Annotated in this window: 49 protein-coding genes, 1 tRNA gene, 3 rRNA genes, 1 pseudogene and 1 riboswitch (2 of these 55 running past the window's edge); of the genes and pseudogenes, 44 read left to right on the top strand and 10 right to left on the bottom strand. The window is 53.4% G+C overall.

Going from position 1 to position 57,671, the window contains the following annotated elements; all coding sequences use genetic code 11:
• From BQ7382_RS01740 to tilS, 9 genes and pseudogenes are all read left to right on the top strand, one after another.
• A protein-coding gene (locus BQ7382_RS01740) for a nucleotide-binding protein (RefSeq protein ID WP_077390423.1) crosses the window boundary here: on the top strand, positions 1–596 show its 3' portion. The gene continues 124 nt to the left of window position 1, outside the view; the window shows 596 of its 720 coding nt (coding positions 125–720); the start codon falls outside the window, past its left edge; it ends in the stop codon at positions 594–596.
• A gap of 29 nt (positions 597–625) precedes the next feature.
• On the top strand, positions 626–838 hold the full coding sequence (locus BQ7382_RS01745; protein WP_328587307.1) for a 4Fe-4S dicluster domain-containing protein: 213 nt from the start codon (positions 626–628) through the stop codon (positions 836–838).
• Between the two features lie 20 nt (positions 839–858).
• Positions 859–1,938, top strand: coding sequence for a 3-methyl-2-oxobutanoate dehydrogenase subunit VorB (gene vorB / locus BQ7382_RS01750; RefSeq protein WP_077390425.1), 1,080 nt, complete (start codon positions 859–861; stop codon positions 1,936–1,938).
• On the top strand, positions 1,938–2,675 hold the full coding sequence (locus BQ7382_RS01755; protein ID WP_077390426.1) for a thiamine pyrophosphate-dependent enzyme: 738 nt from the start codon (positions 1,938–1,940) through the stop codon (positions 2,673–2,675). Before vorB ends, BQ7382_RS01755 begins: the two co-directional genes overlap by 1 nt.
• A 10-nt stretch (positions 2,676–2,685) precedes the next feature.
• A complete protein-coding gene (locus BQ7382_RS01760) occupies positions 2,686–3,234 on the top strand; it encodes a 2-oxoacid:acceptor oxidoreductase family protein (protein ID WP_077390427.1) in 549 nt (182 codons plus the stop codon).
• Between the two features lie 205 nt (positions 3,235–3,439).
• Complete coding sequence (locus BQ7382_RS01765; protein WP_077390428.1) at positions 3,440–3,661, top strand: hypothetical protein; 222 nt, start codon at positions 3,440–3,442, stop codon at positions 3,659–3,661.
• A gap of 58 nt (positions 3,662–3,719) precedes the next feature.
• Positions 3,720–5,300: pseudogene (gene metG / locus BQ7382_RS01770) on the top strand (methionine--tRNA ligase); the annotation flags it as partial.
• A 134-nt stretch (positions 5,301–5,434) separates the two neighbouring features.
• On the top strand, positions 5,435–6,268 hold the full coding sequence (locus BQ7382_RS01775) for a TatD family hydrolase (RefSeq protein WP_077390430.1): 834 nt from the start codon (positions 5,435–5,437) through the stop codon (positions 6,266–6,268).
• Positions 6,269–6,283: 15 nt separating this feature from the next.
• On the top strand, positions 6,284–7,786 hold the full coding sequence (gene tilS, locus BQ7382_RS01780; RefSeq protein ID WP_077390431.1) for a tRNA lysidine(34) synthetase TilS: 1,503 nt from the start codon (positions 6,284–6,286) through the stop codon (positions 7,784–7,786).
• Between the two features lie 130 nt (positions 7,787–7,916).
• Here the strand turns inward: tilS and BQ7382_RS01785 are convergent, their stop codons facing one another.
• Together BQ7382_RS01785 and BQ7382_RS01790 are read right to left on the bottom strand one after the other, a co-directional pair.
• Positions 7,917–8,747: a phosphoenolpyruvate hydrolase family protein gene (locus tag BQ7382_RS01785; RefSeq protein ID WP_077390432.1), complete on the bottom strand. Its 831-nt coding sequence runs from the start codon at positions 8,745–8,747 to the stop codon at positions 7,917–7,919.
• Between the two features lie 128 nt (positions 8,748–8,875).
• Complete coding sequence (locus BQ7382_RS01790; RefSeq protein WP_077390433.1) at positions 8,876–10,075, bottom strand: Tm-1-like ATP-binding domain-containing protein; 1,200 nt, start codon at positions 10,073–10,075, stop codon at positions 8,876–8,878.
• A 247-nt stretch (positions 10,076–10,322) separates the two neighbouring features.
• On the opposite strand from BQ7382_RS01790, the gene BQ7382_RS01795 reads away from it, so the two are divergent.
• The 14 genes from BQ7382_RS01795 to BQ7382_RS01860 all read left to right on the top strand — a co-directional run bounded on the left by BQ7382_RS01795 (position 10,323) and on the right by BQ7382_RS01860 (position 26,544).
• On the top strand, positions 10,323–11,543 hold the full coding sequence (locus tag BQ7382_RS01795) for a phosphoenolpyruvate hydrolase family protein (RefSeq protein ID WP_077390434.1): 1,221 nt from the start codon (positions 10,323–10,325) through the stop codon (positions 11,541–11,543).
• A 144-nt stretch (positions 11,544–11,687) separates the two neighbouring features.
• The gene (gene ftsH, locus BQ7382_RS01800) at positions 11,688–13,766 is read left to right on the top strand and encodes an ATP-dependent zinc metalloprotease FtsH (RefSeq protein WP_077390435.1); all 2,079 of its coding nucleotides are present in this window, start codon (positions 11,688–11,690) and stop codon (positions 13,764–13,766) included.
• A 17-nt stretch (positions 13,767–13,783) separates the two neighbouring features.
• Positions 13,784–15,355, top strand: a complete 1,572-nt coding sequence (locus tag BQ7382_RS01805) for a helix-turn-helix domain-containing protein (RefSeq protein ID WP_077390436.1) — start codon at positions 13,784–13,786, stop codon at positions 15,353–15,355.
• Entirely contained in the window at positions 15,355–16,161 is an 807-nt protein-coding gene (locus tag BQ7382_RS01810) for a type III pantothenate kinase (RefSeq protein WP_077390437.1), read from the top strand. Before BQ7382_RS01805 ends, BQ7382_RS01810 begins: the two co-directional genes overlap by 1 nt.
• The gene (gene dusB / locus BQ7382_RS01815; RefSeq protein ID WP_077390438.1) at positions 16,158–17,120 is read left to right on the top strand and encodes a tRNA dihydrouridine synthase DusB; all 963 of its coding nucleotides are present in this window, start codon (positions 16,158–16,160) and stop codon (positions 17,118–17,120) included. The genes BQ7382_RS01810 and dusB overlap by 4 nt, the downstream gene beginning before the upstream one ends.
• Positions 17,110–18,378 (top strand): ABC transporter substrate-binding protein, encoded by a 1,269-nt coding sequence (locus BQ7382_RS01820; protein ID WP_077390439.1) that lies wholly within the window; start codon positions 17,110–17,112, stop codon positions 18,376–18,378. Before dusB ends, BQ7382_RS01820 begins: the two co-directional genes overlap by 11 nt.
• 153 nt (positions 18,379–18,531) lie before the next feature.
• A complete protein-coding gene (gene pepV / locus BQ7382_RS01825; RefSeq protein ID WP_077390440.1) occupies positions 18,532–19,971 on the top strand; it encodes a dipeptidase PepV in 1,440 nt (479 codons plus the stop codon).
• Positions 19,972–20,016: 45 nt separating this feature from the next.
• A riboswitch (FMN riboswitch) is annotated at positions 20,017–20,145 on the top strand.
• A gap of 145 nt (positions 20,146–20,290) precedes the next feature.
• Positions 20,291–20,869 carry an ECF transporter S component gene (locus tag BQ7382_RS01830; RefSeq protein ID WP_077390441.1) on the top strand — a complete coding sequence of 193 codons (579 nt, stop codon included), beginning with the start codon at positions 20,291–20,293 and terminating at the stop codon, positions 20,867–20,869.
• The gene (gene tsaE / locus BQ7382_RS01835; protein WP_328587308.1) at positions 20,823–21,263 is read left to right on the top strand and encodes a tRNA (adenosine(37)-N6)-threonylcarbamoyltransferase complex ATPase subunit type 1 TsaE; all 441 of its coding nucleotides are present in this window, start codon (positions 20,823–20,825) and stop codon (positions 21,261–21,263) included. Before BQ7382_RS01830 ends, tsaE begins: the two co-directional genes overlap by 47 nt.
• The gene (gene rimI, locus BQ7382_RS01840; RefSeq protein WP_077390443.1) at positions 21,251–22,468 is read left to right on the top strand and encodes a ribosomal protein S18-alanine N-acetyltransferase; all 1,218 of its coding nucleotides are present in this window, start codon (positions 21,251–21,253) and stop codon (positions 22,466–22,468) included. Before tsaE ends, rimI begins: the two co-directional genes overlap by 13 nt.
• Entirely contained in the window at positions 22,461–23,477 is a 1,017-nt protein-coding gene (gene tsaD / locus BQ7382_RS01845; RefSeq protein ID WP_077390444.1) for a tRNA (adenosine(37)-N6)-threonylcarbamoyltransferase complex transferase subunit TsaD, read from the top strand. The genes rimI and tsaD overlap by 8 nt, the downstream gene beginning before the upstream one ends.
• Before the next feature lie 48 nt (positions 23,478–23,525).
• Entirely contained in the window at positions 23,526–25,484 is a 1,959-nt protein-coding gene (locus BQ7382_RS01850; RefSeq protein WP_077390445.1) for an ABC-F family ATP-binding cassette domain-containing protein, read from the top strand.
• Between the two features lie 128 nt (positions 25,485–25,612).
• Positions 25,613–25,843 (top strand): acyl carrier protein, encoded by a 231-nt coding sequence (acpP, locus tag BQ7382_RS01855; protein ID WP_077390446.1) that lies wholly within the window; start codon positions 25,613–25,615, stop codon positions 25,841–25,843.
• A gap of 50 nt (positions 25,844–25,893) precedes the next feature.
• Positions 25,894–26,544, top strand: coding sequence for a redox-sensing transcriptional repressor Rex (locus BQ7382_RS01860; protein ID WP_077390447.1), 651 nt, complete (start codon positions 25,894–25,896; stop codon positions 26,542–26,544).
• 305 nt (positions 26,545–26,849) lie between these two features.
• Here BQ7382_RS01860 and BQ7382_RS01865 read toward each other — a convergent pair whose 3' ends face one another.
• Positions 26,850–27,017 carry a DUF362 domain-containing protein gene (locus tag BQ7382_RS01865; protein WP_077390448.1) on the bottom strand — a complete coding sequence of 56 codons (168 nt, stop codon included), beginning with the start codon at positions 27,015–27,017 and terminating at the stop codon, positions 26,850–26,852.
• A 160-nt stretch (positions 27,018–27,177) separates the two neighbouring features.
• On the opposite strand from BQ7382_RS01865, the gene BQ7382_RS01870 reads away from it, so the two are divergent.
• The 11 genes from BQ7382_RS01870 (at position 27,178) to buk (ending at position 39,919) form a co-directional block, all read left to right on the top strand.
• On the top strand, positions 27,178–28,143 hold the full coding sequence (locus BQ7382_RS01870) for an Asp23/Gls24 family envelope stress response protein (RefSeq protein WP_077390449.1): 966 nt from the start codon (positions 27,178–27,180) through the stop codon (positions 28,141–28,143).
• Positions 28,144–28,191: 48 nt separating this feature from the next.
• Positions 28,192–29,070: a DNA-3-methyladenine glycosylase family protein gene (locus BQ7382_RS01875; RefSeq protein ID WP_159437197.1), complete on the top strand. Its 879-nt coding sequence runs from the start codon at positions 28,192–28,194 to the stop codon at positions 29,068–29,070.
• 643 nt (positions 29,071–29,713) lie between these two features.
• Positions 29,714–30,535, top strand: a complete 822-nt coding sequence (locus BQ7382_RS01880; RefSeq protein ID WP_268874709.1) for an acyl-CoA dehydratase activase — start codon at positions 29,714–29,716, stop codon at positions 30,533–30,535.
• Between the two features lie 67 nt (positions 30,536–30,602).
• The gene (locus BQ7382_RS01885) at positions 30,603–31,871 is read left to right on the top strand and encodes a 2-hydroxyacyl-CoA dehydratase subunit D (protein ID WP_077390451.1); all 1,269 of its coding nucleotides are present in this window, start codon (positions 30,603–30,605) and stop codon (positions 31,869–31,871) included.
• 2 nt (positions 31,872–31,873) lie between these two features.
• Positions 31,874–32,989 carry a 2-hydroxyacyl-CoA dehydratase subunit D gene (locus BQ7382_RS01890; RefSeq protein ID WP_328587309.1) on the top strand — a complete coding sequence of 372 codons (1,116 nt, stop codon included), beginning with the start codon at positions 31,874–31,876 and terminating at the stop codon, positions 32,987–32,989.
• Between the two features lie 37 nt (positions 32,990–33,026).
• The gene (locus tag BQ7382_RS01895; protein ID WP_077390452.1) at positions 33,027–34,271 is read left to right on the top strand and encodes a CaiB/BaiF CoA transferase family protein; all 1,245 of its coding nucleotides are present in this window, start codon (positions 33,027–33,029) and stop codon (positions 34,269–34,271) included.
• A 97-nt stretch (positions 34,272–34,368) separates the two neighbouring features.
• The gene (locus BQ7382_RS01900) at positions 34,369–35,370 is read left to right on the top strand and encodes an NAD(P)-dependent oxidoreductase (RefSeq protein ID WP_077390453.1); all 1,002 of its coding nucleotides are present in this window, start codon (positions 34,369–34,371) and stop codon (positions 35,368–35,370) included.
• Positions 35,371–35,439: 69 nt separating this feature from the next.
• Entirely contained in the window at positions 35,440–36,585 is a 1,146-nt protein-coding gene (locus BQ7382_RS01905; RefSeq protein WP_077390454.1) for an acyl-CoA dehydrogenase family protein, read from the top strand.
• Positions 36,586–36,601: 16 nt separating this feature from the next.
• On the top strand, positions 36,602–37,402 hold the full coding sequence (gene acrB / locus BQ7382_RS01910; RefSeq protein ID WP_077390455.1) for an acryloyl-CoA reductase electron transfer subunit gamma: 801 nt from the start codon (positions 36,602–36,604) through the stop codon (positions 37,400–37,402).
• 17 nt (positions 37,403–37,419) lie between these two features.
• Positions 37,420–38,541, top strand: coding sequence for an acryloyl-CoA reductase electron transfer subunit beta (acrA, locus tag BQ7382_RS01915; RefSeq protein ID WP_077390456.1), 1,122 nt, complete (start codon positions 37,420–37,422; stop codon positions 38,539–38,541).
• Between the two features lie 184 nt (positions 38,542–38,725).
• Positions 38,726–39,919 (top strand): butyrate kinase, encoded by a 1,194-nt coding sequence (buk, locus tag BQ7382_RS01920; protein ID WP_077390457.1) that lies wholly within the window; start codon positions 38,726–38,728, stop codon positions 39,917–39,919.
• 53 nt (positions 39,920–39,972) lie between these two features.
• On the opposite strand, the gene BQ7382_RS01925 is transcribed toward buk, so the two are convergent.
• Positions 39,973–40,848, bottom strand: coding sequence for a LysR family transcriptional regulator (locus tag BQ7382_RS01925; protein WP_077390458.1), 876 nt, complete (start codon positions 40,846–40,848; stop codon positions 39,973–39,975).
• 272 nt (positions 40,849–41,120) lie between these two features.
• On the opposite strand from BQ7382_RS01925, the gene ilvD reads away from it, so the two are divergent.
• From ilvD to groL, 6 genes are all read left to right on the top strand, one after another.
• Positions 41,121–42,800, top strand: a complete 1,680-nt coding sequence (gene ilvD / locus BQ7382_RS01930; protein WP_077390459.1) for a dihydroxy-acid dehydratase — start codon at positions 41,121–41,123, stop codon at positions 42,798–42,800.
• Positions 42,801–42,832: 32 nt separating this feature from the next.
• Positions 42,833–43,714, top strand: coding sequence for a TSUP family transporter (locus tag BQ7382_RS01935; protein ID WP_235847914.1), 882 nt, complete (start codon positions 42,833–42,835; stop codon positions 43,712–43,714).
• A 1-nt stretch (position 43,715) separates the two neighbouring features.
• Complete coding sequence (locus BQ7382_RS01940; protein ID WP_077390460.1) at positions 43,716–43,928, top strand: tautomerase family protein; 213 nt, start codon at positions 43,716–43,718, stop codon at positions 43,926–43,928.
• A 22-nt stretch (positions 43,929–43,950) separates the two neighbouring features.
• Positions 43,951–44,931 carry an ornithine cyclodeaminase family protein gene (locus BQ7382_RS01945; RefSeq protein WP_077390461.1) on the top strand — a complete coding sequence of 327 codons (981 nt, stop codon included), beginning with the start codon at positions 43,951–43,953 and terminating at the stop codon, positions 44,929–44,931.
• A gap of 238 nt (positions 44,932–45,169) precedes the next feature.
• Positions 45,170–45,451: a co-chaperone GroES gene (locus tag BQ7382_RS01950; protein ID WP_077390462.1), complete on the top strand. Its 282-nt coding sequence runs from the start codon at positions 45,170–45,172 to the stop codon at positions 45,449–45,451.
• A 49-nt stretch (positions 45,452–45,500) separates the two neighbouring features.
• Entirely contained in the window at positions 45,501–47,141 is a 1,641-nt protein-coding gene (gene groL, locus BQ7382_RS01955; RefSeq protein ID WP_077390463.1) for a chaperonin GroEL, read from the top strand.
• 119 nt (positions 47,142–47,260) lie between these two features.
• On the opposite strand, the gene BQ7382_RS09420 is transcribed toward groL, so the two are convergent.
• Complete coding sequence (locus BQ7382_RS09420) at positions 47,261–47,641, bottom strand: hypothetical protein (protein WP_144082058.1); 381 nt, start codon at positions 47,639–47,641, stop codon at positions 47,261–47,263.
• A 516-nt stretch (positions 47,642–48,157) separates the two neighbouring features.
• Between BQ7382_RS09420 and BQ7382_RS01965 the strand changes: the two genes are divergently transcribed.
• The 4 genes from BQ7382_RS01965 to rrf all read left to right on the top strand — a co-directional run bounded on the left by BQ7382_RS01965 (position 48,158) and on the right by rrf (position 53,130).
• Positions 48,158–49,674, top strand: a 16S ribosomal RNA gene (locus BQ7382_RS01965).
• 37 nt (positions 49,675–49,711) lie between these two features.
• Positions 49,712–49,787, top strand: a tRNA-Ala gene (locus BQ7382_RS01970).
• Positions 49,788–50,032: 245 nt separating this feature from the next.
• A 23S ribosomal RNA gene (locus tag BQ7382_RS01975) occupies positions 50,033–52,921 on the top strand.
• 92 nt (positions 52,922–53,013) lie between these two features.
• Positions 53,014–53,130: ribosomal RNA gene (gene rrf / locus BQ7382_RS01980) — 5S ribosomal RNA — on the top strand.
• Together the 16S, 23S and 5S rRNA genes with 1 tRNA gene alongside form the textbook arrangement of a ribosomal RNA operon.
• 525 nt (positions 53,131–53,655) lie before the next feature.
• Here rrf and BQ7382_RS09525 read toward each other — a convergent pair.
• The 5 genes from BQ7382_RS09525 to dltA all read right to left on the bottom strand — a co-directional run.
• Complete coding sequence (locus BQ7382_RS09525) at positions 53,656–53,817, bottom strand: hypothetical protein (protein WP_159437198.1); 162 nt, start codon at positions 53,815–53,817, stop codon at positions 53,656–53,658.
• Entirely contained in the window at positions 53,783–55,039 is a 1,257-nt protein-coding gene (gene dltD, locus BQ7382_RS01985; protein WP_077390465.1) for a D-alanyl-lipoteichoic acid biosynthesis protein DltD, read from the bottom strand. The genes BQ7382_RS09525 and dltD overlap by 35 nt, the downstream gene beginning before the upstream one ends.
• Before the next feature lie 2 nt (positions 55,040–55,041).
• The gene (gene dltC / locus BQ7382_RS01990) at positions 55,042–55,293 is read right to left on the bottom strand and encodes a D-alanine--poly(phosphoribitol) ligase subunit 2 (protein WP_235847915.1); all 252 of its coding nucleotides are present in this window, start codon (positions 55,291–55,293) and stop codon (positions 55,042–55,044) included.
• Positions 55,294–55,406: 113 nt separating this feature from the next.
• Complete coding sequence (gene dltB / locus BQ7382_RS01995) at positions 55,407–56,564, bottom strand: D-alanyl-lipoteichoic acid biosynthesis protein DltB (protein WP_077390466.1); 1,158 nt, start codon at positions 56,562–56,564, stop codon at positions 55,407–55,409.
• Positions 56,564–57,671, bottom strand: partial view of a D-alanine--poly(phosphoribitol) ligase subunit DltA gene (gene dltA / locus BQ7382_RS02000; RefSeq protein WP_077390467.1) — the 3' portion only. Its footprint extends 404 nt past the window's final position; only the last 1,108 of its 1,512 coding nucleotides appear in the window; the start codon falls outside the window, past its right edge — the gene reads right to left on this strand; its stop codon occupies positions 56,564–56,566. Before dltA ends, dltB begins: the two co-directional genes overlap by 1 nt.

The following is a 57,671-nucleotide window of genomic DNA, read 5'->3' on the forward strand; positions in this document are numbered from 1 at the left end:
TGGCCGCCTGGCTGGCGGAGCACGGGGACGGCTCCAAGGTGGATGTCTTCGACATGGATCAGACCAAGCCACTGTTCAGGTCCAGGGATATGGAAGACACCTTTGCAAAAAAAGGTGTGGAGATCCACTACCAGACCCAGTATCTCGACGCCCCTACGAGAGTGGGAGGCATTGAGGTCTCTCTCATGGGAGACAATTACACGCTGATGGATATAGGAGGAGGAGAACAGGCTGCCAGGGCTGCCGGAGGCGTCGCCCACATCCTGAAGAACACGAACTCCGTTCCTGTATACATTGTGAACCCATACAGGCCGTGGACGAAGAACACCGAGTCCCTCGACCTGACCATGGGGACGATCCTCAGAGCCGTAAGGCTGGATCAGATATACATACTCGGAAATCCCAACGTGGGATACACAACTGAGGCCAGTGAATTCATGGAAGGGCTGGACAAGATCGACGAGCTCCTCAAGAACTTCACCACGGTGAGCAGCGCCTGCGTCCGCAGAGAGCTGTACGACCAGGTGAAGGACCAGACGGAAAAGTATATTTTCCCTCTCGATCTGTACATGACCTATTCATGGGTTGACCGTTAATACATTTTATTCTTAAGGAGGTAATGTTGATGGCTAAAGGTAAAGTCGAGATCGCCATTGAATCCTGCAAGTCATGTCAGTACTGCGTTGTCAGCTGCCCAAAGCATGTACTTGCCGTTGGCGAGAATGTGAACTCTAAGGGCTATCCTTACGTAGTTGCTGCAAACCCTGATGACTGCATCGGATGCGCAATGTGTGCCCAGATATGTCCTGATTCGGCAATCGAGGTTTGGAGAGATTAACTTAGGAGAGGAGAACACAAATGAGTGATCGTGTATTTATGAAAGGCTGTGAAGCTATCGCTGAGGCAGCTACCAGAGCGGGATGTCGTTTCTTCGCCGGTTACCCAATCACACCGCAGAATGAGATCCCTGAGTATTTCGCAAGAAGAATGCCTGAGGTAGGCGGAACATTCGTACAGGGTGAGTCCGAGGTAGCTTCCGTTAACATGCTGTACGGTGCAGCATCCACTGGTATCAGAGCCATGAGCTCCTCCTCATCTACAGGTATTTCCCTGTATTCCGAGGGAGTTTCCTACAGTGCATCCGCACGTCTTCCGATCGTTTATGTAAACGTGGTAAGAGGAGGCCCTGGAATCGGAGCTATCCAGCCTGCACAGCAGGACTATTTCCAGGCTACAAAGGCATCTGGAAACGGTGGATTTGAGATGATCGTTCTCGCACCTGACTCAGTTCAGGAGTGCGTTGACATGGTATATGAGGCCTTCGACCTGGCAGAGAGAGATGAGAACCCTGTTCTCGTACTGACTGACGGTGTGGTAGGTACTATGATGGAGCCTGTAGTTCTGCCTCCGATGAAGAGTGATGAGGAGCTGGCAGAGCACAGAGCTAAGTTCGCTCACAGAGCTATCGTAGGTCACCCTCTGGGACAGCAGGCTTACTGCAGACCTGGTTCTGTAGGAACAGGCCAGGAGGCTGTAAACATTGAGGCTGCAAAGCTGTACAAGACCTGGGACAAGGACATCAGAGTAGAGGAATACATGACGGACGACGCTGAGATCATCGTAGCCAGCTACGGTATCTCCGCACGTATCTCCAGAGTTGTTGTAAGAGAGCTGAGAAAAGAGGGCTACAAGATCGGAATGATCAGGCCTATCACAGTTCACCCATTCCCATACAGCACCTTCGAGAACCTGGACTTCAACAGAGTAAAGGGTATCCTGGATGTAGAGATGTCCATCCCTGCACAGATGAAGTTCGACGTTGAGCACGCTGTACACGGCAGAGCTCCTATCAAGGAGTGCCTGAGATCCGGCGGACAGCTCCTGACCAACGATCAGGTTATGGCAGCAGCTCGTGAGCTGATTAAGGAGGTACTGTAATGAAGAAAGTATATGAGAGAACAAAGGGCATCATTCCAGGTGCCGTATCAGGTTTCTGCCCTGGCTGCATGCACAGTACGATCCACAAGCTCATCGGCGAGGTAGCCGAGGACCTTGGTAAGCTGGACAAGCTGGTACGTGTAGAGGGCGTTGGATGCTGCGGACTGGGACAGTTCTACGTTACCCACGACGAGACCATCGCAGCTCACGGAAGAGCGTGTGCAGTAGCTACAGGTATCAAGAGATCATCCCCTGACTCACTGGTATACACATATCAGGGAGATGGAGACCTGGCTTCCATCGGACTGGCGGAGACGATGTCCGCTGCAAACAGAGGCGAGAACATCACCGTTATCTTCGTAAACAACGGAATTTACGGAATGACTGGAGGACAGATGGCTCCTACGACTCTGATCGGAATGAAGGCTACAACTGCTCCTAACGGACGTGACCCTAAGGAGCACGGATATCCAATGCACATGTGCGAGATCCTGAACCAGCTGAAGGCTCCTGTTTATCTGACAAGAGTTTCCTGCGACACACCTCAGCACGTTATCCAGACCAGAAAGGCTATCAAGAAGGGCTTCCAGAACCAGCTTGACGGAAAGGGATTCTCCATGATCGAGATCATGACTTCCTGCCCTACAAACTGGGGCATGAGCACTCTTGACGCCGTCAAGTTCCTGCAGGAGGACATGATGGCAGAGTTCCCTCTGGGCACGATCAGAGATAATTAGGAGGTAAAGCATGGAAAGAAATTTGATGGTAGCTGGCTTCGGCGGCCAGGGAGTTATGACCATGGGAAAACTTCTGTCTCAGGCGACATGTGATGCCACAGACCTGAACGTTACGTTCTTCCCATCTTATGGAGCTGCTATGAGAGGCGGCACCGCTAACTGCTACGTTGTTATCTCTGATGAAGAGATCGGAGCTCCTGTAAGCAACTCCGTAGACGACCTGGTAGTAATGAACGGTCCTTCACTTCACAAGTTCCTTCCTAACCTCAAGCCAGGCGGGACACTGTTCATCAACAGCTCTATCGTAAAGGATCCTATCGAGAGAGACGACATCACAGTCGTTTCCGTTCCTGTAACAGAGATGGCTCTGGAGATGGGAAATGCAAGGATCCTGAACATCATCATGCTGGGTGCATACGTTGGATACACAAAGGCAGTAGAGCCTGATGTAATCACAAAGGGCATCCACCACAAGTTCGAGAACAAGCCAAAGGTTATTCCGATCAACGACAAGGCCTTCGAGACAGGTCTGGAGATCGGAAGAAACTGGGGAAAGTAGTCTGAGATACGACCACGGCTTTCGGCGGCGCCCTCCCTGAGGGCGTCGTTTTTGCGTGGTGACACATCACAGTTTCTTCTCACTATCGCCACCCGCCTTCAGCTTGAAAGAACAGGGCCTATCTCTTATAATGAATACTAGCTCAATACGGAATAACATGCGGGACATGGCATGTGTGTCATAGTTGACTCTAAGGAGGTTTGATATGACAAGGAAAGAGAAAAAGGCTCTGGCCGAGGCCAGGAAAGAAGAGAGGAAGCAGTATGCGGCAGTCAAGACCACTCTGAGAGTTCTGGGCATCGGACTGCTGGCAGGCGCTGTTATCGCTGTAGCGACAAAGAAAGTATTTGACGACATTTTCGTAGGAGAAGACTGGTCTGACGTAGACTGGGGCGAAGACGAGGACGAGGATTACAGCATCGACTAGGTGCTGTCCTGCCCTGGATGAGCCTGGACAGAAATCTAATTTGGAAGGAAATCATCATATGACGGAGAAAAGATCCAAGGGTACTTATTACATTACAACACCGATATACTATCCCAGTGACAAGCTTCACATCGGGCACACTTACTGCACCGTGATGGCAGACGCCATGGCCAGGTTCAAGCGGCTCAGCGGATACGATGTGAGGTTCCAGACCGGTACCGACGAGCACGGTCAGAAGATCGAGCAGAAGGCCATAGAGGCGGGGATAACTCCACAGGAGTACGTCGACAGGGTGGTAGCCACCATCAAGAGACTGTGGAACACCATGGAGATAAGCTATGACGACTTCGTGAGGACCACGGAGCCGAGACATACCGAGAAGGTCCAGAAGATCTTCATGAAGATGTACGAGGCCGGAGATATCTACAAGGGAGAGTATGAAGGCTGGTACTGCACACCGTGTGAGTCCTTCTGGACTGAGTCACAGCTGGTTGACGGAAAGTGCCCTGACTGCGGCAGGCCTGTGAAAAAGATGTCCGAGGAGGCGTATTTCTTCAGGCTGTCCAAGTACTCTGACAGGGTCCTCGAGCTTTTGAAGAACGGAACGTTCCTTCAGCCTGAGTCGAGAGCCAACGAGATGATATCCTTCGTCGAGCAGGGCCTGGAAGATCTGTGCATATCCAGATCCTCATTCACGTGGGGGATCCCTGTTCCGATCGACACCAACCACGTGATCTACGTGTGGCTGGATGCCCTGACGAACTACATCACCACCCTCGGCTACCCTGACGAGTGCGGAGAGGAGTATGAGAAGTACTGGCCGGCAGACGTTCATCTGGTGGGCAAGGAGATAGTACGCTTCCATTCCATCATATGGCCGGCGATGCTCATGTCTCTGAACGCACCTCTTCCTAAGCAGGTGCTGGGCCACGGCTGGCTCCTCATCGACGGTGGCAAGATGTCCAAGTCCAAGGGGAACGTGGTGGATCCGGAGATCCTCATAGACCGCTACGGGATCGACGCCCTGAAGTACTTCCTCCTGAGGGAGTACACATTCGGGCAGGACGGTGTCTACACCAACGAGGTGATGCTCAAGAGGATCAACTTCGACCTGGCCAACGACCTTGGAAACCTGGTATCCAGAACGGTCTCCATGATCGAGAAGTACTGCGGCGGGGTTGTGCCTGAGGCGAAGACCGAGGACGAGCACAGCAAGGAGCTGAGAGAGATCGCCACGGGAGCCGCCGACAAGGTGGACGCCTATATGGACGAGTTCCAGTTCAACATGGCTCTTGACTCCATCTGGGAGATCATCAGAAGAGCAAACAAGTACATAGACGAGGAGACCCCTTGGATCCTGGCGAAGGACCCTGAGCAGAAGGATCAGCTGGACACGGTAATGAGGTATCTTGCGGAGAGCCTCAGGATCGTCAGCATCCTCATCGTTCCGTACATGCACACGACGTCCGAGAGGATGAGAGAGCAGCTCGGCATAGCGGAGGAGCCTGTGGAGTGGGAGAACGCCTTCAAGTTCTTCAACCTGCCTGATGGCACCAAGGTGAAGAAGGGGGATCAGCTGTTCCCGCGTCTGGACATCGAGAAGGAGCTGGCGGCTCTGGAGGAGATCCATCAGAAGAAGCTGGCGGAGAACGCTTAAGAAACTGCGGAGAGGATCCCGGGGAACGACCTGGGGTCCTTTTTTTCATAAGGAAAAACTGCGGCAGCACCGAAAGGCCGACGCTGCAGGGGAACAGAACACTGAAGAGGGAATTTATGCTTTTTGACGCACACACACATCTGAACTTCGGGGAATTCACGCCGGAATACAGAGCACAGCTAGCCGGGGAGATAGAGGCTTCCGACCTTTCGTACATCATCGACTCCGGCGATTCGGTGGAGTCCTCCCGCCAGGCGGTGGAGGACAGCGCCAGGTATCCGTGGTGCTACGCGGCAGTCGGCCTGCATCCGGACCAGGCCCCGGGGTATACGGACGAGATGCTCGATGAGATAGAGCAGCTGGCCGGTGAGCCGAAGGTGCAGGCCATCGGGGAGATCGGGATGGATCTCCACTACGGCAGGGATTCTAAGGAAAAGCAGATCGAGCTCTTCCGGAAGGAGATCCGCATGGCCAACCGGCTCAGGCTGCCCATACAGATCCACACGAGGGACGCGGACCGGCTGACCATGGACATCCTCATCGAAGAGGGCGCGTTCAGCGACGAAAGGAAGGGCTGGTTCCCGGAAAAGGTCCTTGAGGACGGGCGGAAGGTGGCGGACCCGAGGGTGCAGTTGCACTGTTTCTCGGGGTCTGCAGAGTTCGCAATGGAATACGTGAGGCTGGGGGCCATGATATCCGTGGGCGGCCCGGTCACATTCAAAAACGGCAGGAAGACCGTGGAGGTCGTCCAGACGGTGCCTCTCGACCATCTGCTCTCCGAGACCGATGCACCGTATCTTACGCCCGTCCCGTACAGGGGCAGGGAGAACAAGCCGTATTACGTGGAGCACGTGGTGCGGAGGGTCGCCCTGCTGAAGGGCCTGGAATACGAGGCGGCGGCCCGCAGGCTGACGGAGAACGGAAAGACTTTTTTCAACATCGATGACTGACGGGGAGCGTTTTCCATGAACGAAAAGAAAAATTACATCCTCAGGGCCATGTTGGATACAGGGCTGATACGAGAGGGACAGGCGATCGTGGTGGGGTTTTCCGGCGGGCCGGATTCTCTCACGCTCCTCACCGGGCTCCATCTGCTCTCGGAGGAGCGCGGCCTTGGCCTGAGACTGGTGGCGGTCCACGTGAACCACATGATCAGGGGCGCCGCAGCGGATGAGGACCAGCGCCGTGCGGAGGAGATGTGCAGGGAAATGGGGATCCGGTGCAGATCATATGTGCGGGATTGCCCGGGATACGCCGCGGAGCACGGAATGACCGAAGAGGAAGCCGGGCGGCAGATACGATATGGCCTTTTTCTGGAGACCGCCAGGGAGCTGGAGAAGGAGACCGGCCGCCGTCCCTCCATCGCCGTGGCTCACAACGCCGACGACCAGAGCGAGACCGTGCTATTCCGCATAATACGGGGCACCGGCGTCCGTGGACTGTCCGCCATGGCACCGTCCAGGGACATTGAAGGGTACGATCTAATCAGGCCGCTCCTGGCCGTGAGTCGCAAGGATATCGAGTCTTACATCGGGGAGCAGGGGCTGGAGCCCTGCGTGGACAAGACGAATTTCCAGGATGAGTATTCAAGGAACCATCTGAGGCTGATGGTGATCCCAGACATCGAAAAGAACATGAATCCCGGTTTCCGTGAGAACCTCCGGAGACTGGCCGACAACGCCAGGGACGACGAGGATCTGCTCGCTGCGATGGCAATGGAGGCCTTTGAAAAGATGAGGCTCGCCGATCGTGAGACGGCGGATCTCGAGGAGACGTGCGAGGGGGCGGAATCTCGCGAAATTCAGATCGACGCCAGGCAGTTCGCGGACTGCCACAGGGCGCTCCAGAGCCGTATATGTCGCGGGATATTCCAGTTGCTGGCCATCGAAGAGGGCTTTTCCAGGAACATCATGGGGGAGATCGCTTCCGTGGCTGCATCGCCGAACCCTTCGGCGGAGCTCGACCTGCCGGGCGGCTGCACGGTAAGAAGGAGATACGACCGCCTGATCTTTTCCGGTGCCTCCGAAAGGAACGGGATTGGGGCGCGGGGCGAAGTTTCTGTTTCTGTTGTCGCTTCGCCCGACGATGTTCCGTCGCCTGAAAAAGGACAGATAATCGCGGCCTTCGACCTCGAGGCACTTAAGAAAAAATACCCGGATCCCCTTTCGGCATTGGAGATCCGGAACCGCAGGCCTGGCGACTTCATTGACATCGGCACTGGGCGCAAGAAGATCCAGGACATGCTCGTGGACATGAAGGTGCCGCGGGAGTATCGCGATCAGGTCAGGATGGCGGCCATAGGCAGCGAGGTGTTGTGGATCCTGCCGGACGAGAGGATGACATCCGGACCACTGAGCAGAAAAGGGAGGTTTTCAGGTGCTTATAAGGCCGAACCTGGGCAGGCAAGCGTAGTGCTGGCGCTGGTACTTATGCGTGTCATGTGTTTCACGGAGGATGTTTCAAATTGATGTGAGATGCGTTATAACGCACCTATTGATGTTACGATCGGCGACATGAAAAAACAGGCTCCCCCTTCAAAAAGAAGGGGAAGCCTGTGAACCAGAATATTGACCCAAACCTAACCTTTAACCACAAAACCTACCTTGTGATGGACTTGAAATCAGCAGTCTGCTGCTTGATCGACCTTTCGGCAGCAAGTCTCTCGATGGAGGAGGCTCCGAAGAATCCGTTGATTTCAGGGATCTTCTCAATAATATAAGCAGCATCAGCAGGCTCTGCAATAGGACCACCGTGGCAGATGACCAGAACATCCGGGTTTACCTTCCTCGCTGCTGCAATGATGTCCTTGATGATCGGAACACAGTCATCCAGAGTCTTAGTTGTCTTTGCACCAATGGTTCCCTTTGCTGTCAGACCCATGTGAGCAACGATAATGTCTGCGCCAGCCTCAGCCATGGCAGCAGCCTGATCAGGATCGAAAACATAAGGGCATGTGAGCATATCCAGCTCATGAGCCTTTCTGATCATTTCTACCTCAAGACCATATCCCATGCCCGTCTCCTCCAGGTTCTGACGGAATGTTCCGTCGATCAGACCAACGGTAGGGAAGTTCTGAACACCGCTGAATCCCTGGTCTTTCAGCTGCTTCAGGTAAATATCCATGACCCTGAACGGATCTGTCCCGCAAACGCCGGCCAGAACAGGAGTGTCCTTAACTACAGGAAGGACCTCAGCACCCATTTCAACAACGATCTGGTTAGCGTCACCGTAAGAAAGCAGTCCGGCCAGAGAACCACGTCCGGCCATTCTGTAACGGCCGGAGTTGTAGATGATCAGAATGTCAGCACCCCCTGCCTCTGAGCTTTTTGCGGTAATTCCTGTGCCTGCGCCTACGCCGACCAGAATGTGGCCCTTTGCCAGCTGCTCTTTGAATCTTGCGATGTTTTCAGCTCTTGTTAAAGTGTTCATACTTTGCCTCCGTTTAAATATCAATAGTTATTGGTTACTGAAAAAAACGTTTCATTGTTCGAACTGCCCGGGACTGCCCGCTATAGAGCTTGTCCGGTCAGTGTTCCGTTTGCCCTGCTCCCAGAAGACTACAGCATGGAGATCAGCTTCTTTGCTGCAGCAACAGCAAACTCCGGATCGTTGATATCTGTATCCATCTCAATTACTTCCACATTATCTCCGACTTCGGATCTCAGTGTGTTGAAGAGTGCCTGATCTGCTTCAGGATCATAGAATGGTCCGCCTTCAACATCGATGGCAGAAACCCCTTTAAGAGGAAGCATGAGAGCAGTTTTTCCCTTTGCCTGGTTCATGCGGACTGCCAGTTCGTGACCGATCTGATGAAGCTCTTCAGAGGTGGTCCTCATGAGAGTGACCGTAGGATTGTGTTTATAGAGGTTCCTGTCCTTGAATTTTGAAGGAACTGTGTCCATTGGACCGAAGTTGACCATGTCCAGCGCACCTGCAGATACCACCTGAGGAATGCCCTTTCTTCCAGCGGCAGTGAGCCTGTCAGGTCCTGCGTTCAGGACGCCTCCAACCACCTGGTCGCACCATTCTGTGGTGGTCAGATCCAGGACACCTTTTATAAAGCCCTGATCGATAAGGGATTCCATGCATCTTCCGCCCGTTCCTGTGGCGTGGAACACAAGTACTTCATAGCCTTGTTCTTCGAGGTAAGCCTTCGCGGCCTTTATGCATGGTGTGGTCACACCGAACATGGTTGCGGCCAGAAGAGGCTTGCCGTCATTTTCAATTTCTTTGCGGTTTTCCACCATTCCGGCTATGGCATTTGCAGCATTGCTGAAAATAACCTTGGAAACATCGTTCAGTCCTTCCACATCTACGACGGAAGGCATCATGACGATATCGCTGGTCCCCACGTATGGGGAAGTGTCTCCGGAAGCCATGGTGGAGACCATTACTTTTGGCACTCCCAGAGGCAGGGCCTGCATAGCTGGTGTAGCAAGAGAAGTGCCTCCTGAACCGCCAATGGAAATGATCCCGTCAAATTTTCCCTGGGCATAAAGCTGGGGAATAAGAACCTTCGCACCTCTGGAGAGGACGTCAGTTGCAGTTGCCCGGTCCTTTCTGGCAACTATGGCCTTCATATTTTCCCCAACGGCAGATGCAATCTGATCGCTGCCGATATCAGGCTTAACTACAGGATCGAAAACGCCTGTGTTAATGCAAAGGGTGGCCAGCCCCCGTTCCTCAATGCACTCTCTGATAAATTGCAGCTCACGGCCTTTTGTATCAAAGGTGCCCACAATAGCAACAGTTTTCAAAGAATACCACCTCCTTGAATCGATATAGGTAATCATCAGCATATCTGCTCAAAGTTCCGGGACGGAACATAATGAGCAGAAATAATAATCTCCAGTCCCACTGCTCTTTGCGGAACGTTTCACAACTGCATTGTATCCCGTAAAGTACATAATAAAAATGTAATTTGAATATTGAAACTTGTGCTTATGCAATATTTTTGCTTTAAAATTGCATATAGAAATAAAAGGGGAAGGCAGGTGCTGATCAATGAGTAGATCAAATACTACAAATACAAGAGCGGATATTGTTCACAGGCTTCAGATGGAAATTAAGATCAACGGCCACATTATAGGGGTGGCTGCGGGAAGCGGGATGACGACACGCTACAGCGTAAAAGGCGGGGCGGACTTTATTCTTGCTCTCAGCGCCGGCAGGTTCAGACAGGCAGGAAGGCCGTCAATGGCAAGCTATCTGGCATACACCAACAGCAACGATACGGTTATGGATTTTGCTACAAGAGAGCTGCTGACCCTTATGGAATCAACTCCCATACTTTTTGGGATAAACGCTACAGATCCCATGATAGAACTTCCTGAATACATAGAAGAGATTAGGGGGGCAGGATTGTCAGGCCTTGTGAACTTTCCAACTGTAGGTCTGATAGACGGCAGATTCAGACAGGCTCTGGAGGGAGAGGGGATCAGCTACGACACGGAGGTGGAGGCCATAAGGATCGCCAGTGAAAAGGGAATGTTCACTCTTGCCTTCGTTTTCGACGAGAAGCAGGCAGAGAAAATGATAAATGCAGGCGCTGATATTATCTGTGCCTATCTGGGCTGGACGACGGGAGGAACGCTGGGAGCAAAAAAAGCCAGCTCTATTAAGGCCGCCTGCAGATCGGCAGACAGGATCTTCCGCATTTGCCTTGAGAAAGCCCCTGAGAAGATACGCATGATCTACGGAGGCCCCGTAAAAACCCCGGCGGACGCAGAATATTTTTACGAGAACACATCTTGCCAGGGCTTCATCGGCGGATCCTCCTTCGAAAGGATCCCCTCCGAAAAAGCTATTCTTCAGACTACCAGGTCCTTCAAGCATCCTGATGACGTGGAAAACACCAGCTCACTTAAGAGCGTACTCGATGGTAAACCGGCAGAAAGCGATTACGCAGAATACGTTCAGGAATATATCTCTCTTCATTACCACCAGACCATCACACTTAACGGTATGGCCGGAATACTTCACGTTTCTCCACCATATCTGGGAAGCGTGTTCAAGAAAAAGACGGGATGTAATTTCACAGAGTATCTGATCACATTTCGAATGAACAAAGCCTGCTCGATGCTGGCGAATGAGAGACTGTCCATCAGCGAGATCGCCAGGGATATCGGATATGGCGATCCTGCTCAGTTCAGCAGGATCTTCAAAAAATACAAGGGCATGTCTCCCAGGGTTTACCGTTCGGCAATGGCAGCAAAAAAAGTGTGAAAACCAATGGAGGGTATTTCACAGAAACATCATGAGACATGGAGCCGTGGATTCCTTGAAAGAAATTTTACGCTATGCTAAAATCATGCGAGAGTTTGTGTAAAAAGACAAATTTTTCAAAATTTAGGAAAGGTACAGAGCGACTTGAAGAAATTTGGCAAAAACTTTGGAATATATGTGATAATCTTCGCCCTCGTCCTGGGCACGGCGTATTTCTACAGAGGGCTGGACAACTCCAGCAAGACGAAAGAAATAAAGTTTTCCACCTTTTCCCAGCACCTTTCTGACGGCGATTACGAGAAACTTAACATCACCGACAGAAAGCTCACGGGTACAAAGGACAACGGCGACCAGGAAGTGGCCTACGCCCCTTCCGTAGTCGAGATCAGCTGGCTGGAGGACACCTACGTCTACCCGATGCTGAAGGATGGCAAGATCAAGATGGAGAGTGATCCGCCCGAGAGCGATTTCAACCTCCTGTCCATGCTGCCGACCATCATCATGATCGTGGCGCTGATTTTCCTGTTCTACTTCATGATGAGCCAGGGAGGGAACAACAAGGCCTTCCAGTTCGGGAAAAACCGGGCACGGCTCTACAAGGATAACGGCAGGAGCATAACGTTCAAGGACGTTGCGGGCCTTGACGAGGAAAAGGAAGAGCTCCAGGAGATCGTTGACTTCCTTAAGAACCCGGCGAAGTACACCAAGCTGGGCGCCAGGATCCCTAAGGGCGTGCTGCTCGTGGGAAATCCGGGAACAGGTAAGACCTATATCTCGAAGGCCACCGCCGGTGAGGCAGGTGTTCCGTTCTTCACCATATCCGGATCCGACTTCGTCGAGATGTTCGTCGGTGTCGGTGCATCCAGAGTGAGAGACCTGTTCGAGCAGGCCAAGAAGAATGCTCCTTGCATCATCTTCATCGACGAGATCGACGCCGTTGGACGAAAGAGAGGCGCGGGCCTCGGAGGCGGCAACGACGAGAGAGAGCAGACGCTGAACCAGCTGCTGGTGGAGATGGACGGATTCGACGGCAACACGGGAATAATCATCCTTGCCGCCACCAACAGACCGGACGTTCTGGACCCTGCCCTGCTCAGACCGGGCAGGTTCGACAGGCAGATCGTCATCGGCATGCCTGACGTCAAAGCAAGAGAAGAGATCTTCAAGATCCACACCAAGAACAAGCCTCTGGCCGACGACGTATCCCCTGAGATACTGGCCAAGAGGACTCCGGGATTCTCCCCTGCCGACATCGAGAACCTCGTAAACGAGGCCGCTCTCCTCACGGCGAGAAGAAACGGAACGAAGATAAGGATGGACGAGATAGAGGAGGCCACCACCAAGGTCATGGCCGGGCCTCAGAAGAAGTCCAGAGTCATATCCGAAAAGGAGAAGCGCCTGACCGCATATCACGAAGCGGGCCACGCCATCGTTATGAGATCCATTCCGGGATCCGATCCGGTACACCAGATCACCATCATCCCGAGAGGAATGGCCGGCGGCTTCACCATGTCCCTGCCTGAAGAGGACAAGTTCTTCGAGACCAGGGGCAACATGCTGAACAACATCAGGCATCTGCTGGGAGGACGTGTGGCAGAAGAACTCAAGCTGGACGACATAAGCACCGGTGCAAGCAACGACCTGGAGAGAGCTACGGCGATCGCCAGAGCCATGATCACCAAGTATGGATTCAGCACGAAGCTGGGCCCTGTAAGTTTCAGCTCCAATGACGAGGTGTTCCTCGGCAAGGACTTCTCCACGAGGCAGAACTATTCTGAGGAGATCGCCTCCGAGATCGACACAGAGATCAGGCACATCCTGGAGGAGTGCTACGCAGACACGAAAAAGATCCTCACAGAGCACGACGACAGCTTCGAAAGAGTCGCACAGGCCCTTCTCCTCGTTGAGACCCTCGACGGAGAGCAGTTCGAGGCCCTTTACAACGGTGACATCACTCCTGAAGAACTCCAGGATAAGGTCAGCAGAGAGCAGAAGGAGATCCAGGAGCGCAACGCAAAAGAGGCTGCTGAGAGCAAGCGCTTAGAGGAAGAGGAGAGAGCAAAGGCCGAGGCCAGGATGAGAGAGCTGGAGCAGGCCATGCTTGGAGAAGACGCCAATGATCAGCAAGAGCCCCCTGTTTATAAGGAGTTCCACCGGTACGGTAAGGGTGGCGAAGGCGATCAGGATAAAAAGAACGATGATAACAACACCGATCAACAGTAAGGGAGCAGTGATAGAAAATGAGAATTACCGTAGATGATTGCCTTAACCTGGACGCTTTTAACGGAGGCACAGTGGTTTCCTGCGGAAGAAAGAGCGACAGGAGAGTGCGGACCATTTCAGTCCTGGACGAAGACAATCTGGACATGGGTATCGAGAGGAACGGCCTGAAGGAGCAGATGGTGCTCACCCACTTCTGGACGTGCAAGGACGATATAGATGCTCAGATCAAGGTAGTTACAGGGCTTGGAAAAAAGTCCGTAGCGGCTCTTGTGGTGTTTCTGAACGAGGCGGGAGTGAGAAGCCTGGACGAGAGGGTGATCAGGGCCGCGGAGACGGCCGGACTTCTGGTCATCGTCATCCCGGACAACAACACCAACACATATGCCGTCACGATGGAGCAGGTGCTGGACAAGATCCTTTACGGACACAACTACAGCGACAACATCCTGAACAACACGATCTATCACCTGCTGAACTTCGAGAAGCACAGCAATTTCCAGAGTGCTCTCAAGGAAGCGGCTCTGAACAACGATTATCAGATAGTCCTCATGACCACTGAGTTCAACCCTATCCTGACTATCGAGACAAGGCACAAGCAGACCATAGACGATGCCATCAAGATCGCCAGGAAGCAGGACGTGGCTCACTCCACCATGTTCACCAGAGTGAACATACAGGACGTGATCACTTACTGGGGCACTATCGAGATAAAGGGCGAGAAGCACCTCCTCATGATCGTGGACAACGAGGACAACTACACCGCCATGGAGATGAAGAAGCTCGCCGAGATCATCGAGCTCGCCATGGGAATGTGGAAGTACACGCCTGAGAGGGATTCCAGGTCCGAGTTCATCAAATCCGCCATCAGGGGCGATCTTGCCTTCTGCCACACCCTGGCAGACGAGGCCGGCCTCAAGAACAAGCAGTTCATCAGCGTGTTCTACGCTTCCGGCATCAGCAATCCTGAGTCCCAGGACATCATCGAGAACTTCAAGGAGGAGTACAACTTCGGTCTCCTTCCGTTCATAGAGGACAACGAGTATTACGGGATGATCTACACGGATAATTCCGTGGAAAAGGGAGTGACCCTCAAGAACGCCGCTCTGAAGATGTATGAGAAGCTGAAGGACGGCCGCAAGGACGTGAGGATCTTCCACTCAACAGGCCTCGAGGATCTGGACAACGCCATCGAGGGCTTCAGGATCATCAGCGAGACTTACGAGGACGTCGAGATCGTGTTCCCTTACAAGAGGGTGTTCACCAAGTACGAGATGTCCATGGTGAGCAATTGCATCAACCTTCAGGTCCAGAATTCCAGCCTCAAGAAGGTTTATCTGGATCTGCTCGAGCCATTTGAGAAAGAGGTGTCGGTGAACAAGGGCAGGCTCCTCCTGGATACCCTGGAGACCTTCGTGCTGGATGCCAGCATGAACAGCAACAAGACCTCAGAGTTCATGAACATCCACAACAACACCGTTCAGTACAGGCTCAAGAGGATCAACGAGCTTCTGGGAGCCGAGATCACAGGAAACAGGATAATACCGGGCCTGACCATCGCGCTGGCCCTGAGGCGTCTGGAGGACAAGTAATGCTGCTGGCCATAGATATAGGCAACACCAATGTCGTGCTGGGAGTATTCAACGGAGACCGGATGATAACCAGCCTGAGACTTGCCACGGATCTTGGCCGCAGTGCAGACGAGTACGGTATTACAATAGATCAGATGTTCAGGCACGAAGGGATAGACCCGGGTGATATCGACGACGTGATCATCTCGACCGTAGTGCCATCCCTGCTATTCACCATGCAGCACATGTGCCTGAAGTATTTCGACTGCACACCCCTTGTGGTGGAGACCGGCATCAAGACCGGCCTCAGGATAAAGACCGACGACCCGAGACAGATAGGATCCGACAGGATCGTAAACGCTGTTGCCGCACACAGTAAATACAAATGCCCCCTTGTGGTAATCGATTTCGGAACGGCCACGACCTTCTGCGCAATAACCGAAGACGGGGACTACCTGGGAGGCACAATCGCTCCCGGGATAAAGATATCGGCTTCCGCTCTTTTCGAGAAGACGGCGAAGCTGCCGAACGTGGATCTGGAACGCCCTGGAAAGACCATATGCAAGAACACGATCCAGAGCATCCAGTCCGGCCTCATCTACGGACACATGGGACTCACCAACTACGTGGTGGAAAACATGAAGAAGGAGATGGCGGAGGACTACGGAGTGGATCCGGAGAAGATAAAAGTCGTTGCCACGGGAGGACTTGCCACCATGGTGAAGAGCGATATCGACTGCATAGACTTCATCGAGAAACGCCTCACACTGGACGGCCTGGTGATCCTGTACAACAAGAACAGAAAAAACAGAAAGAAAAAAATATGACAGAGCTCAACCTTTACGGTAACCGGCTCTCCGGCCCTTTTTTGCTGGCCCCCCTGGCAGGGGTAACAGACGCAGTGATGCGCAGGCTCTGCTTCCGCCAGGGCGCATCTCTCGCCTATACAGAGATGGTCAGTGGAAAGGGCCTGTATTATGGTGACAGAAAGACGGAGTCCCTATTGTATATCCCTGAGGATTCCGGGCCGGTATCCATACAGATATTCGGCAGCGATCCCGGGATAATGGGATGCGCCGCGGAGATGCTGGCCGGGAGGCCGAACATCTCACTTAACATAAACATGGGCTGTCCCGTACCCAAGGTGGTAAAAAACGGTGACGGTTCAGCACTCATGAAGGATCCAGACAGGGTGTATGACGTCGTGAGGGCCGTGGTGGAAAAAGCCGGAAAACCTGTTTCGGTGAAGTTCCGCAAGGGCTTCGATGATCAGCACGTAAACGCCGTCGAGGTGGCAAAGGCCTGCCAGGCGGCAGGAGCCTCTGCCGTGATCGTTCACGGGAGAACCAGAGAACAGTACTACAGTGGAAAGGCGGACTGGGGTATAATAAAGGCCGTGAAGGAAGCCGTGTCCATCCCGGTGGTGGGCAATGGGGATGTATTTACCGCCGGAGACGGGATCCGGATGATGGAGGAGACGGGCTGCGACCTGGTAATGGTGGCCCGCGGAGCACAGGGAAACCCCTGGATCTTCAGAGAGCTGATGGCTGCCTGGAGAGGGGATCCGGTGCCTCCGAGACCTGACCAGAAAGAGATCTCCGCCATGATGACAGAACATCTGGATCAGCTCATCCAGCTGAAGGGCGAGTACTCGGCAGTGCGGGAGATGAGAAAACACATCGCCTGGTACACGAAAGGCCAGAGAAACGGCTCGGCAATGAGGAGGGCTGTGAATCAGATCGAGAGCGCCGCCCAGATGAGAGAGGCCATAAAGTTTGAAGAATAGATACAGAAACAGAAAATTCAAAATACTTTTCCTGGGAGTAATGCTGGTGACCGTCGCCGTTTTCATGTCCGGCTGCACCACCTTCGACAATTTCAGGAGGACCTTCATTTCAAAGGATGTGGAGAAGGACGCAGAGACCATCTACATCGGCGTCTACGAGCCGCAGACCGGAGACCAGAGCGAGGTCGGCAAGAACGAGATCAAGGGCATAGAGCTGGCGCACAGCATGTACGACAACGTGGCCGGCGCCAACGTCGAGCTGGTCTACGCGGACACGCAGTCCAACACCAACACGGCGAAGACAGCGATACAGACCCTCATCAAGATGAAGCCGGTGGTCATAATCGGCGGGGCAGGAGAGGCTTCGTCCATGATCGCCGGGCCGTACATCCAGAAGGCCCAGATCCCTACCATCACGCCTTCCGCAAGCAACCCTCTGATCACAGAGGGGAACCCTTATTATTTCAGGGTGTGCATGACCAGCTACCAGACCGGTGCGGGCATGGCGGAGTACGCCGTCAGCGCGGACGGCCTCGGTTCACAGCACGTGGGCATCGTGAGCATACAGAACGACAGCTCCGTTGCAGCTGCAGTAAAAGGCTTCAGAGAAAAGACTGACGAGCTTGACGGGGACGATAACTATGTCGTGATGAACACCACTGTCTCCGCCGAAAAGCCACAGATAAGCAAGCTGATCAAGAAGATAAAAAAGTCCAAGGTGGACGTGGTATATCTGCCGGTTGGAGCTGCGGCCGCAGACCGTCTGTTCACGCAGATCGAGAAGGAGGGGATGACGAACATCACGTTCCTGGGGAACAGGGACTGGTCATCCCAGGATTTCATCGCCATGATGAAAAAGCATCCCGACATCAGGATCGCCTTCCCTTCAGATACTGTGGTGCAGGCCAACAACTCCACCACGGGTACTGTAACTGCCGAGACGCAGAAGTTCCTCATCGAGTACGCCAGCAAATACGGCGACGACGATATCCCGACAGATGAGGCGGCCGAGGGTTACGATGCCTACCTGCTGGCGATGAACGCTATCAATGCTTCCAGGAGCATGAAGGGCAAGGACGTAAGAGATGCCCTGGCATCCCTGGACAACGTGCGCTGTGCCACCGGAGTATTCACATTTGACGAGAACGGCAACCCTGTGAGGAGGGTGAACGTCTGCACAATAAAGAACGGGCAGATAGTATCCGCCTACGTTACGGACACCACCACACAGGCTCAGAACATTCAGAAGATAGGCTGATCTTTTCAGGAAAAACATATTCATATTAATTCATCGTTCCGATTGAAACGCCGGTAAGGGTTATGCCGACGGGTCAATATAAAGGTTATTGCTGGTTGGGAAGGCTGTATACGCCTTCGGTGTGCATTGCACGCATTTCTATTAGGAGGATGTATGGATTATTTAGAAGTGCTTGACGGTATGAAAGGAGAAATGCTTGAGACCCTTCAGGATCTCATCCGCATCGACAGCGTCCAGACCCCGGAAGTCAAGGGCGAGGACGGGGCTGTCTACCCTTTCGGAAAAGGTATTCAGAACGCTTACGAGTATACTTTGAAGGCCGGCAGGGACATGGGCTTTGAGACCGTGAACTACGACAACTATGGCGGTCACATCGAATTGAAGGGCGAGGATCCTGAACACTCGGAGACTTTCGGCATAACCGTCCACCTGGACGAAGTGCCTGTAGGAGAAGGCTGGGAGACAGATCCTTTTGATCCTATCGTCAAGGACGGATGGATCTACGGCAGAGGTACCTCGGACGACAAGGGCCCAACAGTTGCTGCTCTCTACGCCATGAAGGCTATCAAGGAGTCCGGACTGCCTCTTAAGAAAAACGTGAGGATGATCGTCGGCCTTGACGAGGAGACCGAGAAGAACGGAATGATATATTACAAGGAGCACGCAGACAAGCTCCCTGAGCTGGGCATCACCCCGGACGGAGATTTCCCGGTAGTACAGGGAGAGATGGGCATCCTTGTATTCGATATAGTGAGAAAGCTCTCCGGCGGCAGGAAGTATGATGGCCTGGCTCTCAAGAGCCTCAAGTCCGGAGTTGCGTACAACCTGGTATCCCCTGAGGCAAAGGCCGTGCTCCACAGCGACAGCGCCGCAGAGTACGACGCCATCATCAAGAAGGCCGAGGAGTTCTCCGAAAAGACTGGATATAAGGTAGAGGCGAAGAAGTCCGGGAAGAACCTAAATGTTGTCAGCAGAGGAGTTCAGGCTCACGGAGCAAGGCCTCACGAAGGACTGAACGCCATCAGCATCATCATGGAGTTCTTCGGAGGACTGGAATTCGCAGATCCTGGAGTAAACGAGTTCGTAGAGTACTACAACAAGTACATCGGATTCGACCTGAAGGGCGGAAAGATGGGGCCTGTCCTAACCGACGAGCCGTCCGGTGACCTGATCTTCAACGTGGGACTGGCGAGTGCTGACGAGGAGGTGATCTCCGTCACCGTGAACGTGCGTTACCCTGTTACCCGCAAGGGCGAAGATTTCTACGACGTGGTGGAGAAGACCATGGATGGCACCGAGCTCGGCATAGTAAAGGTAATGGAGGAGAACCCTGTATATCTGCCGGATGATTCTCCGCTGGTGATCAACCTGATGGAGTCATACGTTGAGGAGACCGGAGACGACAAGACGAAGCCTCTGGTACTGGGAGGCGGCACGTACGCCAAGCTGATCCCAGGCACTCTGGCATTTGGAGCGATGTTCCCGGGCAGAGAGGACAGGATGCACCAGGCCAACGAGAGGATGCTCCTCGAGGACTTCTACAAGGCAGCCAGGATCTACGCAAGAGCCATTTACAAGATCTGCTGTCAGTAGTCTTGACGTGGTACAGGTGAAGTAGTATCATCTTTCCGACAAGTAAATCTGTTTCAGGGCGTGGTGCAAGTCCACACCGGCGGTGATAGGTGAGAAGCCTTAAGTCCGCGAGCATTTGCAGAACCAGTGAGAATCTGGTACCGACGGTAACAGTCCGGATGAAAGAAACATTTACAAATTATGTATTTTGATTTGTAGAGACGGCCTTGTATTTTATGCGAGGCCGTTTGTTAATGCCTGACAGATTCCAACTGCGATGAGCTGTGGCCGGGTCGCCGGTTGCGCAGCGAGAAAAACTTTTTTCCAGGAGGAATATGTTATGAGAAGAAGTAATTTCAACACGAGCACATTGGTCAAGATGGCACTGATGACAGCCCTTTCGCTGGTGATGCTGCTAATCAGGATCCCGTTCCCGCCGGCACCTTTCCTGGTGTACGATCCGGCGGACATCCCGATCTACATCACGGCCTTCGCCTTCGGCCCTGTGGCCGGCCTGGCTGTGACCTTCGTGGTCAGCTTCATCCAGGCCTTCCTGATGGGAGGAGACGGGATCTACGGGTTCCTGATGCACTTCATTGCGACGGGAGCCTTTGCGGTGATAGCCGGAGCTATCTACAAGAGGAACAAGACCAGGAAGACCGCCATCGTTTCCATCATAGTGGGCATCCTGGTGATGACGGCCATCATGTGCGCCATGAACCTGGTGATCACGCCGATATATATGGGGGCTCCGAGATCAGCCGTGGCGGCAATGATCGTTCCGATCGTGCTTCCGTTCAACCTGCTCAAGGGTGGCCTGAACGGTGCGGTGACCTTCGTGCTGTACAAGAGAATTTCGGGAATTTTACACAGTGAGGGAAGAGGACGCAAAGCAGAGAGTTCTGAGAGCTCAAAATGAAGAAGACACTAAGCGCATTGCAATGGACATCGCCGGCAGACTTCATGCCGGCGATGTTGTTGCGCTTATAGGAGACCTGGGAACAGGGAAGACCACATTTACGAAGTATCTCGCGCAGGGCCTTGGTATCACGGAAAATATCAGCAGCCCTACTTTTAATATAGTGAAAGAGCACTACGGGGGACGCCTTCCTCTGTACCATTTTGATGTGTATCGCCTGGGCAGCGGCCAGGAGCTCATCGACATCGGTGCAGAGGATTATTTTTACGGCGACGGCGTGTCCGTGGTGGAGTGGGCAGACCTGGTGATGGACTGCCTGCCGGAGGACGCCATCATCATCGAGATATCCTATGGTGAGCGGGAAGGAGAGAGGATCTACAGATGCGCATTCTGACCTACGAGACGACAGGGAAAAAAGGCTCAGCTGCGGTGGCGGCAGATGACGGCAGGATATGCTGGAGCGCTTCCCATGAGGAAATGGATCACCTTAAGGACATAACCGTCCTGGCCCGCCAGTCGCTGGGGGAGATGGACGTTGATGTGTCTCAGGTCACCTGCGTGGCGGCTTCCATCGGCCCGGGATCTTTTACCGGGATCCGCATCGGTGTGACAACGGCGAGGACAGTCAGTCAGATGCTGGGAGTGCCATGCATAGCGGTGCCGACGCTGGAGGGCATGGCCAGGCTCGGGCAGATGTACCTTGATACGCTCCCGGACGACGGGAAAAAGCCTGAATACATCCTCACAGTAATAAACGCCAGGAGGCGTCAGGCGTACGGTGCGCTGTGGAAAGACTGCAGCGGACTCCCGGAAGAGGTGATGGAGCAGAAGCAGTACATCATCGACGACATGGTTCCGGAGATAGACAGTTCAATATCTGAGGACAGCAGGATACTGGTGGTGGGAGATGGCTTCGATGCGTATGATGAGGCCATATACGGTCTGACCAACGGGGATAACAGGATCGTGCCAGCACCGGAGAATTTCAGATATCAGAGGGCGGATGCGGTGGCATCTGTTGCCCTTGAAAAAGCAAAAAAAGGCGAATTTACTGATTACAGTCACCTTCTCCCGGACTACATGAGGAAGAGCGAGGCGGAGATGCGCCTGGAGAACGGGACACTCAGCAAGAGGATCAAATCTCCGGATACCATCACCATAAGGCGCGCTCTCCCGGGAGACCTGGACAGGATCGCCGAGCTGGAAAAGAAAACTTTTCCGGATCCCTGGACGAAGGACGACCTGGCGAAGGACATAAACTCCCCTGATGCCGTGGTGCTCACGGCTCAGTGGGGCACTGTTTTTGCAGGATACATCGACGTGTGGAGGGTCGCCGGCGAAGGGCAACTGAACCGGATCGCCGTAGACCGCAGCTACAGAGGAAGGAAGATAGGGCTCCGGCTCATGAAGGAGATGATCTCCATTTTGAAAAGCCAGGGAGACCAGGAGATGAACCTGGAGGTCAGGGCGGGGAACAGACCCGCAAGGAGCTTATACAGTAAGCTGGGGTTCCGGGAACTCGGAGTTCGCCCGGATTATTACCAGGACAACGGCGAGGATGCCGTGATCATGAAGAAGGAACTGAAGGACAATGATTAATGGAAGCCATATAACGCTGGGACTGGAGAGCAGCTGCGATGAGACCGCCGTTGGCATAGTGCAGGACGGAAGGAAGATCCTGAGCAATGTCATCTCCTCCCAGATAGACATACACACCAGATTCGGAGGTGTGGTGCCGGAGATCGCATCCCGGAAGCACCTGGAGTGCGTGAACAGTGTCATCGACCTTTCACTCAAGGAGGCGGGTGTCACCATGGATCAGGTGGATCTCATCGGCGTGACCTACGGGCCGGGCCTCGTGGGGTCGCTCCTGGTGGGAGTGGCCGCGGCGAAGGCCATGGCTTTTGCCTGCGGAAAGCCTCTCGTGGGCGTGAACCACATGCAGGGGCACATCGCTTCGAATTACCTCGAGTACCCGGAGCTGGAGCCGCCTTTCATGGCTCTGGTGGTGTCGGGTGGTCATACGAACATTGTGAACGTGGTCGACTACAACCGCTGCGAGACGTTGGGGAGCACCAGGGACGATGCCGCGGGAGAGGCCTTCGACAAGATAGCCAGAGTCATAGGACTGGGATATCCTGGTGGCCCGAAGGTGGACAAGGCCGCCAGGAATGGAGACCCTGAAGCGATCCACTTCAAGAGAGTGTATCTGGAGCCGGGGAGTTACGACTTCAGCTTCAGCGGCCTGAAGACACAGGCTCTCAACTACCTGAACTCGGAGAGACAGGCGGGGAGGGAGATATCTGTTCCCGACGTCGCCGCCAGCTTTCAGGAAGCGGTGGTGGACGTGATAGCCGACAAGGCTGTAGCCGCCGCCAGGGAGTACGGCAGGGACAGGATCGTCATGGCGGGGGGCGTAGCCTCCAACTCCAGGCTGAGAAAAGTCCTCGGAGAGAGGGCGGCCGAATACGGCATTGAGATACTCAAGCCCGCGCCCGTGCTGTGCACTGACAACGGCGTGATGATCGCCTGCAGCGCGTACTACGAAGGGAAAAAAGGAAATTTTGCCGGGCCGGAGCTCGACGCGGTTCCCGGCCTCGAATTCTGATCCGGGGATGTCAGTGCCACGGAGGATAGCTTTTTACAGGAGAACAGCATGCTGGTAATGTCAGCAAAAAACTTGAACAAATCATACGGGACCGATGTGATACTGGAGGACGTTAGTTTTTCGGTGAACAGAGGAGACAGGATCGGCATAGTCGGGCCTAACGGCGCCGGCAAGACCACGCTGCTCCGCATGATAACCGGAGACCTGGAACCCACGTCAGGAGACCTTTTCATAAAGAGCGGGTACACCATAGGGTACCTGAAGCAGAAGGATAACTTCGATTCTGAAGGGACTCTGATCCAGGAGGTAAAAAAGAGCTTTCAGCGCTTTTACAAGATGGAGGCGGAGCTGGAGAGGCTCCAGGAGCTCATCTCGGACCACAAGAGGAGCGGCTTCGAACAGGACCTGGCGGCGTACACGGACCTTCTGGAAAAGTACAAGGACGCAGGCGGATACACCTACGAGAGCGAGATGAAGTCCGTCCTGAGCAACATGGGCTTCCAGCCGGATTCCTACGACAAGGAGATCGGCGCTCTTTCCGGGGGAGAGAGGACGCGGCTCGCCCTGGCGGCACTGCTGCTCAAGGCTCCTGAGATACTTCTGCTGGACGAGCCTACGAACCACCTGGACCTCCACATGATGGAGTGGCTGGAGAAATACCTCGGCGGATACAACGGGACAGTGATAGTGGTGTCCCACGACAGGTTTTTCCTGGACCGCCTTGTAAACAGGGTCTTTGAGGTGAGGAACACCCATCTCTACGCCTATAAGGGGAACTACACGGAGTTCATCAGCAAGAGAGCGGAACGCCTGGAGGCCGAGGAAAAGGCCTGGGAGAACCAGCAGCGCGAGATCCGGCGCCAGGAGGAGATGATCCGCAAGATGAAGGAGCGCGGGACCGAACATCTGGTGAAGCGGGCCCAGTCCAGGGAGAAGCGTCTGGCGCAGGTGGATGTGCTGGACCGGCCAGAGACCCTGGAACAGCACATGAAGCTGGAGTTTCATGTCGAATACAAGAGCGGAAAGGAAGTCGTGAGCGCCGAGGGCCTGGAGAAGAGTTTCGGCCGGCAGCACCTGTTCAGCAACGTGACCTTCGACATACGAAAGGGCGAAAAGATCTGCATCATAGGTGACAACGGTACCGGCAAGACCACCCTCCTCAAGATCATACTGGGCCAGATAAAACAGGACTCCGGATATCTGAAGATCGGCCACAACGTGAACTTCGGATACTACGACCAGGGTCAGCTCCTGCTGGACGACCGGGAGACCGTAATAGGAGAGCTGAAGAACACCTACCACCTCTACACGGACACGGAGATGCGCTCACTGCTGGGACGCTTCCTTTTCCGTGGAGACGACGTGTTCCGCAGGATCGGCGACATCTCCGGCGGCGAAAAGGCCCGCATCGCACTTCTCAAGCTCATGCTATCCGGTGCAAACACACTTGTACTGGATGAGCCCACAAACCACCTGGACATCCAGTCCAAGGAGGTGGTGGAGGAGGCCATCATGGGCTTCGACGGCACGGTCATCATCGTGTCCCACGACAGGTATCTGTTGTCAAAGGTGCCGGACAGGATCCTGGAACTCACGCCTGACGGCATGATCGAATATAAGGGCAAATACGATTATTACCTGGAAAAGGCAGAGGAACGCCGGTCGCTCCTGTCCGGCGGGTCCGCTGAAAATGCGGCAGGTGCCGCAGAAAGTCCCGTATCCTCATCAGCGTCAGGAGAAAAAGAGGGCGCTGAGATATCCGCGGAGGATGCGCGGCGGCTCCGTAAGGAAAAGGAGGCCGAGGAGAGGCGACTTTCCAGGCAGGTCAAGGGCCTGGAGGAAGAGATCCACGATCTGGAGGAGAAGATATCCAACCTGGAGGAGGAACTCTGCAAGGAAGAGCACCTGTCTGACATACAATTCCTCAGCGAGCAGGGGCAGGTCCTGGAGAAGATGAAGAAGGAGCTGGACGAGAAATATGACAGCTGGCTCGCCCTTCAGGCTTGAAATGCGCACAAAAACGTGGTAAAGTATCTCAGATTTTTTCAGTCGAGAGAACAAAACAGGGCCGCGCAGATTGTTAAAAAACTTGCAAGGCTATAATCCGTATTTTATAACTGTTATTGGAGGATATTATGGTTTTTGATAAGGTAAAGGGTTTCGTAGTTGATCAGCTGGGTGTCGATCCAGATCAGGTAGAGATGGATACAAATCTGATGAAGGACCTGGAGGCAGACTCTCTGGATGCAGTGGAGATCATCCTGGCGGTAGAGGATGAGTACGGTCTGGATATTCCGGACGAGACTGCCGAGAAGTTCGAGACGGTCAGAGACCTGGTCGAGTATGTGGAGGCTCACAAGGAGTAGTCTACAGGGCACTGCGGGATCCCGGCATGGTATGATGGACAGAGGCGTGTATGAAGGATAGTAATGCAAAAATTTCAAATGCGATAGTTCGCAGGCTTCCCAGGTACAGAAGGTATCTGGCAGAACTGAAGAGACAGGGGGTAGAGAAGATCTCCTCCAACGAGCTCAGCAGTCTGATCGGATATACCGCATCACAGATCAGACAGGATCTTAATACTTTTGGCGGCTTCGGCCAGCAGGGCTACGGCTACAGCGTGGACTACCTGTACGAGGAGATCAACAAGATCCTCGGACTGGACAGGGAGTACAAGACCGTTGTCGTAGGCGTGGGTAACCTGGGTCAGGCCATCACAAACTACACTTATTACTACAAGATCGGCTTTAACATCGTGGGACTTTTTGACGTGAACCCAAGGCTCATCGGACTGCAGTTCAACGGAGTGACCGTTCAGGACTCCGCAGTTCTCGGGGACTACGTGAGGGACAACGATATAGACATCGGCATCATCTGCGTGAACAGAGAGCATGCGCAGGACGTTGCGGATACTCTTGTTGAAGGCGGAGTCGAGGGCATCTGGAACTTTGCTCCAGTGGATCTCAAGATCCCGGAGGATGTTGCCATCGAGAACGTTCATCTGAGCGAGAGCCTGCACACATTGGCTTTCAAGATCAAGAACAACTCGAAGAACGTCGAATACTAGGAGATGGGACCTGGATCGGTCTCAGCACCTGAAAGCCGGGGATTAATAGCTGCAAAATAAATGCAAAATGAAATAAGATCCGCATGGCCGTCCCGCGGGGCGGCTTTTTCAGTGGAACGCCTGCGGACTGTCGTACCCCAGGCAACGGTCGCGGGCTGTCGCATGACGGGAGTCTTTTTTCGGGAAAAGAAGGCCCGGACGCATCACGTATAACGGCGCTGCAGAGCACAAAAAAAGAAAAACCGCAGCCGAAGCCGCGGTTCGTCGAGCTATTTTGCAAAATGCTTCGATATATCTTATATCGACTATGCCTCAGCAGGTGCTCCTACTGGACATACACCAGCACAAGCGCCGCAATCGATGCATGTATCCTCATCGATAACGTATGGTGTTCCCTCGGAAATAGCCTCTACTGGACATCCGGCTGCACAAGCGCCGCATCCGATGCAATCATCACTGATTCTGTATGCCATTGGTCTTTACCTCCTTGTGTTATTTTAAGACAACAGGATTATAACAGCGGATTTTCACTTTGTAAAGTTAAAACAGGGCGGCTGGCCTTTACTTCAATTTCACTTTAACAAACCCACACGGGAGTGACACAGGATGTCGCAGGTGTGGTATCATCACCACATGGAGATCATATCATTTACAGGAAAGAGCGGTACGGGAAAAAGTTACCAGGCGGTGCGCCTCAGCCGGCAGCTGCGGGCGGACGCCATCATCGACGACGGCCTGCTGATATACAAGGGCCGGGTGGTGGCGGGAAAATCGGCGAAGAGGTGCAAGTCGAAGGCGGCGGCCATGAGGACGGCGCTTTTTAACTACGAAGAAAACAGGAAGGACGTGAGGGAGAAGCTGCTTGAGCTTGATCCGGACAGGCTCCTCATCCTCGGGACCTCCGATCGCATGGTGGACTGGATCACCGACGCCCTGGAGCTGCCCCGGGCCAGCAGGCGGATCTACATAGAAGACGTCTCGTCAGAGGCGGACCGCGAAAAAGCTGCCTTTTACAGGAACGAGAGAGGAGAGCACGTCATCCCGGCGCCGTACATGGAGATACGGAAGGACTTCGCGGGATACTTTCTGGACCCGATAAGGAGGTTCCGGAACGTTTCGATGCCGAACGGCCCCGCCCAGTCGGTGAGCACAGTGGTACGGCCGGCGTACAGCTACGCCGGGCAGTTCCAGATAGCGCCAGCCGTGCTGTCCGATATAGTGCACATCACGGCCGAAGACAGTTTCCACAGGCACCTCAGGGTTATAGATGCGTACTCCAACCGTAAACCGGATTCACTGGATTTGGTGGTCGTAATAACGATCTTCTGGCGCGATGGCATAATGAGCTACGTCCGGCAGTTCCAGAAGGTGGTCAAGGAGAAGATAGAGGAGATGACCGCCTTTTCCGTGAGGAACGTCAACGTGCAGATAAGGAACGTGGTGGTGAAGAGAGAGGCGGAGATGGCGGCCAGGAGGCGCGAGGCCCTGATGCCTGTCACGAGGAAGATAAGCGGGATCCAGAACGGCGGATCACTGGGAGATCATGGAGATCGGCAGGAAAAAAATTCGTCACGCGGCCCGGGCAGGCGAAAGCGATAGAGATAGAAAAGGGACGAGGGGAGATCAGGTCAGAACATGAGCGATCCAATGAATGAAATAGTTTTTGAAAATGTGAGGGATATTGATCTGGAGCACGTCTTTCAGTGCGGCCAGTGCTTCCGGTGGACGCCGGTCAATGGCGGAGCAGGAGGATATGCTGGAAATGTGCAGGAATACCAGGGAGCTGCCGGGCAGTGGTATTGCCGGGCGAGGCTCGATAGAGATCCGGCGGTGGAAAACGCCGGGACTCTGGTGCTGGACGTATCGGGCGGCTCCAGGGATTTCTGGGAAAACTACTTCGATCTGAAGAAGAACTACGGCGAAATAAAGACCCGGCTGGTCCGGGAAGAGCCTGAGATCGTCAGGGCCACCGAGGCCGGCGGCGGGATCAGGATCCTGAACCAGGATTTCTGGGAGGTCCTCATATCCTTCATAGTCTCTCAGAACAACAACATCCCGAGGATCACGAAGTGCATCCGCGGCCTGTGCGAGAAGTTCGGGGATCCCGTATTCGCCGACGAGAACGGGGAGGAGTGGTACGGTTTCCCGTCTCCTGAGAGCCTGGCTTCAGCCACGACAGAGGATCTCGCGGAAATAAAACTGGGCTACAGGGACGAGTACATCATACGGGCTGCCAGGAGGTTCCTGGAGCTGGGAGAGCCTTCAGGTACAATGGAGGAAAAGAGAACAGAGCTCCTCGGGTACCACGGCATAGGCCCGAAGGTGGCCGACTGCATCATGCTGTTCGGCTGCAGAGAGTTCAGAGCTTTTCCCATAGATACCTGGGTGAAGACCATCATGAACGACATGTACGGATTCGACAGGAAAGACGTGAAGGGCATGCAGGCCTTCGCCCGCGAAAAATTCGGAGACCTCAGGGGCTACGCCCAGCAGTATCTCTTCTACCTGTACAGAGACAAAAAATAGCACGATCCCGGACGCTCGGGACTGACTCTTTGAGCGATCTATCTCAAATTCCCATGATATGGAGCTTTCTGCGCATATCATGGGAATTTTCATCTTAAAATTCCCATGGCATAGAGATTTCTGCACATATCATTGACATCGATGATGGAGATGTCCCCAGGATGGGGCCGTCATCTGACACCTTCGATCATGTGATCGCTGCCCGCGATCCCGTAGACCCATTTCTATAAAGCAAACCTTTTCCTGCGGACACCTGTCCGCGAATCTGCACCTTTTGACTAAAGAATAACAAGATGAATAAATAATATATAGCCTATTCATTATAATTATAAGCAAAACAGAATGCAGAAGAGGTCGCCAGGGATTCGCTGTATAACGTGCACGATGCGGTACGCATTGGACTTTGTGCACCTAAAGCTCAGTGATTGCAAGGCTTTTAAAAATTTTTAAAATTTTTTTCGCCTTGCGATAAAAGGCTTACAGCGGAAAACCGACCTCAAACGGCTGTGTGTAGAATTGACATAAAAATAACAGAATGTATAATCTTCACATCAGATATTGTTAATTTTATAGCGAAATTATTCTGAGCTTTGTCCGGGGCCGGCAAGACGGATCTGGATCCCGGCCCACAGGTCAGGCTCAGATGACAGAAGCCTGGTTCAGTCCAGCGGGAGGAAACGTGTACACCCTTGGCATCGACATCGGATCCACAACATCGAAATGCGTCATCCTTGAAGACGGAGACCGCCTGGTGGCAAAGAGCCTCGAGGTCGGAGGAATGGGTACTACAGGTCCTGAGGATGCCGTCAGCGAGGTGATGCAGACATCCGGGCTGAGCTCCGGGGATATTGACAGGACGATAGTCACAGGCTACGGCCGCATGAGATTCCAGGGAGCAGACGGAGAGGTGAGCGAGCTCACCTGCCACGCCATGGGAGCCAGTCACATCTTCGACGGACTGAGGACGGTCATCGACATAGGCGGACAGGACGCCAAGATCATCGCACTTTCCCCGTCAGGCCGCATGACGAACTTCGTCATGAACGACAAATGCGCGGCCGGCACCGGAAGATTCCTGGACGTGATGGCGAACATCCTCAGGATAGACGTGAACGACATGGGAGAGATCGCAGCGAAAGCGGAGGGATCCGCTCAGATCTCCAGCACGTGTACGGTATTCGCCGAGTCAGAGGTCATAAGTCAGCTGGCGAACGGAGTCAGGCTTCCGGAGCTGGTGTCTGGCATCTGCGACAGCGTCGCCTCAAGAGTGAGCGCTCTTGCCCGGCGCGTGGGAGTAAAAGAAAAGGTGTGCATGTCAGGCGGAGTCGCCCGGAACGGAGCCGTGAAAAATGCACTGGAGCGGAACCTCGAGGTCGAGATCCTCACGAGCCCGCTGTCACAGTACTTCGGAGCCATCGGAGCCGCCCTCTACGCTTACAGACAGGCATCCAGATCCGAAAAATAACGAGATCTCGCAGCAGATGCTGCTGAGGAAATAAAAGGTAGTTCATTTTTATCAGGAGGAAATCGAAATGGCTGAAGGAGCAAAGGAAGTCAAGAAATCCCGTCCGCCACTGGATCCGAACTCGGCTAAGTACAAGCTGGGGAAGATCGCAGGTGATGCTTTCAAGGATGCGATCGCCGCTAAGGCAGCAGGAAAGCCGGTGGCATGGGTATCCAGCAACTTTCCGGTAGAGATCCCGGAAACACTGGGGCTTGCTACTGCGTATCCTGAAAATCAGGCGGCCGGCATCGCCGCGAGAGGCGCCGGAGAGAGGATGTGCGTGACCGCAGAGGAGGAGGGTTACTCCAACGACATCTGCGCCTACGCGAGGATCAGTCTGGCGTATGCCAAGCTGAAGGAATGTCCTGAACAGGACGTCGCCATGCCTGATGTGGTCCTGTGCTGCAACAACATCTGTAACTGCATGATCAAGTGGTACGAGAACCTCTCGCAGGAGCTGAACATCCCGATGATCATGCTGGACATCCCGTTCAACCCGGACTACGAGGTCTCTGACGCGGAGGTAGAGTACGTGACTGCCCAGTTCTGGGATGCGGTGCACAAGCTGGAAAAGCTTTTCGACCTGAAGTGGGATGACGACAGGTTCAAGGAGGTCTCCGGCTTCAGCTGCCGTTCGAGCAGAGCCTGGCTGAAAGCGACAGAGTGTGCTAAGTACGTTCCGTCTCCATTCAACGGATTCGACCTGCTGAACCACATGGCAGTGATGGTCACCGCCAGAGGAAAGAAAGAGGCGGGAGAAGCCATGGAGACTCTGCTGAAGGAGTACGAGGAAAACCACAAGAACGGCACCAGCACCTTCAGAAGAGAGGAAAAATACAGAGTGATGTTCGAGGGCATCGCCTGCTGGCCTTACCTGAGAGCCACGTCGAGAGGCCTCAAGGACAGAGGCATCAACATGGTCACCACCATCTACGCAGACGCATTCGGATTCGACTACAACAGTTTCGATGAGATGATCAGGGCATACTGCTCAGTGCCTAATGCTATCAACCTGGAGAAGTCCAGAGACAAGAGGATCAAGCTCTGCAAGGACAATCACGTTGAGGGACTTCTGGTTCACACCAACAGGTCATGCAAGCTGTGGAGCGGATTCATGTACGAGATGAGCCGCCAGATCGGAGAGGCATGCAACATCCCAGTGGCGAGCTTCGACGGAGACCAGGCAGACCCGAGGAACTTCTCCGAGGCACAGTACGACACGAGAGTCCAGGGCCTCATGGAGATAATGGAAGCAAACAAAGAAGCCAGAAAAGAAAACGAGGAGAAGGGAGAGTAACGGTGAACAGAGAACTTTTGGAAAAATTCCACCAGGTGGCAGTATCTCCCAGAGCTCAGATGGACAAGTACCTGGCAGAGGGCAAGAAGGTAGTCCTCACGGCGCCTGTATATACACCAGATGAGCTGATCAGCTCCATGGGGTTCGTACCTATGGGAGCATGGGGAGCGGACATTGAGCTGAACAGGTCGAAAGAGTATTTCCCTGCATTCCTCTGCTCCATCGTTCAGTCAATCCTGGAGCTTGGCATGAAGGACGAGTACAAAGGAGCCAGTGCGCTGGTAGTCCCTTCTCTCTGTGATACGCTGAAGTGCCTGGGAGAAAACTGGAAGTACGCAGTGAAGGACATCCCGTTCATCCCTATGACATATCCTCAGAACAGGAAGCCTGACTACGGCATCAAATTCACCAGGGCAGGCTACGAGAGAGTAATAAGAGATCTGGAGAAGGCCGGCGGTACCTACGACGAGGAAAAGCTGGCTCAGTCCTGCAAGATCTACAACGAGCACAACGCGGCGATGAGGAAGCTTGACCAGGTACTGGCAGGCCATCCCGAGATCACAGCCGCTGAGAGGAGCGACATTTTCAAGAGCGCCTTCTTCATGACGAAGGAAGAGCACACCGCGCTGGTAGAGCAGCTGATCGCCGATCTGGAGAAGAGCGAGCCAGCAGATGAAAAGCTACCGGTTCTTGTGTCCGGCATCCTAACAGATGCTCCTGGCCTGAACAGTATCTTTGACGAGATGAACATGCACATCGTGGCTGACGACGTCGCAGCTCAGTCCAGACAGTACAGGACAGACGTTCCAGAGGGAAAAGATCCTCTCACAAACCTCGCTCAGAAGTTTGCCGACATGGACAACTGCTCGGTGCTGTACAACGCGGAAAAGCCGCGCATCCAGTGGATCGTGGACACCGCGAAGGAGAGGGGCGCAAAGGGCGTGATCGTGGTCCTCACCAAGTTCTGCGACCCTGAAGAGTTCGATTACGTGATGATCAAGAGGGCCTGCGAAGACGCGGACATCCCTGTTGCGCTGGTAGAAGTAGACAGGCAGATGAAGGAGTTCGAGCAGGTGCGCACGAACCTCGAGACATTCAGAGATATTCTTACGATCTAGTGCATCTTGATGGTGCTTTTGAAAAAAGGAGGAAAAGATGAGCGAAGTTAAGCGGCCCCTGGAGGGAGTCAAGGTCGTGGAGATGGCTACATTTATCGCAGCTCCCTGCACTGCCCGTTTCCTGGCAGACCTGGGCGCAGATGTTATCAAGGTAGAGGCCCCAAAGGGAGATCCTCTCAGATACACGGCAGTAAACGAAGGAAGGCCTCTGGATCAGAAGGAGAACACCTCATATGATCTGGAAAACGCCGGAAAGCGCTGTGTGGCACTGAACACAAAGACAGAGGAAGGAAGAGCGGCTCTGGAGAAGCTGATCGCAGACGCAGATATCTTCATCTGTAACTGGCGTCAGGGACCTCTCAAGAGAGCAGGCCTGGACTGGGATACTCTCCACGCAAAGTATCCTAAGCTGGTAATGGGATATATCTCCGGCTACGGCGAAAAGGGACCTGATAAGGACCTGCCGGGATTCGACTTCACGGCGTTCTACGCTCGCGGAGGCATCCTCGGACCGCTGAGAGACAAGAAGAGCACACCTATGCTGACGGTACAGGGATTCGGAGATCACCAGGTCGCAATGAACCTGGCAGCAGGAGTTCTGGCCGCACTGTACAGAGCTAAGATGACCGGCGAAGGAGATCAGGTAGTCGTATCTCTGTTCCACAGCGCGGTATGGGACGTATCCCTGATGCTCCAGGCCAGCCAGTACGGATCGGACAGCTGCAAGTTCCCTATGGAGAGATGGGAGAACGGAAATCCTCTGACGATGTGCTACAGGACAAAGGACGACCAGTGGCTGCAGATCGCGATGCCGCAGTACGACAGACATTATCCAGTGCTCATGAACGCCATGGGACATCCTGAAATGGCCGACGATCCACGGTTCTACCCACAAAAGAACCTCGTTCCTAACAGGAAGATCTTCTCCGAGTGGATCTCAGATCAGTTCGCTCAGAAGGATTGCGCAGACTGGTGCAAGATCCTGGATGACGCTGACTTGCCTTATGCGGTTGCCCAGAACTGGGATACCCTGCTTGTGGACAAGCAGGCATGGGCGTCCGATATCTTCTACGAGATGCAGTACAGCAACGGAAACAAGCGTACCCTCGTAAGACCGCCGGTGATCTTCAAGGAGATGGGACTGCCTGATTACAACAGAGGACCGTACCTGGGAGAGCAGACAGAAGAGATACTCACCCAGCTTGGATATTCAGAAGACGAGATCAGATCCATGGAGGAGTCCGGAGCGGCTGTGCCTATGGATCCGGCACTCAGAGATTAGTCAATAATTGATGCTCCCGTGGGGCGGTTTTCCCCAAGTTTTCGCCCCGCCGGGAATTTAATGAATTATTATCGCGGAGATCGCAAAGGAGATCGTTATGAAAATCGCTGCATACGAAGTAAGACCTGATGAAGAACCTGTGATCAAGGGACTGTGTGAGAAGCTTGGAATCGATGTCGACATCACCAGCCTGAACCTGGACGAGAGCACCGTGAACATGGCCGAGGGAGCCGACGGAGTTACGACTCTCGGACAAAGCACGTACAGCAATGAAGTGCTGGATCAGCTCAAGGAATACGGCGTAAAGGTGCTGGCATCCCGCTGCGTTGGTTATAACCACATGAATGTCGAGTACGCAAGGAAGCTTGGATTCAAGCTGTGCAACGGAAGCTACGCTCCGAACGGAGTTGCCGAGTACACAGTAATGTCCATTCTCATGTGCATCAGAAAGCAGAAGAAGGCTCTCTATGACACCAACGACAACAACTTCACTCTCAGAGGAAAGATGGGAAGAGAGCTGAGGACTATGACTGTTGGTGTTATCGGAACAGGAAAGATCGGTGCCACGGTCGTTAAGATCCTCTCCGGATTCGGCTGCAAGATCCTGGCTAACGATATCTACGAGAACGACGAGGTAAAGAAATACGCCACCTACGTGGATGAGGATACCCTTTTCAGAGAGAGCGACGTCATCACCATCCACACACCGCTTCTTCCAAAAACCGAGAAGACCATCAACGCCGATGCCATCGCCAAGATGAAGAAGGGCGTCATTATCGTAGACAACGCAAGAGGCGAGCTCATGGATATCGATGCCATAATCGACGGCGTTGAGACCGAGAAGATCGGTGCTCTGTTCATGGATTCTTTCCCGGGAGAGGTCGGGATCATCCACGTGGATCACAACGAGGACATCATCAGGACCGAGGGAATGCCTTACTTCAAGCTCAAGTATCTCCGCTCTTTCGTAAACGTCTACCACACGCCTCACATGGCATTCTTCACGCAGGAAGCCGGCGAGCAGATGGCAGAGTGCGGAGTTGAAAGCATCTACGAGATCATGACAGAGGGTAAGTCCAAGCACGAGATACCTGCATAATCGTAAATTAATGCTGGTATCGGTGAGCCGGCACCGGCAGAGAAATAAATTAAAACTTAGGAGGAAAATATGATTCTGGACAAGAAGCATGCCCTGCAGCAGAAGCTGTTCCGCCAGTTCGCCGAGACAGAATTCACGAAAGAGATTCTGGACGAGCTGGAAGAGACCGGTGAGTTCAACTGGGAAATGCACAAGAAAATGGCAAAGTACGGTTTCATGGGTGTCAAGATACCTAAGGAGTATGGCGGCGCCGGATGCGATCACCTCACATACGCGCTTATGGACGAGGAGTTCGCGAGACAGAGCGCAGTTCTGGCTCTTTACGCAAACACATCAAACTCTCTGGGAGGCGGACCTCTTCTTCTGGCGGGAAGCAAGGAGCAGAAGGAAAAATATCTTCCTCCAGTCGCCAGAGGCGAGAAGATCCTTGTGTTCGCTTTGACCGAGCCGGGTGCAGGATCCGATGCAGGCGGAACAACTACCACAGCCATTCAGGATGGCGACGATTTCATTATCAACGGCCGTAAGTGCTTCATTTCCGGTGCTCCTATGGCAGACTGGTGCATCCTTTTTGCAAAGACAGACCTGAGCGCAAAGGGATCGAGAGGGATCTCCATGTTCATCGTTGACATGCATCTTCCGGGCGTGTCTCTCGGTGCTCCGGAGAAGAAAATGGGTATCGTAGGATATCCTACCAGCGACGTTGTTCTGGAGGATGTAAGGGTTCCTAAAGACTGCCTTATCGGCAAGCTGAACAAGGGCTTCCAGACCGCCATGAAGACCCTGGACGGAGGCCGCCTGGGAGTCGCGGCACAGGCCGTAGGTATCGCTCAGGCATGCCTGGACGAGTCTGTAAAATATGCAAAAGAGCGTAAGCAGTTCGGCCGTCCTATCGCGGATTTCCAGGGCGTGAGCTTCATGATCGCAGAGATGGCGACGGACGTTGAGGCTGCCCGCCAACTGGTGTACCACGCCGCTCAGCTGAAGGACGCCGGCTCTGAGGAAGCTTCCAAGGCCTGCTCCATAGCCAAGTTCTTCGCCTCCGAGGCAGCCAACAGGTGTGCCTACAAGGCAGTCCAGATCCACGGCGGATACGGATACATCAAGGAGTACAAGGTCGAGAAGCTCTACAGGGATGCGAGGATCACCAGCATCTACGAGGGCACCAGCCAGGTACAGGAGATCGTTATTTCCAGCAATCTTCTGAGAAAGTAAGGAGGGCAGTGAACAAATGAAAATTCTCGTAACAGTAAAGCAGGTTCCTGATACCTCCGGGAAGGTAGCAGTAAAAGAAGACGGGACCCTGGACAGAGCGTCGATGCAGACGATCATCAACCCTGATGACCTGAACGCCATCGAGGCGGCTCTGACATTGAAGGACAGGCTGGGATGCAAGGTAGTCGCATTCACCATGGGACCGCCACCGGCAGAAGGGATGCTGAGAGAGCTCATGGCCATGGGCGTAGATGAGACAGTTCTCATCACAGCAAGAGAGTTCGGTGGTTCCGACACCTATGCTACATCTCAGATCATCGCAGCAGCCATCGACACATATGGACTCGAAGAGGAAGACATCGTGCTGGCCGGACGCCAGGCCATCGACGGAGACACGGCTCAGGTAGGCCCTCAGATCGCTGAGAAGCTCCACATCCCTCAGGTCACATATGCAGGAGACATAGAGAAGGACGGCAGGACGCTCACCATCAAGAGGATCCTGGAGGACGGATACATGACCATCAAGGTGAAGACACCTTGCCTCATCACATGCATCAAGGAGCTGAACACTCCGAGATACATGACCGTTCTGGGAACGGAAGAGTGTTTCGACATGCCTCTCCACATCATGGATTACAACACACTGAAGGATCACCCTCTCATCGATGCCACCACCATCGGACTGAAGGGCTCCCCGACGAACATCTACAAGTCATTCACTCCGCCTCAGAAGGGTGCGGGCATGATGCTGGAAGGATCCGGCAAGGAAACAGCTAAGCAGCTGGTATCCATACTCACAGACAAGCATATCATCTAAGGAAGGAGAAACAGACAATGGCTTTTAACAGTGCTGATATAGCTGCCTTCAAGAACGTATGGGTGTTCTGTGAGCAGCGTCAGGGCAAAATGATGAACACCACCTTCGAGCTCATCTCGGAGGGAAGAAAACTGGCAGACGAGCTGGGCGTGGACCTGTGCGGTATCCTGCTGGGAGACGATGTCGACGGCATCGCGAAGGAGATCGGAGGATACGGGGCGGATTCCGTGATCGTATGCAACAGCCCTCTCCTGAAGAACTACACAACAGAGGGATACACCAAGGTCATCTGCGACATGGTGGAGGAATACAAGCCTGAGATCCTTCTCTTCGGAGCATCCAATATCGGAAGAGACCTGGCTCCGAGGTGCGCAGCAAGACTCCACACGGGACTGTGCGCAGACTGCACTCACCTGGACGTTGACCTTGACGGCTATGTAAACTTCCTGAGGACGGGGTCCTCCCTTGATGTAGACGGAATGAACTTCGACAGCAAGCTCTTCGACGTAAAGACCAACCTGAAGATGACCAGACCTGCATTCGGAGGACACCTGATGGCCACCATCGTTTGCCCTCGCTTCCGTCCGGCAATGGCCACCGTTCGTCCGGGCGTAATGATGAAGAGGGAATTCGATAACGCTAAAGCAGCTTCCATCAAGGTGATCCACCCTGAGTTCAAGCTGGCTCCTGAGGACATAGAGACAGAGGTAGTTGAGATCGTAAAGGCCGCCAAGAAGATGGTAGACCTGATCGGCGCGGACTACATCGTATCTGTCGGAAGGGGCATCGCAAAGGACGTGGAAGGCGGCATCAAGCTGGCTGAGGAGCTGGCAGACGAGCTCGGTGGAGTGGTAGGATCTTCCCGTGCCTGCGTTGATGCCGGCTGGATCAGTGCAGACCACCAGGTAGGGCAGACCGGAAAGACAGTGCACCCTAAAGTATACATCGCCCTCGGTATCTCCGGGGCCATCCAGCACAAGGCTGGCATGCAGGATTCCGAGTACATCATCGCGGTGAACAAGAATGATGCCGCGCCTATCTTCGAGATCGCCGACTACGGCATCTGCGGAGACCTTTTCAAGGTAGTACCTCTGCTCATCGACGCCATCAGGGAGTCGAAGGCAGCAAAGGAGGCTTAACAGAAAAAACTGTCTTACGTCGGTGACCTCCACTGATGGTATCAGTTTTTCCCCCGTGCTCAGTCCTGTCCCATGTGTCGGCGGTTCCAGTGCCCGCAGAAGGGCTGAGCATTGATTTAATAAGGAATGATTTTTGCCGGGGTGTTATTCCCCGGCACTGGTATATATTGAAAGGATGCTGGAGATGGATCAGGATAAGGCTCAGGAGAAGGGCCAGAAGACGGGCCAGGAAAAAGGCGGGGAAGAAGGCCAGGAAAAGAAATACAGGATAGTAGTGATAAATCCCGGATCCACATCTACCAAGGTAGGGGTCTTCGTCAACCAGAAAAAGATCTTCGTGGAGAGGCTGTATCACGACAGCAGCGAGATGGCCAGGTTCGAGACCATCCAGTCCCAGCTTGGATACAGGACTCTTCTTGTGGAGAGGACCTGCCAGCAGAACGAGGTCATTCTGGATAAGGTTGATGCCTTCGTGGGGTGCGGGGGAGGCATGCTCTCCTGCAAGAGCGGCGTGTATCAGATCAACGAAAAGCTCATATACGACTGCGAGACCGCGGCGGCTGGTGTCCACCATCCGGCCATGTTGGCGGCCCAGATCTGCAGACGGCTGGTGAATAAATACGGTGGGAGAGGTTTTACCGTGGATCCGCCGGATACAGATGAGTTCCAGGACCTGGCCAGGATCTCCGGTCTGAAGGGCATATACAGAGAGAGCCGCGTCCACTGCCTGAATCAGAAGGCGGTGGCACGTGAGTACTGCCAGGAAAAAGGCCTGGATTACCACGACTGCAATCTCATCGTGGTCCACATGGGAGGCGGCATATCCGTCACCGCTCACCGCAAGGGTGAGATGGTGGACAGCAACGATGTGCTTGCGGGAGACGGCCCTATGACACCTACGAGAGCAGGCAGCATCCCGACCACTAAGATCCTGAAGCTGGCCTTCAGCGGTAATTACACCTACGATCAGCTGGAGGAGCGCCTGACCAGAAAGGGAGGACTCATCGACCAGCTGGGCACCGACGACGCTGTGGAGATAGAGCGGAGGATCACCAAGGAGGACGACAGGTACGCCGCACTCATATTCGACGCAATGATCTACCAGGTGGCCAAGCAGATCGGCGCCTGCGCCATGGTCCTTAAGGGAAAGGTGGACGCCATCCTGATAACCGGAGGCATGTCCAGAAGCGACTATATCGTGGAGAGACTTAAGGATTATGCCGGCTGGCTGGCGCCGGTATGGGTGAAGCCCGGAGAAATGGAGATGGAAGCCCTGGCGGCAGGTGCATACAGGGCCCTGAGGGGCGAAGAGGAGATCCTCACGTACACTGGAGTGCCCGTCTTCAAAGGCTTCCATTCCAGAAGATATAAAATCTGATGAAAAACGATCACCCGGAAGCGTGACGCCTCTGAGTGATCGCTTTTTTTTACTTACTGCACATGCTGCTCCTTGTGCCATTCCTCCGCGAACTCGATGAACATCCGGATCACCAGGGGCAGAGAGTCCTTTGACTTGGCCGTTATACCGAGGGTCCTGTAGATGTGTTCCGTAAATGGCCTTATGCACACATCGAACGGGATGTTGCGAAGTAGAAGCTTTGGGAGGATGCTGACCCCGAAGCCGTGCTGGACCATGTTCAGTACGGCGAAGTCGTCGTTCAGAGAGTACTGGATCTCGGGAGAGATGCCGTTCATCTGGAACAGGAGCCCCGCCTCGTACTCCAAACCATCTGCAGACAGGATGAACGGCTCGTGGTCCACATCCTGGAGGGTCACGTTCAGCTTTTCTGCGAGCCTGTGGCGGAGAGGAGTCACCAGCATGAGGTCGTCCTGGCAGATCGGTATGAAAGGCCTCTCGTAGGCCGCCACCGAGGTGGTGAAGATCAGGTCCACCTCGCGTCTGTACAGCCTCTTGTGAAGGCCCTGAAAGCCGTCTACCACGATCTCGAATTTTACGTGGGGGTATCTCTCGGAAAAAGAATATATCATCGCCGGGAGCCAGGTGTATGAGATGCTCTGGATGGTGCCAATGCGTATGATGCCGTTGTCCGGGTTCCTGAGATTGTCCGCGGTGTGCTCCAGGTGCTCCAGCTCCAGGGAGACTGTCTCCAGAGACCGGAAGATCTCTTCACAGTAGGGGTTTGGCTCTACTCCGTATTTCGTCCTGCGGAAGATGGGGAAACCCAGCTTAGACTCGAAGGATTTCACCGTCTGGCTCACCGCGGAATGGGTGTAGTTCAGTTTTTCCGCCGCCTTTGAAATGCTTTTCTCTCGGTAGACCGTGGCTATTATTTCGTACTTATCCATCTTAATTATTTCCTCCACCGTTTTTATCGATCTTGTTTGCAGAAAAGATGTAAATCTTTCTGAAGGCTGATGTAAGAAAACCTTAAAATATTGTCAAAAAATAGACGTTTCCTTGGATGTAAGAGAATCTTAACATAAATAGCTGTTTATGTAACTATGACTTAATTTTTTAATACTGTATGATGAACTCACGAAGAGAAAGTTAATTAACTAACAAACTGTGAAGTGGCCACTCATTCTTTAATTCTCACATCATGAAAGGGGAAGAAAAAATGGGTTACAGTTATTGGAATGGTGCGGAAACTGCCCATCGCCGGGTGATGATGAAGGCTGCCGGATATTCTGATGATGATATCAGAAACAAACCTCATATCGGAGTTCCCAATTCATACATGTCCGGCTCTCCGGGAACGGCTCACCTGAGACAGGTCACCGAGGCTGTCAAGGAAGGAATTTGGGCGGCCGGTGGCATCCCTGTTGAGTTCGGGATCCCGGCGACCTGCGGCAACGTTGCAAACGGAGCCGACGAGATGAAGTACGAGCAAGTGGGAAGAGACATCGTAGCCATGTCCATCGAATTCGTGTCCAGAGTTCACAACTTTGATGCCATCTGCTGCGTGGCGACCTGCGACCTGATCCTTGCAGGTTGCTATCTGGCTGCGTGCAGAATGGACATTCCTGCGCTGGTGGTCACCGGAGGCTCCATGCAGGCCGGAAATTACTGCGGGAAGACCGTTGTAGAAGCCGACCTCGACTCCGCCAGATTTTCAGGAGCCAGCGAGGAAGAGCTGATGGCTATGGAGGACAGCGTATGTCCTTCGTACGGAGCCTGCCCTTCCATGGGTACTGCAAACACCATGCAGATGCTTGGAGAGGTCCTGAACCTGGTGATGCCTGGCACATCCACCATACCTGCCTCAGACAACGCCAGGATAAGGGCGGCCAGAGCCGCAGGCAAGTACGTGGTAAAGCTGGCGAAATCAGGACGCACACCTAAGGACATCATCACGAGAGACGTTCTGGAAAACGCCATCATGTTCGACATGGCAGTGGCCGGCTCCACGAATGCAGTGCTCCACATCCTTTCTTACGCCTATGAACTGGGGATCGAGCTCACACTGGACGACTTCGACAAGTTCGCCAAGGAGATATACTGCATCAACGCCGTCATCCCAAGCGGTCCGTACACAGTCGTGGACTTCCACTACGCCGGAGGCGTCAAAAACGTGATGAAGCAGCTCGAGTCAAAGCTCCACCTGGACGCTCCGACCATCTATGGAAACACGTGGAAGGACATTCTGGATACAGTAAAGGGAGAGGCGAACGACGTCATCCACTCACTGGAGGATCCGGTTTCGAAGCAGCCTGGACTGAAGATACTCAAGGGGAACATCTCTCCTTGCGGGGCCATCGTAAGGCCTACAGCTGTCTTCGAAGACGTCATGCACATCAAGGGAAAAGCAAAGGTATACGAAGGAGACAAGCCGGCGTATGACGCGATCATGGCCGGAGAGATCGTTCCGGGAGACATCATAGTTATCCGCTATGAAGGCTGCAAGGGCGCTCCTGGAATGAAGGAGCTCATGCTCAGCATAGACGCGCTCATCGCAAAGGATCTCCACAAGAGCGTCGGCCTGATCACCGATGCGAGATTCTCCGGATTCAACTATGGTGCCATAGTCGGACACGTGTCCCCGGAGGCCTACGACGGAGGAGTTATCGCTCTCATCGAAAACGGAGACGAGATCGAGATGGACATCGCCGGCGGAACGGTGAACCTTCTGGTCTCGGACGAGGAGCTGGCGGAGAGGAGAAAGAACTGGAAGCAGCCACCTCTCAAGCAGGAAAAGGGCGTGCTGAACATATACGCGAAGAACTGCAGACCGGCAGAGCAGGGAGGGGCGATGCAGCCGTGGGATCTCTCCGCAGATTACAACTATCACCACATCTGATGTTCTGACAGCTGACGGATCGGAGGAAAACCATGATCATTACCATATTAAGGATAATTATGCTCGTGTTCGCGGTGGGAATATTCGCACTCATCGTGAAGGACTGCAGGCAGAACGGTCCGAAGGACGTACCTGTAAAGCACAAGGTCATCTACGGGATAATGGGCTTCGTACTGAACCTGCTGGATACGCTGGGCGTCGGCAGCAACGCCACCCAGGCCGCATTTTTCAAGCTCACCAAGCTGAGTCCTGACGAGGACCTTCCGGGCAACGGAAACGTGATCTTCGCCGTACCGGTCATCGTGGAGGCCCTGCTGTTTATGAACATCATCGAGGTGGATACCCTTACCCTTTTCTCCATGCTCGCTGCCGCCATGCTTGGCGGGATAGTGGGAGGAAAGATCATAGCCCACCTGCCGGTGAGAAACATCCGGACGATCATGTCCATCACGCTACCGTGCGTGGCCGTGATCCTCGTCTGCAAGATCAACGGAGTTGGACCTTTCGGGATACTTGGATATGCGACTGCCCTTACAGGCGGAAAGCTGATCGTAGCCGTACTCATCAACTTTGTCCTGGGCATGCTCATGTGTGCCGGAGTCGGCCTCTACGCCCCTTGCATGGCGCTATGTGCTCTGATGGGCCTCAACATAACTGTTGCGTTCCCTATCATGATGGGGTCCTGTGCCCTGCTCATGCCGCCGGCCAGCGTGGAGTTCATCAAGGCTGGAAGGTATAACAGGGGCGCGGCGGTGATCGCATCCATTACGGGTATCTTCGGAGTCCTGGCGGCCTATTTCATCGTCAAGGAGCTGCCGGTCAAGGTTATGACGTATATCGTGGCTGTAGTGCTGATCTACATGTCCATAAGCTTTATTCATTCAAATCGCAAGGATAAGAGGGAGGGAAAATAAAATGCCTCACATCGACATAAAAATGTATCCGGGCAGATCGGACGAAACAAAGATGGACATCGCTGAAGGAGTGGCTGATTTTCTGTCGGAGAAGATGAGCATGGAGAAGAGATACTTTTCCGTATCCATCGAGGAAGTGAAAAAAGAGGACTGGAAGGAGTCCGTAGTCGATGCCATCGATCCTGCGGACCTGTACGTTGAAGCGGATTTCTAGATCGTTTATCAGGAGGAGAACAATGCTGCTTTTATCGAGAGAAGACATAAGAAAAATAGTTGATATGAACGACATCATCGATGCCACGCAGAAGGCGTTTGAGATGGTCGCCGATGGTACCGCGGACATCCCGCTCAGGACAAAGATCCCGGCACCTAAGGGAGAGTTCCTGTTCATGCCTGCATACGCCGAGAGCATGAACGCTGCCGCCGTAAAGGTGATAAACATTTTCCCGGAAAACATCGATAAGGGGCTGATCTCCGCCCCGGCACAGGTGATGCTCTGCGACGGAGAGACAGGATACATCACGGCGCTTCTGGATGGCAACACCGTTACTCAGTACAGGACCGGAGCTTCCTCCGGCGTGGCCTTCAGGGCTCTTGCGAGAAAGGATGCAAAAAAAGGCTGTCTCATCGGCACGGGCGGGCAGGCCGCCACTCAGCTCGAGGCGATGATCTGCGCCTGCGATCTCGAGGAAGTGAAGATCTTCGATCTTAACGAGGAGCGTCTTAATGCCTTCTGCAGCAGAATGGATGAGGAGCTCGGAAAATACGGCGTGAAGTTTATCCCTGCGAAGAACTCCGACGATGCTATCGAGGACGCAGACGTCGTGATCACGGTGACTCCTTCGCCAAAGCCTGTATTCGACGGGAATAAAATCAAGAAGGGATGTACCATCAGCTGCGTGGGAACGTACGAACCTCACAAGCATGAAATGGATCCTGCGGTGTTGCCTAGAGCAGCAAAGATCTACTGCGACTCCTGCGATGCTGCTCTTGCAGAAACAGGAGACCTGCTGATCCCGATCTCCGAGGGCATCATCTCCAGAGACGACATCACCGGAAACATCGGAGACGTGACTGCGGGAAGGATCCCTGGAAGAGAATCTGACGACGAGATAATCGTCTACGAAACAGTCGGCGTTGCGTCCCAGGATCTCTGCGCGGCAAAAGTCATCTACGACAAAGCTGTAGAGCTCGGAGCCGGAACAAGGTGGGAATAGATGAGAACATAACTTTCAGTTCGGAATGATCGCGTTAAAAGGCAGGAATGTGAAGGTATCTTCACCTTTCTGCCTTTTATTTTTTTTCTGAGTCTGTTGACAGGAAGGGAGACCGTGAGTAGAATAATGATTGTGAGTTAGCACTCGAGAATATTGAGTGCTAACAAGTAGAAATGAAATCGCATATCATTAACATTTTATATTCAGTGAAAGATCGTCGGATCTATGGAGGTAAGAAATGAGTGCAGGCATCAAACCCCTGGGAAGCAGAGTTGTCATCAAGAAGCTCGAGGCTATCGAGAAGACCGAGGGAGGTCTTATCCTTTCCGGAAACGCGAAGGAGAAGCCACAGGAGGCCGAGGTAGTAGCAGTTGGCCCTGGAACAGAGGACGTTAAGATGGAAGTAGCAGTCGGCGACGTAGTCGTTTATTCCAAGTACGCAGGGACTGATCTGAAGCTCCACGGCGAGGAGTACACCATCGTGGACCAGAAGGACATCCTGGCTACCATCGAGGCCTAACTTTTTTACATAATACAACGAAATCATTATTCTAAACGGAGGCAAATAAATGGCAAAGGAACTTCATTACGGAGAGGATTCTAGAAGAAAGCTCATGGCCGGCGTCGACAAGCTGGCAGATACAGTAAAGATCACACTGGGACCTAAGGGAAGGAACGTTCTCATCGAGAAATCCTATGGCTCCCCACTGATCACCAACGATGGTGTAACCATCGCCAAGGAGATCGAGCTGGAGGATCAGGTGGAGAACATGGGCGCTCAGCTGGTCAAGGAAGTAGCTACCAAGACCAACGATATCGCCGGCGACGGAACCACGACAGCTACAGTTCTGGCACAGTCCATCGTAAGAGAGGGCTTCAAGAACGTCGCTGCCGGAGCAAATCCTATGATCCTGAAGAGGGGTATCAACGGAGCTGTTGATGTAGCAGTAAAAGAGCTGAAGGACAGCGCCGTTCAGGTAAACGACAAGGAGAGCATCGCTCAGGTCGCTTCCATCTCCGCAGCCGACAATGAGATCGGCGAGATGATCGCTGAGGCTATGGACAAGGTAGGCAAGGACGGTGTCATCACGGTCGAGGAGAGCAGATCCCTTGATACTTCCCTTGAGGTAGTAGAAGGTATGCAGTTCGACAGAGGATATCTGTCCCCATACATGGCTGGAAACAACGAGAAGATGGAGGCCGTTCTCGACAACCCTTACATCCTGCTGACAGACAAGAAGATCTCCAACATCCAGGAGATCGTGCCTCTGCTGGAGGACATCATGAAGAGCGGCAGGAAGCTGCTGATCGTCGCTGACGACGTTGAGGGCGAGGCTCTGGCTACACTGGTAGTGAACAAGCTGAGAGGAACTATCGACGTAGTTGCAGTAAAGGCGCCTGGATTCGGCGACAGAAGAAAGGCCATGATGGAGGATATCGCCATCCTGACAGGCGGCACAGTGATCAGCGAGGAGCTGGGCTACGAGCTGAAGGATACCACCGTTGACATGCTGGGCAGAGCCGGCACTGTAAAGGTTACAAAGGACAACACCGTCATCGTAAACGGTATGGGAGACAAGAGCGAGATCCAGGAGAGAGCCGACAGGATCAGAGGTGAGATCGAGAACACCACATCCGACTTCGACAAGGAGAAGCTCCAGGAGAGACTTGCCAAGCTCCAGGGCGGCGTTGCTGTCATCAAGGCAGGAGCTGCCACAGAGACAGAACTCAAGGAGAAGAAGCTGAGACTCGAGGACGCTCTCAACGCCACAAGAGCGGCCGTAGAGGAAGGTATCGTATCCGGAGGCGGAGTTTCCCTGATCAACACCCTCGGTGCAGTTGAGAAGTACGCAGATTCCCTCGAGGGAGACGAGAAGACCGGTGCAAAGATCGTTCTGAGAGCTCTCGAGGAGCCAGTAAGACAGATCGCCGAGAACGCCGGATGCGAGGGCAGCGTAGTCGTATCCAGGATCAAGGAGTCCGAGCCTGGCGTTGGATTCAACGCAGCTACAGGCGAGTACGTAAACATGATCGAGGCTGGTGTAGTTGACCCTGTAAAGGTGACAAGATCCGCACTGCAGAATGCAGCAAGCGTATCTGGAATGCTCCTGACAACAGAGGCTGGCATCACTGAAATCAAGGAGAACGATCCTGCCGCAGCAGCTGCAGCAATGCAGGGCGGCATGGGCGGAATGGGCGGCATGATGTAGTGCAGCCCCTTCGCTGGTAGGATAATTAAAAAAAAAGAAGTCAGGTCTGCGACATGGAACGAGTGTCGCGGGCCTGGCTTTTTTACTTGATGCGCATGAAGCGATGATTGCGAGGATGGTCACCGTTCGCGAATTCGCCTGATGTAATGATCAAATAGAAACTGTACTATTGCTTTGACCACGATAGATACACAGATAAAAACGATATAATCCGTTATGAACGATTGCATTTCATCCGGTCCGTTGCGAAAGAGGAAGATGAGAGGAAGTTCCGAGACGAGAACGGCCAGAAACAGTTTGTCGCATGCAGAAAGAGCCCTGCCTTCTTTTATCTCTTTCTTATCTCTGAACCCATCCACCAGCTGACCAATGAAAACGCAGATGGAAAATACAGCAGGAATCCCCCATATCCAGGGAGCACCTGTCTGACATACCTGACATATCAGGGAAAGAAAAATGAGGATCCCTGTTTCAACATATAAATGGTTTCTGAACTTCATGTGAGTTACCTCAATTGACAGAACAGATCTATCGATTAACTTATACAATAAGGCCCATGTTTGAGCAACAAAAAAAGGTAAAATGCTGAAGGGAAACATGGAGAGAAAAAATCGAAAAAAGGGGTTCTCATATATCGCTCTTTCTGTTATAATAAACATCCACGGCGAGAAAGCCACTAATTATTCGGATTTTCGGATCCGAAAAGTAAAGAACGAAAAAAGATTTAAACAAATCGAAAAAAGTTCTTGACAAGCCTGGTTCAGCGCCGTATAATAAACAAGCTGTCGCACGAAAGCGGCGCAGCACCTTGAAAACTAAATAGTACAAAGAATACCAGTCAAAGGAACTTGTAGCAATACGATTCCAAAGACAAATGTACATAGCAATCATGAGATGGTAAGTCAAGTGGTTCACGTACGATTCTTAAAACAATGATTTCGAAACGAGATCGAGCGCAAAGCGTCAGATCTGAAATCAGGATCGATTCAAACGGGATAGAGTCCCGATGAATACAACATAAAAAGAGTTTGATCCTGGCTCAGGATGAACGCTGGCGGCGTGCCTAATACATGCAAGTCGAGCGAGAAATGGATGAATGAAACTTCGGTAGATTTTGTTCATGGACAGCGGCGGACGGGTGAGTAACGCGTAGGCAACCTGCCTCACACAGAGGGATAGCCATTGGAAACGATGAATAATACCTCATGACGCCGGAACAACACATGTTGTATCGGCCAAAGATTTATCGGTGTGAGATGGGCCTGCGTCTGATTAACTAGTTGGTGAGGTAACGGCTCACCAAGGTGACGATCAGTAGCCGACCTGAGAGGGTGATCGGCCACATTGGAACTGAGACACGGTCCAAACTTCTACGGAAGGCAGCAGTAGGGAATCTTGCACAATGGGGGAAACCCTGATGCAGCAACGCCGCGTGAAGGAAGAAGGCTTTCGGGCTGTAAACTTCTGTTCTTGGGGACGAAGGAAGTGACGGTACCCAAGGAGAAAGCCCCGGCTAACTACGTGCCAGCAGCCGCGGTAATACGTAGGGGGCAAGCGTTATCCGGAATTATTGGGCGTAAAGAGTGCGTAGGTGGTTTTCTAAGCGTGAGGTCTAAGGCAGCGGCTTAACTGCTGTTCGCCTTGCGAACTGGAAGACTTGAGTGCAGGAGGGGAAAGCGGAATTCCTAGTGTAGCGGTGAAATGCGTAGATATTAGGAGGAACACCAGCGGCGAAGGCGGCTTTCTGGACTGCAACTGACACTGAGGCACGAAAGCGTGGGGAGCAAACAGGATTAGATACCCTGGTAGTCCACGCCGTAAACGATGAGCACTAGTTGTTGGGTCCGAATGGATTCAGTGACGCAGTTAACGCAATAAGTGCTCCGCCTGGGGAGTACGCACGCAAGTGTAAAACTCAAAGGAATTGACGGGGACCCGCACAAGCAGCGGAGCATGTGGTTTAATTCGAAGCAACGCGAAAAACCTTACCAGGACTTGACATCCTGCTGACAGGTCCTTAACCGGGCCCTTCTACGGACAGCAGAGACAGGTGGTGCATGGTTGTCGTCAGCTCGTGTCGTGAGATGTTGGGTTAAGTCCCGCAACGAGCGCAACCCTTGTTGTCAGTTACTAACATTAAGTTGAGGACTCTGGCGAGACTGCCGAGGTCAACTCGGAGGAAGATGGGGATGACGTCAAATCATCATGCCCCTTATGTTCTGGGCTACACACGTGCTACAATGGCCGGTACAGAGAGAAGCAAAACCGCGAGGCGGAGCAAATCACTAAAACCGGTCCCAGTTCGGACTGCAGGCTGAAACCCGCCTGCACGAAGATGGAGTTGCTAGTAATCGCGGATCAGCATGCCGCGGTGAATGCGTTCCCGGGTCTTGTACACACCGCCCGTCACACCATGGAAGTTGGGGGTGCCCAAAGTTGGACGATAAATAGTTTACCTAAGGCAAAACCAATGACTGGGGTGAAGTCGTAACAAGGTAGCCGTTCGAGAACGAGCGGCTGGATCACCTCCTTTCTAAGGAGACTGGAAAGTCTTTGTACTATTAGTTTATGGGCAATTAGCTCAGCTGGGAGAGCACCTGCCTTGCACGCAGGGGGTCAAGGGTTCGAGCCCCTTATTCTCCACCATTCCGGTAGATCCGGAAGCTGACCCGAATGGGTCTGCAGCACCTTGAAAATTGAATAACACACCAAGAGAAAGAGAAACAAATTGACAACGAATCGAGATAAGCCTGATCTGCGAAGAGCAGATCGGGAAGGGTAACGATTTCAGAGAAGATTTGTTGAGAGAAAACCAGAATTCACTGAGAGTAAGCAATAGTGAAGAGCCTACTAACGCTGGTAGGCGACAAGTTACGCGAGAGCGTGACATTGGTCAAGTACAAAAGAGCATCAGGTGGATGCCTTGGCACTGGAAGCCGATGAAGGACGTGATAAGCTGCGAAAAGCTGCGGTAAGGAGCACATATCCGTTGACCCGCAGATGTCCGAATGGGGGAACCCACATGGAGCAATGTCCATGTATCCATGAGTAAATACATAGCTCATGGAAGGGAACGAGGTGAACTGAAACATCTAAGTAGCCTCAGGAAGAGAAAGAAACATCGATTTTCTGAGTAGCGGCGAGCGAAAGGGAAAGAGGCCAAACCGAAGCTTGCTTCGGGGTTGAGGATCATCACAATGCGATCGAGGTATGCGAGTCGAAGAGGACTGGAAAGTTCCGACACAGAGGGTAATATCCCCGTAGACGAAGCAGAAGACGCGCAGATGACACCAGAGTAGGGCCGGACACGTGGAACCCGGTCTGAAGCAGGAGGGACCACCCTCCAAGCCTAAATACTAGCCAGTGACCGATAGCGAATAGTACCGTGAGGGAAAGGTGAAAAGAACCCCGGGAGGGGAGTGAAATAGAATCTGAAACCTGATGCTTACAAGCATAGGGAGCGCAAGTGACCTAGTACTTTTTGTAGAACGGGCCAACGAGTTACGGTGTGCAGCGAGGTTAAGTTACTGGAGTAACGGAGCCGTAGGGAAACCGAGTCTTAAGAGGGCGAAGAGTTGCATGCTGTAGACCCGAAACCGGGTGACCTATCCATGAGCAGGTTGAAGTAACCGTAAAAGGTTATGGAGGACCGAACCTATATCTGTTGAAAAAGGTCAGGATGACTTGTGGATAGCGGTGAAATTCCAATCGAACTCGGATATAGCTGGTTCTCCTCGAAATAGCTTTAGGGCTAGCCTCAAGGTAAAGATACACGGGGGTAGAGCACTGACTGTTCGCGGGGCCTTCACCGGTTACCAACAACTATCAAACTCCGAATACCGTAGTATCATACTTGGGAGTCAGACTATGAGAGATAAGTTCCATGGTCGAAAGGGAAACAGCCCAGATCAACAGCTAAGGTCCCAAAGAGTAAGTTAAGTGGAAAAGGATGTGGGATCGCACAGACAGCTAGGATGTTGGCTTAGAAGCAGCCATACATTCAAAGAGTGCGTAATAGCTCACTAGTCGAGTGGTCCTGCGCCGAAGATAAACGGGGCTGAAACTTACCACCGAAGCTTTGGAATACGTAAGTATTGGTAGAGGAGCATTCTATACGGGACGAAGTCGAGCCGGAAGGCGAGATGGACTGTATAGAAGAGAGAATGTTGGCATGAGTAGCGTAAGGCAGGTGAGAATCCTGTCCGCCGAAAATCTAAGGTTTCCTGAGGAAGGTTCGTCCTCTCAGGGTCAGTCGGGACCTAAGCCCAGGGCGAAGGCCGTAGGCGATGGACAACAGGTAGATATTCCTGTACCACCGAGGATCGCTTGAGTGAAGTGGGGACACAGAAGGATAGGTTGAGCATGCTGTTGGTAAAGCATGTCCAAGCGTCGAGGCAGAGGGAGCAGGACAAATCCGTTTCCTTATTAATGCTGAGGCGTGATGGGGTGGTCGTAAGACCGGAAGCAACTGATTTCACGCTGTCGAGAAAAGCCGCTAACGAGATCCAAGGTGCCCGTACCGCAAACCGACACAGGTAGATGAGGAGAGAATCCTAAGGTGAGCGAGCGAACTATTGTTAAGGAACTCGGCAAAATGACCCCGTAACTTCGGGAGAAGGGGTGCCCTCGAAAGAGGGCCGCAGTGAAGAGGTCCAGGCAACTGTTTACCAAAAACACAGGTCTCTGCTAAAGCGAAAGCTGAAGTATAGGGGCTGACGCCTGCCCGGTGCTGGAAGGTCAAGGGGAAGTGTCAGGGCAACCGAAGCACGGAACTTAAGCCCCAGTAAACGGCGGCCGTAACTATAACGGTCCTAAGGTAGCGAAATTCCTTGTCGGGTAAGTTCCGACCCGCACGAAAGGCGTAATGATCTGGACACTGTCTCAACAATAGGCTCGGTGAAATTGTAGTACCGGTAAAGATGCCGGTTACCCGCAGCAGGACGGAAAGACCCCGTGGAGCTTTACTGTAGCTTGATATTGAGTTTCGGCGTTAGATGTACAGGATAGGTGGGAGACTGCGAGATCAGCACGCCAGTGTTGGTGGAGTCACCGTTGGGATACCACCCTTGTAACGTTGGAATTCTAACCGAGTACCGTGAACCGGTACCGGGACAGTGTCAGGTGGGCAGTTTGACTGGGGCGGTCGCCTCCTAAAGAGTAACGGAGGCGCCCAAAGGTTCCCTCAGCGCGGACGGAAATCGCGCGAAGAGTGCAAAGGCAAAAGGGAGCTTGACTGCGAGACAAACAGGTCGAGCAGGGACGAAAGTCGGGCTTAGTGATCCGGTGGTACCGAGTGGAAGGGCCATCGCTCAACGGATAAAAGCTACCCCGGGGATAACAGGCTTATACCCCCCAAGAGTTCACATCGACGGGGGTGTTTGGCACCTCGATGTCGGCTCGTCTCATCCTGGGGCTGAAGTAGGTCCCAAGGGTTGGGCTGTTCGCCCATTAAAGAGGTACGCGAGCTGGGTTCAGAACGTCGTGAGACAGTTCGGTCCCTATCCGCTGTGGGCGTTGGAAATTTGAGAGGAGCTATCCTTAGTACGAGAGGACCGGGATGGACATACCTCTGGTGTACCGGTTGTTCTGCCAAGGGCATAGCCGGGTAGCTAAGTATGGAAGGGATAAGCGCTGAAAGCATCTAAGTGCGAAGCCCCCCTCAAGATGAGATTTCCTCCGAAAGGTAAGACTCGTGGGAGACTACCACGTTGATAGGTCAGAGGTGTAAGTGGAGCGATCCATTGAGCTGACTGATACTAATAGGTCGATCACTTGACCAGAAAAGGTTTTCTAGATTGGATGTGTTATTCAATTTTGAGGGCGCTGCTCTCACAAACAGCAGAAGGAAAGTATAGCATTCTTACTGCTCATATCTGGTGACTACAGCAAGGAGGATACACCTGTTCCCATCCCGAACACAGAAGTTAAGCTCCTTAGCGCTGAAGATACTTGGCGGGAAGCTGCCCGGGAAATTAGGACGTCGCCAGTTAGACAGGGACACTCGAAAGAGTGTCCTTTTTCATTTTTTTGGTTACCCCGGGATTTGAAAACATTGATATCCCGCTGTGGTCGATCAAAAAAACATGAGTTTTTTACGTCAGTACCCTGATCACCACAGGAATTCGGAAACCCCATTCATGTATGGGCGTCATATCTTTATGAGGCTGAAACTTGGTATCAAAGCATCATCCCATGTAGGAAAGGATCACGATCCAGTTCTCTGAACGTTGTAGATCCGCAATGATACCAGAAGTCGAAATGGGAAGTCACACAGTGGATCCTGGATCGTGGGGATCTCTGGAGAAAAGATAGGTGCTGAATACCGCATATATTGAGCGAAAATCAGGCGATCGTGAGGTCCGAGTATAAGAGAATAGCGCTTTTGCAAAAAAACAGGGGCGGAACTGAGAAATACAGTCCGGCCCCTGGTAGTGTCGATCGAAGATATGATCAGCGGCGTTGAAGCGGCGTTGGGTTTACGCGGAGGCGCTGAGAGGATGGAGTCCAGCAAGGCTTAGAACACCGAGTATGTGAATGCCGGTGACTGGATGCCGAGAGAAAGTATGCTGAAGAGGTAGATAATCGTCATCATCAGCAGGAACTGGCCGGTGTACTTCAGGAACTCGCGGTCATTGAAGTACTTACGGAGCTTTGTAGTAATTGTAGATAACTTCATCGAGGATCACCCATCCTTTCCCCCAGGGGTGCACCGCGTCGGTGAGCACTCCCGGCTCATAATCATACTGTGAAAGATCTGTTACCTGTGCGTCATATCGGGATGCGACGTCTTTGATTTTTGCCCGGTAGCCGTCCCGCGCCGGAGCTTTAAGACCGGAGTGATCATACCAGAAGCCGTTTACGGGCTGTATGATCAGCAGCGGCTTGATGTTCTCCTCTTTGCAAACCTGGAGGAAGAGCTCCAGGTCGCCGTATTCTCCGGAGACTGTGGTCTCCGTTCCGGCGTGGAGTTCTTTTGAGGACCGGTACTTTGATCTGAACCTGGTCTTCCAGACACTGTCCTTCATCATGAGAGGATTGTTGGTCTTGCGGTCGACGCCGGCGAGAGCCTCTTCCTGCAGGGCCTGCCAGTCAGGTGTGGTCCCGGGGGATACGATCGGCCCGCTGGATCGCAATCCGCTGGAGTGCAGCCTGGCCGGCTCCGCGTTTCCGGACTTTCCAGGAAGCCCTGGGGCTCCAGATGCGCCGGTCCCGGGATCGGAGATGCGCCGGTACTGCTCTGCCATCAGCAGCGCGGCACGCTCCTGGAGCATCGTGTGGTTCTGGTAATATCTCGCCTTCAGTCTGGTGAACGGATCCCTGGTGTCGTTCAGATAGACCGCATCGTAGGCCTTGACCCTGGAAAGGGCCGCTTTGTCGTTTCGCAGCAGGTGCCGGGTGCGCTGCGCCATGGATCTCTTGAGTGCCGGCGAGATGTCGGGATTTCTGAGCATCCCGATGTAGGCGGAATCCGAGTATCTTATGCTGAAGTTTTCAGGGCTGGTGTCCTTTCCCATGAACCACGTTGGAGACAGGAGAAGGACGACCTTCCTGCTTTTCATGTAAGGGGCAAGTGCGGCCAGGGTGGTGGCGTGGTTCATGTCCTGCGAGTAGGGTTGGCCGATCAGCATGGCGTCAAGTGCCTTTTCGCTGAACATGTTCTTGATGTAGTAAGGGCTTTTTCTGCTGTGGCCCAGCTCAGACGATCCGAATATCACCATGGTATTCTTGCCGAGCGCCTCCTGGAGGGACGGGGCGCTTTTGTCCTTGTAGGGGTTGTACCAGTAGCGGAATTCCCTGCTGGAGCTATGCACGCCGCTGTGCATCACCACCATGCGGATCCCGCCGGTGATGCAGAGGAAGATCACGAGGGCCGCCGCGAATGCCTTGAGTCTCTTCATGGCTATCTGCTTTTGCTCTCCACTACAGCGGCGATTTTTCTCGGTGTGTCCATCTCCTCCCTGGTGTACTCGGCAGGGGCGATGACTATGCCCAGGGAATCCTCCACGTCCATGAGCAGCTCCATGTATCCCATTGAATCTATGAGACCCTCTTCCGGAAGGTTGATGTCAGGATCTTCTCTGACTACAGGGTCACCTGTAACATCGGTGAGAATATCCATCACCTTTTCGTAGATCTTTGTGTTATCGCTCATTTTGCACCTCCGTGGTGTTGCGCCGGTCATCAAAGTTTGTGATCACCGGCTGATATTGAATGATATTGCGATCCGTACAGGTATGGCTCAGGTATGGCCTGTACGGATCCGGTTTATATGTATTTCATGATCCGGCCGGAGAATATGAAGAATCCGAACATCACCAGCTGAAACGTGATGATCCCGGATACCAGCCGGTACCACTTGTCCTTGCGGTGGCTCTTGTAAAACCGGCTCTTCTTCTGGTACACCTCGGTGACCGAGAGAAGGAGTCCGTGATACAGGCCATACATTATGTAATAAGGTTCGGTGCCGTGCCATACTCCCATGAGGCCCATGTTTATGAAAAAGGCGATCACCGCGATGGTCAGACGGCTCTTGAACTTCCGGCTTCTCATCAGGTTTATGGTCACCCGGGAGAAGACGAAGTCTCTGAACCAGTGGGACAGCGTTATGTGCCACCGGTCCCAGAAATCTTTTATGTCTACGCTGAGAAACGGTTTGTTGAAGTTGTCAGGCGTCTTTACTCCGAACAGGTACGATGCACCCACAGCCATCAGGCTGTAGCCGGCGAAATCGAAGAACAGATAGAACCCGTAAGTGTACATGTACAGGAACGTGGTCTTCAGATCGGTCCCGTTCCCGAGACGTATCATCAGCTGGTATATACCGGCGGCGATCACGATCTTGTACACCATACCGAGGACGATCTTGAAGATGCCGATTCCAGCCATGTTCAGGTATTCATCCCTGGGGATGCTCCTGTATATGTCGTCCTGGAACCTCTGGCTCCTGTCGATGGGGCCGGAGGTGATGACGGGAAAGAAGATCATCATGTATACGTACGAAAGAAGATCGACTTTCTGTATCTGTCCGTCGAAGATCTGTATTATCACCTGCGCGGATTTGAAGGTCATGTAGGATATGCCCAGGAACCCGAAAAGGTGAAGTGCGCTCCCCGTGGCGGTGGCGTATTTGTTGAGGGCCAGCGGCAGTATGGACAGTATCAGAAAGACGTAATATATCTTCCTGTTCCGCCCGTATTTTTCCCGCACCCTCACGTAGAGCTCGGCCTCGAGGATCTCCCACAGGAGGAACACTCCCAGGAAGCACAGCGCCCTCGGGGTGCCTCCCATAACCAGCCACAGGAACACCAGAGAGACCGCGAAGCCGTAAAGGCGAATGGGCTTTTCCAGGTATCCCAGGATGAAGGCCGGCACCGACAGTACCGCCAGCAGTACGAAAAAAGTGTTGTCTTGAAATAGCTGCATCAGATCATCTCTCCCAGGGCCTTCCTGTCAAGCTTGCCATTCGCGGTGGTCGGAAAATCGGTAAAGAAGATCACCCTCTTTGGCACCATGTACTGAGGAAGCCGCTGCCCCAGCGCGCCGCGTATCCACTTCCTCCTGGCGTAGGACGTGTCCACGGACGGAGCCTGGAGGACGCAGGCCGCAAGAGACTCGCCGGACCCCTGATTCTTTTTCAGGAAGACCGCCGCATTTTCCACGTCCTGGAGCTGAGTGAGGTTCTTCTCGATGTCGCCGAGCTCGATGCGGTAGCCGTGGAACTTCACCTGGCCGTCCATCCTACCCTTGCACCAGACCATGCCGTTTTCATCTACGCGGCCGAGGTCGCCGGTGCGGTAGGCGGGGGTGCCGTCGTCCAGGGTGAAAAAGACTTCCGCGGTCCTGCCCGGATCCCGGAAATAGCCGGGGCTTACGGTATCTCCAGCGATGATCAGCTCCCCGGTCTCACCCTGCGGAAGCGGCTTTCCATCGACATCGCCCGCAAAGACCTCGGTACCGGGCTTCGCCCTGCCCACGGGCAGGTCACCCGGTGCCGATATCATCTCTTCGGTGATGGTGACGCCGGTCACGCAGACCGTGGCCTCGGTGGGCCCATAGGTGTTGATGACCTCGGCCCCGGGAAAGCGTTCCATCAGTCGGGATGCCGTTTGCTTTCGCAGAGGCTCGCCGCAGAAGAGAAACTTTTTCATGGACGGCAGGGCCCTTCCGGAAAAAGATGGTTCGCTCAGGCACAGGTCTGCGAAGGACGGGGTGGAGACCCAGTAGTCGGGTTTCTGTCTGCCGAGGAATTCCAATGTGGCGGAGAGATCCTGGACCATAGCTCTGTCCGTGCATGCGACGGTGGATCCCGTGGCCAGCCCCGTGTAAAAGTCCATCACCGACAGGTCGAATGAGAACGGGGCCTGGTTCATGAAGACTCCGGGCTTTTCGTCCACAAGGCCAACAGACCAGGAGAGATACGCCTCAAGGTTGCTGGTGGTGATCTTCACGCCCTTGGGCTTTCCGGTGCTCCCGGAGGTGAAGATGATGTAGTGTATGTCATCCTTGAGGTTTCTGTATTTCATGTCCGGC

Origin of the sequence: Mobilibacterium timonense (assembly GCF_900155555.1) — a bacterium.
Lineage (GTDB): Bacteria > Bacillota > Clostridia > Peptostreptococcales > Anaerovoracaceae > Allobaileyella > Allobaileyella timonense.

Coding starts and splice junctions, on each gene's coding strand:
- BQ7382_RS01745 (WP_328587307.1), top strand. CDS start 626: ATGGCTAAAGGTAAAGTCGAGATCGCCATTGAATCCTGCAAGTCATGT.
- vorB (WP_077390425.1), top strand. CDS start 859: ATGAGTGATCGTGTATTTATGAAAGGCTGTGAAGCTATCGCTGAGGCA.
- BQ7382_RS01755 (WP_077390426.1), top strand. CDS start 1,938: ATGAAGAAAGTATATGAGAGAACAAAGGGCATCATTCCAGGTGCCGTA.
- BQ7382_RS01760 (WP_077390427.1), top strand. CDS start 2,686: ATGGAAAGAAATTTGATGGTAGCTGGCTTCGGCGGCCAGGGAGTTATG.
- BQ7382_RS01765 (WP_077390428.1), top strand. CDS start 3,440: ATGACAAGGAAAGAGAAAAAGGCTCTGGCCGAGGCCAGGAAAGAAGAG.
- BQ7382_RS01775 (WP_077390430.1), top strand. CDS start 5,435: ATGCTTTTTGACGCACACACACATCTGAACTTCGGGGAATTCACGCCG.
- tilS (WP_077390431.1), top strand. CDS start 6,284: ATGAACGAAAAGAAAAATTACATCCTCAGGGCCATGTTGGATACAGGG.
- BQ7382_RS01785 (WP_077390432.1), bottom strand. CDS start 8,747: ATGAACACTTTAACAAGAGCTGAAAACATCGCAAGATTCAAAGAGCAG.
- BQ7382_RS01795 (WP_077390434.1), top strand. CDS start 10,323: ATGAGTAGATCAAATACTACAAATACAAGAGCGGATATTGTTCACAGG.
- BQ7382_RS01805 (WP_077390436.1), top strand. CDS start 13,784: ATGAGAATTACCGTAGATGATTGCCTTAACCTGGACGCTTTTAACGGA.
- BQ7382_RS01810 (WP_077390437.1), top strand. CDS start 15,355: ATGCTGCTGGCCATAGATATAGGCAACACCAATGTCGTGCTGGGAGTA.
- dusB (WP_077390438.1), top strand. CDS start 16,158: ATGACAGAGCTCAACCTTTACGGTAACCGGCTCTCCGGCCCTTTTTTG.
- pepV (WP_077390440.1), top strand. CDS start 18,532: ATGGATTATTTAGAAGTGCTTGACGGTATGAAAGGAGAAATGCTTGAG.
- BQ7382_RS01830 (WP_077390441.1), top strand. CDS start 20,291: ATGAGAAGAAGTAATTTCAACACGAGCACATTGGTCAAGATGGCACTG.
- rimI (WP_077390443.1), top strand. CDS start 21,251: ATGCGCATTCTGACCTACGAGACGACAGGGAAAAAAGGCTCAGCTGCG.
- tsaD (WP_077390444.1), top strand. CDS start 22,461: ATGATTAATGGAAGCCATATAACGCTGGGACTGGAGAGCAGCTGCGAT.
- BQ7382_RS01850 (WP_077390445.1), top strand. CDS start 23,526: ATGCTGGTAATGTCAGCAAAAAACTTGAACAAATCATACGGGACCGAT.
- acpP (WP_077390446.1), top strand. CDS start 25,613: ATGGTTTTTGATAAGGTAAAGGGTTTCGTAGTTGATCAGCTGGGTGTC.
- BQ7382_RS01860 (WP_077390447.1), top strand. CDS start 25,894: ATGAAGGATAGTAATGCAAAAATTTCAAATGCGATAGTTCGCAGGCTT.
- BQ7382_RS01865 (WP_077390448.1), bottom strand. CDS start 27,017: ATGGCATACAGAATCAGTGATGATTGCATCGGATGCGGCGCTTGTGCA.
- BQ7382_RS01870 (WP_077390449.1), top strand. CDS start 27,178: ATGGAGATCATATCATTTACAGGAAAGAGCGGTACGGGAAAAAGTTAC.
- BQ7382_RS01875 (WP_159437197.1), top strand. CDS start 28,192: ATGAATGAAATAGTTTTTGAAAATGTGAGGGATATTGATCTGGAGCAC.
- BQ7382_RS01880 (WP_268874709.1), top strand. CDS start 29,714: ATGACAGAAGCCTGGTTCAGTCCAGCGGGAGGAAACGTGTACACCCTT.
- BQ7382_RS01885 (WP_077390451.1), top strand. CDS start 30,603: ATGGCTGAAGGAGCAAAGGAAGTCAAGAAATCCCGTCCGCCACTGGAT.
- BQ7382_RS01895 (WP_077390452.1), top strand. CDS start 33,027: ATGAGCGAAGTTAAGCGGCCCCTGGAGGGAGTCAAGGTCGTGGAGATG.
- BQ7382_RS01900 (WP_077390453.1), top strand. CDS start 34,369: ATGAAAATCGCTGCATACGAAGTAAGACCTGATGAAGAACCTGTGATC.
- BQ7382_RS01905 (WP_077390454.1), top strand. CDS start 35,440: ATGATTCTGGACAAGAAGCATGCCCTGCAGCAGAAGCTGTTCCGCCAG.
- acrB (WP_077390455.1), top strand. CDS start 36,602: ATGAAAATTCTCGTAACAGTAAAGCAGGTTCCTGATACCTCCGGGAAG.
- acrA (WP_077390456.1), top strand. CDS start 37,420: ATGGCTTTTAACAGTGCTGATATAGCTGCCTTCAAGAACGTATGGGTG.
- buk (WP_077390457.1), top strand. CDS start 38,726: ATGGATCAGGATAAGGCTCAGGAGAAGGGCCAGAAGACGGGCCAGGAA.
- BQ7382_RS01925 (WP_077390458.1), bottom strand. CDS start 40,848: ATGGATAAGTACGAAATAATAGCCACGGTCTACCGAGAGAAAAGCATT.
- ilvD (WP_077390459.1), top strand. CDS start 41,121: ATGGGTTACAGTTATTGGAATGGTGCGGAAACTGCCCATCGCCGGGTG.
- BQ7382_RS01935 (WP_235847914.1), top strand. CDS start 42,833: ATGATCATTACCATATTAAGGATAATTATGCTCGTGTTCGCGGTGGGA.
- BQ7382_RS01940 (WP_077390460.1), top strand. CDS start 43,716: ATGCCTCACATCGACATAAAAATGTATCCGGGCAGATCGGACGAAACA.
- BQ7382_RS01945 (WP_077390461.1), top strand. CDS start 43,951: ATGCTGCTTTTATCGAGAGAAGACATAAGAAAAATAGTTGATATGAAC.
- BQ7382_RS01950 (WP_077390462.1), top strand. CDS start 45,170: ATGAGTGCAGGCATCAAACCCCTGGGAAGCAGAGTTGTCATCAAGAAG.
- groL (WP_077390463.1), top strand. CDS start 45,501: ATGGCAAAGGAACTTCATTACGGAGAGGATTCTAGAAGAAAGCTCATG.
- BQ7382_RS09420 (WP_144082058.1), bottom strand. CDS start 47,641: ATGAAGTTCAGAAACCATTTATATGTTGAAACAGGGATCCTCATTTTT.
- BQ7382_RS09525 (WP_159437198.1), bottom strand. CDS start 53,817: ATGAAGTTATCTACAATTACTACAAAGCTCCGTAAGTACTTCAATGAC.
- dltD (WP_077390465.1), bottom strand. CDS start 55,039: ATGAAGAGACTCAAGGCATTCGCGGCGGCCCTCGTGATCTTCCTCTGC.
- dltC (WP_235847915.1), bottom strand. CDS start 55,293: ATGAGCGATAACACAAAGATCTACGAAAAGGTGATGGATATTCTCACC.
- dltB (WP_077390466.1), bottom strand. CDS start 56,564: ATGCAGCTATTTCAAGACAACACTTTTTTCGTACTGCTGGCGGTACTG.